At 62.0% G+C, this 54,632-nt stretch carries 66 protein-coding genes (1 of these 66 running past the window's edge); 21 read left to right on the forward strand and 45 right to left on the reverse strand.

Annotated features, from left to right (window positions below; translation table 11 throughout):
- Positions 1-39: 39 nt before the first annotated feature.
- A complete protein-coding gene (gene darG / locus H7993_RS19800; protein ID WP_185795417.1) occupies positions 40-1,128 on the forward strand; it encodes a type II toxin-antitoxin system antitoxin DNA ADP-ribosyl glycohydrolase DarG in 1,089 nt (362 codons plus the stop codon).
- Between the two features lie 69 nt (positions 1,129-1,197).
- On the opposite strand, the gene H7993_RS19805 is transcribed toward darG, so the two are convergent.
- Positions 1,198-1,725: a glyoxalase superfamily protein gene (locus tag H7993_RS19805; protein WP_185795418.1), complete on the reverse strand. Its 528-nt coding sequence runs from the start codon at positions 1,723-1,725 to the stop codon at positions 1,198-1,200.
- 502 nt (positions 1,726-2,227) lie between these two features.
- Here H7993_RS19805 and H7993_RS19810 point away from each other — a divergent pair.
- From H7993_RS19810 to cysC, 6 genes are read left to right on the forward strand one after another with little or no spacing between them, the layout of a single operon-like run.
- The gene (locus H7993_RS19810) at positions 2,228-2,905 is read left to right on the forward strand and encodes a class I SAM-dependent DNA methyltransferase (RefSeq protein ID WP_185795419.1); all 678 of its coding nucleotides are present in this window, start codon (positions 2,228-2,230) and stop codon (positions 2,903-2,905) included.
- 14 nt (positions 2,906-2,919) lie between these two features.
- Entirely contained in the window at positions 2,920-3,843 is a 924-nt protein-coding gene (locus H7993_RS19815; RefSeq protein ID WP_185795420.1) for an isopenicillin N synthase family dioxygenase, read from the forward strand.
- Positions 3,844-3,862: 19 nt separating this feature from the next.
- The gene (locus H7993_RS19820) at positions 3,863-5,176 is read left to right on the forward strand and encodes an NAD(P)-dependent oxidoreductase (protein ID WP_185795421.1); all 1,314 of its coding nucleotides are present in this window, start codon (positions 3,863-3,865) and stop codon (positions 5,174-5,176) included.
- Positions 5,173-6,276 (forward strand): mandelate racemase/muconate lactonizing enzyme family protein, encoded by a 1,104-nt coding sequence (locus H7993_RS19825; protein ID WP_185795422.1) that lies wholly within the window; start codon positions 5,173-5,175, stop codon positions 6,274-6,276. Before H7993_RS19820 ends, H7993_RS19825 begins: the two co-directional genes overlap by 4 nt.
- Before the next feature lie 22 nt (positions 6,277-6,298).
- Positions 6,299-7,423 (forward strand): aromatic ring-hydroxylating oxygenase subunit alpha, encoded by a 1,125-nt coding sequence (locus H7993_RS19830; RefSeq protein WP_185795423.1) that lies wholly within the window; start codon positions 6,299-6,301, stop codon positions 7,421-7,423.
- Complete coding sequence (gene cysC, locus H7993_RS19835) at positions 7,416-8,000, forward strand: adenylyl-sulfate kinase (protein ID WP_206683086.1); 585 nt, start codon at positions 7,416-7,418, stop codon at positions 7,998-8,000. The genes H7993_RS19830 and cysC overlap by 8 nt, the downstream gene beginning before the upstream one ends.
- Before the next feature lie 3 nt (positions 8,001-8,003).
- On the opposite strand, the gene H7993_RS20835 is transcribed toward cysC, so the two are convergent.
- A complete protein-coding gene (locus H7993_RS20835; RefSeq protein WP_185795425.1) occupies positions 8,004-8,930 on the reverse strand; it encodes a LysR substrate-binding domain-containing protein in 927 nt (308 codons plus the stop codon).
- A gap of 62 nt (positions 8,931-8,992) precedes the next feature.
- On the opposite strand from H7993_RS20835, the gene H7993_RS19845 reads away from it, so the two are divergent.
- The 6 genes from H7993_RS19845 (at position 8,993) to dxs (ending at position 18,257) form a co-directional block, all read left to right on the forward strand.
- Complete coding sequence (locus tag H7993_RS19845; RefSeq protein WP_122800955.1) at positions 8,993-9,937, forward strand: DMT family transporter; 945 nt, start codon at positions 8,993-8,995, stop codon at positions 9,935-9,937.
- 14 nt (positions 9,938-9,951) lie between these two features.
- Positions 9,952-14,037: an SDR family oxidoreductase gene (locus tag H7993_RS19850; protein WP_185795426.1), complete on the forward strand. Its 4,086-nt coding sequence runs from the start codon at positions 9,952-9,954 to the stop codon at positions 14,035-14,037.
- Positions 14,038-14,045: 8 nt separating this feature from the next.
- Complete coding sequence (locus H7993_RS19855; protein WP_185795427.1) at positions 14,046-15,071, forward strand: NAD(P)-dependent alcohol dehydrogenase; 1,026 nt, start codon at positions 14,046-14,048, stop codon at positions 15,069-15,071.
- Between the two features lie 90 nt (positions 15,072-15,161).
- Positions 15,162-15,404 carry an exodeoxyribonuclease VII small subunit gene (locus tag H7993_RS19860; protein WP_090360636.1) on the forward strand — a complete coding sequence of 81 codons (243 nt, stop codon included), beginning with the start codon at positions 15,162-15,164 and terminating at the stop codon, positions 15,402-15,404.
- Positions 15,401-16,288: a (2E,6E)-farnesyl diphosphate synthase gene (ispA, locus tag H7993_RS19865; protein ID WP_185795428.1), complete on the forward strand. Its 888-nt coding sequence runs from the start codon at positions 15,401-15,403 to the stop codon at positions 16,286-16,288. Before H7993_RS19860 ends, ispA begins: the two co-directional genes overlap by 4 nt.
- Before the next feature lie 70 nt (positions 16,289-16,358).
- Complete coding sequence (gene dxs / locus H7993_RS19870) at positions 16,359-18,257, forward strand: 1-deoxy-D-xylulose-5-phosphate synthase (RefSeq protein ID WP_185795429.1); 1,899 nt, start codon at positions 16,359-16,361, stop codon at positions 18,255-18,257.
- Positions 18,258-18,300: 43 nt separating this feature from the next.
- Here the strand turns inward: dxs and ribA are convergent, their stop codons facing one another.
- From ribA to nrdR, 10 genes are all read right to left on the reverse strand, one after another.
- A complete protein-coding gene (gene ribA, locus H7993_RS19875) occupies positions 18,301-18,942 on the reverse strand; it encodes a GTP cyclohydrolase II (RefSeq protein ID WP_122475596.1) in 642 nt (213 codons plus the stop codon).
- Between the two features lie 102 nt (positions 18,943-19,044).
- Positions 19,045-19,791 carry a substrate-binding periplasmic protein gene (locus H7993_RS19880; RefSeq protein ID WP_122475598.1) on the reverse strand — a complete coding sequence of 249 codons (747 nt, stop codon included), beginning with the start codon at positions 19,789-19,791 and terminating at the stop codon, positions 19,045-19,047.
- Between the two features lie 34 nt (positions 19,792-19,825).
- A complete protein-coding gene (locus H7993_RS19885) occupies positions 19,826-20,335 on the reverse strand; it encodes a phosphatidylglycerophosphatase A family protein (protein WP_049860803.1) in 510 nt (169 codons plus the stop codon).
- The gene (gene thiL, locus H7993_RS19890; protein WP_185795430.1) at positions 20,332-21,297 is read right to left on the reverse strand and encodes a thiamine-phosphate kinase; all 966 of its coding nucleotides are present in this window, start codon (positions 21,295-21,297) and stop codon (positions 20,332-20,334) included. Before thiL ends, H7993_RS19885 begins: the two co-directional genes overlap by 4 nt.
- 17 nt (positions 21,298-21,314) lie before the next feature.
- Positions 21,315-21,815 carry a transcription antitermination factor NusB gene (gene nusB, locus H7993_RS19895; protein WP_122475600.1) on the reverse strand — a complete coding sequence of 167 codons (501 nt, stop codon included), beginning with the start codon at positions 21,813-21,815 and terminating at the stop codon, positions 21,315-21,317.
- On the reverse strand, positions 21,812-22,288 hold the full coding sequence (ribH, locus tag H7993_RS19900) for a 6,7-dimethyl-8-ribityllumazine synthase (RefSeq protein WP_122475602.1): 477 nt from the start codon (positions 22,286-22,288) through the stop codon (positions 21,812-21,814). The genes nusB and ribH overlap by 4 nt, the downstream gene beginning before the upstream one ends.
- Positions 22,289-22,420: 132 nt before the next feature.
- Positions 22,421-23,512, reverse strand: coding sequence for a bifunctional 3,4-dihydroxy-2-butanone-4-phosphate synthase/GTP cyclohydrolase II (gene ribBA, locus H7993_RS19905; protein WP_185795431.1), 1,092 nt, complete (start codon positions 23,510-23,512; stop codon positions 22,421-22,423).
- Between the two features lie 34 nt (positions 23,513-23,546).
- Entirely contained in the window at positions 23,547-24,209 is a 663-nt protein-coding gene (locus H7993_RS19910; protein WP_122475606.1) for a riboflavin synthase, read from the reverse strand.
- Between the two features lie 45 nt (positions 24,210-24,254).
- Positions 24,255-25,412 carry a bifunctional diaminohydroxyphosphoribosylaminopyrimidine deaminase/5-amino-6-(5-phosphoribosylamino)uracil reductase RibD gene (gene ribD / locus H7993_RS19915; RefSeq protein WP_185795432.1) on the reverse strand — a complete coding sequence of 386 codons (1,158 nt, stop codon included), beginning with the start codon at positions 25,410-25,412 and terminating at the stop codon, positions 24,255-24,257.
- 5 nt (positions 25,413-25,417) lie between these two features.
- Positions 25,418-25,882, reverse strand: a complete 465-nt coding sequence (gene nrdR / locus H7993_RS19920) for a transcriptional regulator NrdR (RefSeq protein ID WP_161804299.1) — start codon at positions 25,880-25,882, stop codon at positions 25,418-25,420.
- Positions 25,883-25,989: 107 nt separating this feature from the next.
- On the opposite strand from nrdR, the gene H7993_RS19925 reads away from it, so the two are divergent.
- Both H7993_RS19925 and trxA read left to right on the forward strand, forming a co-directional pair.
- Positions 25,990-26,448: a YbaY family lipoprotein gene (locus H7993_RS19925; RefSeq protein WP_185795433.1), complete on the forward strand. Its 459-nt coding sequence runs from the start codon at positions 25,990-25,992 to the stop codon at positions 26,446-26,448.
- A gap of 100 nt (positions 26,449-26,548) precedes the next feature.
- Complete coding sequence (trxA, locus tag H7993_RS19930) at positions 26,549-27,421, forward strand: thioredoxin (RefSeq protein WP_185795434.1); 873 nt, start codon at positions 26,549-26,551, stop codon at positions 27,419-27,421.
- A gap of 28 nt (positions 27,422-27,449) precedes the next feature.
- Here trxA and H7993_RS19935 read toward each other — a convergent pair whose 3' ends face one another.
- Positions 27,450-27,806 carry a hypothetical protein gene (locus H7993_RS19935; RefSeq protein ID WP_185795435.1) on the reverse strand — a complete coding sequence of 119 codons (357 nt, stop codon included), beginning with the start codon at positions 27,804-27,806 and terminating at the stop codon, positions 27,450-27,452.
- 183 nt (positions 27,807-27,989) lie between these two features.
- Between H7993_RS19935 and H7993_RS19940 the strand changes: the two genes are divergently transcribed.
- The 5 genes from H7993_RS19940 to H7993_RS19960 all read left to right on the forward strand — a co-directional run bounded on the left by H7993_RS19940 (position 27,990) and on the right by H7993_RS19960 (position 31,891).
- Positions 27,990-28,583: a DUF2796 domain-containing protein gene (locus H7993_RS19940; RefSeq protein ID WP_185795436.1), complete on the forward strand. Its 594-nt coding sequence runs from the start codon at positions 27,990-27,992 to the stop codon at positions 28,581-28,583.
- 3 nt (positions 28,584-28,586) lie between these two features.
- Positions 28,587-29,306: an ABC transporter ATP-binding protein gene (locus H7993_RS19945; RefSeq protein ID WP_122475615.1), complete on the forward strand. Its 720-nt coding sequence runs from the start codon at positions 28,587-28,589 to the stop codon at positions 29,304-29,306.
- Positions 29,306-30,571: an ABC transporter permease gene (locus H7993_RS19950; RefSeq protein WP_122475617.1), complete on the forward strand. Its 1,266-nt coding sequence runs from the start codon at positions 29,306-29,308 to the stop codon at positions 30,569-30,571. Before H7993_RS19945 ends, H7993_RS19950 begins: the two co-directional genes overlap by 1 nt.
- 11 nt (positions 30,572-30,582) lie before the next feature.
- On the forward strand, positions 30,583-31,098 hold the full coding sequence (locus H7993_RS19955) for a DUF3299 domain-containing protein (protein WP_122475619.1): 516 nt from the start codon (positions 30,583-30,585) through the stop codon (positions 31,096-31,098).
- 94 nt (positions 31,099-31,192) lie between these two features.
- Positions 31,193-31,891: an OmpW/AlkL family protein gene (locus H7993_RS19960; protein ID WP_185795437.1), complete on the forward strand. Its 699-nt coding sequence runs from the start codon at positions 31,193-31,195 to the stop codon at positions 31,889-31,891.
- 62 nt (positions 31,892-31,953) lie between these two features.
- Here the strand turns inward: H7993_RS19960 and H7993_RS19965 are convergent, their stop codons facing one another.
- From H7993_RS19965 to H7993_RS19985, 5 genes are all read right to left on the reverse strand, one after another.
- The gene (locus tag H7993_RS19965) at positions 31,954-32,883 is read right to left on the reverse strand and encodes an NAD-dependent epimerase/dehydratase family protein (RefSeq protein ID WP_185795438.1); all 930 of its coding nucleotides are present in this window, start codon (positions 32,881-32,883) and stop codon (positions 31,954-31,956) included.
- Positions 32,876-33,760, reverse strand: coding sequence for a sugar nucleotide-binding protein (locus H7993_RS19970; protein ID WP_122475625.1), 885 nt, complete (start codon positions 33,758-33,760; stop codon positions 32,876-32,878). Before H7993_RS19970 ends, H7993_RS19965 begins: the two co-directional genes overlap by 8 nt.
- A 161-nt stretch (positions 33,761-33,921) precedes the next feature.
- Positions 33,922-35,055: an acyltransferase family protein gene (locus H7993_RS19975; RefSeq protein ID WP_185795439.1), complete on the reverse strand. Its 1,134-nt coding sequence runs from the start codon at positions 35,053-35,055 to the stop codon at positions 33,922-33,924.
- A 302-nt stretch (positions 35,056-35,357) separates the two neighbouring features.
- Entirely contained in the window at positions 35,358-35,888 is a 531-nt protein-coding gene (locus H7993_RS19980; RefSeq protein ID WP_122475629.1) for a single-stranded DNA-binding protein, read from the reverse strand.
- A 9-nt stretch (positions 35,889-35,897) separates the two neighbouring features.
- Entirely contained in the window at positions 35,898-37,292 is a 1,395-nt protein-coding gene (locus tag H7993_RS19985) for an MFS transporter (RefSeq protein WP_185795440.1), read from the reverse strand.
- Positions 37,293-37,457: 165 nt separating this feature from the next.
- Between H7993_RS19985 and uvrA the strand changes: the two genes are divergently transcribed.
- Positions 37,458-40,292, forward strand: a complete 2,835-nt coding sequence (uvrA, locus tag H7993_RS19990) for an excinuclease ABC subunit UvrA (RefSeq protein ID WP_122475633.1) — start codon at positions 37,458-37,460, stop codon at positions 40,290-40,292.
- A 212-nt stretch (positions 40,293-40,504) separates the two neighbouring features.
- Here the strand turns inward: uvrA and bfr are convergent, their stop codons facing one another.
- The 27 genes from bfr to rplW all read right to left on the reverse strand — a co-directional run.
- A complete protein-coding gene (bfr, locus tag H7993_RS19995) occupies positions 40,505-40,969 on the reverse strand; it encodes a bacterioferritin (protein ID WP_122475635.1) in 465 nt (154 codons plus the stop codon).
- A gap of 154 nt (positions 40,970-41,123) precedes the next feature.
- On the reverse strand, positions 41,124-42,572 hold the full coding sequence (locus H7993_RS20000) for a catalase (protein ID WP_185795441.1): 1,449 nt from the start codon (positions 42,570-42,572) through the stop codon (positions 41,124-41,126).
- Positions 42,573-42,754: 182 nt separating this feature from the next.
- Complete coding sequence (gene rplQ, locus H7993_RS20005) at positions 42,755-43,141, reverse strand: 50S ribosomal protein L17 (RefSeq protein ID WP_122475639.1); 387 nt, start codon at positions 43,139-43,141, stop codon at positions 42,755-42,757.
- Positions 43,142-43,183: 42 nt separating this feature from the next.
- Positions 43,184-44,185 (reverse strand): DNA-directed RNA polymerase subunit alpha, encoded by a 1,002-nt coding sequence (locus tag H7993_RS20010; RefSeq protein WP_007924176.1) that lies wholly within the window; start codon positions 44,183-44,185, stop codon positions 43,184-43,186.
- Positions 44,186-44,207: 22 nt separating this feature from the next.
- Positions 44,208-44,828 (reverse strand): 30S ribosomal protein S4, encoded by a 621-nt coding sequence (gene rpsD, locus H7993_RS20015; RefSeq protein ID WP_043192542.1) that lies wholly within the window; start codon positions 44,826-44,828, stop codon positions 44,208-44,210.
- Positions 44,829-44,846: 18 nt separating this feature from the next.
- Complete coding sequence (gene rpsK, locus H7993_RS20020; RefSeq protein ID WP_002555466.1) at positions 44,847-45,236, reverse strand: 30S ribosomal protein S11; 390 nt, start codon at positions 45,234-45,236, stop codon at positions 44,847-44,849.
- Positions 45,237-45,266: 30 nt separating this feature from the next.
- Positions 45,267-45,623: a 30S ribosomal protein S13 gene (gene rpsM, locus H7993_RS20025; protein ID WP_043192541.1), complete on the reverse strand. Its 357-nt coding sequence runs from the start codon at positions 45,621-45,623 to the stop codon at positions 45,267-45,269.
- Between the two features lie 129 nt (positions 45,624-45,752).
- Positions 45,753-45,869, reverse strand: a complete 117-nt coding sequence (gene rpmJ / locus H7993_RS20030) for a 50S ribosomal protein L36 (protein WP_002555468.1) — start codon at positions 45,867-45,869, stop codon at positions 45,753-45,755.
- Positions 45,870-45,897: 28 nt separating this feature from the next.
- On the reverse strand, positions 45,898-47,229 hold the full coding sequence (gene secY, locus H7993_RS20035) for a preprotein translocase subunit SecY (protein ID WP_043192540.1): 1,332 nt from the start codon (positions 47,227-47,229) through the stop codon (positions 45,898-45,900).
- The gene (rplO, locus tag H7993_RS20040) at positions 47,230-47,664 is read right to left on the reverse strand and encodes a 50S ribosomal protein L15 (protein WP_122475641.1); all 435 of its coding nucleotides are present in this window, start codon (positions 47,662-47,664) and stop codon (positions 47,230-47,232) included. It abuts the gene before it with no gap.
- A gap of 3 nt (positions 47,665-47,667) precedes the next feature.
- Positions 47,668-47,844 (reverse strand): 50S ribosomal protein L30, encoded by a 177-nt coding sequence (rpmD, locus tag H7993_RS20045; protein ID WP_003176408.1) that lies wholly within the window; start codon positions 47,842-47,844, stop codon positions 47,668-47,670.
- 2 nt (positions 47,845-47,846) lie between these two features.
- Positions 47,847-48,347, reverse strand: a complete 501-nt coding sequence (gene rpsE, locus H7993_RS20050) for a 30S ribosomal protein S5 (protein WP_043192537.1) — start codon at positions 48,345-48,347, stop codon at positions 47,847-47,849.
- Between the two features lie 3 nt (positions 48,348-48,350).
- Positions 48,351-48,701: a 50S ribosomal protein L18 gene (gene rplR, locus H7993_RS20055; RefSeq protein ID WP_043192536.1), complete on the reverse strand. Its 351-nt coding sequence runs from the start codon at positions 48,699-48,701 to the stop codon at positions 48,351-48,353.
- A gap of 10 nt (positions 48,702-48,711) precedes the next feature.
- Positions 48,712-49,245, reverse strand: coding sequence for a 50S ribosomal protein L6 (gene rplF, locus H7993_RS20060; RefSeq protein WP_122475643.1), 534 nt, complete (start codon positions 49,243-49,245; stop codon positions 48,712-48,714).
- Between the two features lie 12 nt (positions 49,246-49,257).
- A complete protein-coding gene (gene rpsH / locus H7993_RS20065) occupies positions 49,258-49,650 on the reverse strand; it encodes a 30S ribosomal protein S8 (protein ID WP_122475645.1) in 393 nt (130 codons plus the stop codon).
- 212 nt (positions 49,651-49,862) lie between these two features.
- On the reverse strand, positions 49,863-50,168 hold the full coding sequence (gene rpsN, locus H7993_RS20070; protein WP_122475647.1) for a 30S ribosomal protein S14: 306 nt from the start codon (positions 50,166-50,168) through the stop codon (positions 49,863-49,865).
- A 13-nt stretch (positions 50,169-50,181) separates the two neighbouring features.
- Positions 50,182-50,721 (reverse strand): 50S ribosomal protein L5, encoded by a 540-nt coding sequence (rplE, locus tag H7993_RS20075; RefSeq protein ID WP_122475649.1) that lies wholly within the window; start codon positions 50,719-50,721, stop codon positions 50,182-50,184.
- A 20-nt stretch (positions 50,722-50,741) separates the two neighbouring features.
- Entirely contained in the window at positions 50,742-51,056 is a 315-nt protein-coding gene (rplX, locus tag H7993_RS20080) for a 50S ribosomal protein L24 (protein ID WP_049860773.1), read from the reverse strand.
- Between the two features lie 11 nt (positions 51,057-51,067).
- On the reverse strand, positions 51,068-51,436 hold the full coding sequence (rplN, locus tag H7993_RS20085; RefSeq protein ID WP_003243907.1) for a 50S ribosomal protein L14: 369 nt from the start codon (positions 51,434-51,436) through the stop codon (positions 51,068-51,070).
- Between the two features lie 23 nt (positions 51,437-51,459).
- The gene (gene rpsQ / locus H7993_RS20090) at positions 51,460-51,726 is read right to left on the reverse strand and encodes a 30S ribosomal protein S17 (protein ID WP_043192528.1); all 267 of its coding nucleotides are present in this window, start codon (positions 51,724-51,726) and stop codon (positions 51,460-51,462) included.
- A 2-nt stretch (positions 51,727-51,728) separates the two neighbouring features.
- Positions 51,729-51,920: a 50S ribosomal protein L29 gene (rpmC, locus tag H7993_RS20095; RefSeq protein WP_002555481.1), complete on the reverse strand. Its 192-nt coding sequence runs from the start codon at positions 51,918-51,920 to the stop codon at positions 51,729-51,731.
- Positions 51,920-52,333 carry a 50S ribosomal protein L16 gene (gene rplP / locus H7993_RS20100; RefSeq protein WP_122475651.1) on the reverse strand — a complete coding sequence of 138 codons (414 nt, stop codon included), beginning with the start codon at positions 52,331-52,333 and terminating at the stop codon, positions 51,920-51,922. The genes rpmC and rplP overlap by 1 nt, the downstream gene beginning before the upstream one ends.
- 12 nt (positions 52,334-52,345) lie before the next feature.
- Positions 52,346-53,032 carry a 30S ribosomal protein S3 gene (gene rpsC / locus H7993_RS20105; protein ID WP_003176422.1) on the reverse strand — a complete coding sequence of 229 codons (687 nt, stop codon included), beginning with the start codon at positions 53,030-53,032 and terminating at the stop codon, positions 52,346-52,348.
- 13 nt (positions 53,033-53,045) lie between these two features.
- Positions 53,046-53,378, reverse strand: coding sequence for a 50S ribosomal protein L22 (gene rplV / locus H7993_RS20110; RefSeq protein ID WP_003103908.1), 333 nt, complete (start codon positions 53,376-53,378; stop codon positions 53,046-53,048).
- Between the two features lie 11 nt (positions 53,379-53,389).
- Positions 53,390-53,665, reverse strand: a complete 276-nt coding sequence (gene rpsS / locus H7993_RS20115) for a 30S ribosomal protein S19 (RefSeq protein WP_002555486.1) — start codon at positions 53,663-53,665, stop codon at positions 53,390-53,392.
- Between the two features lie 16 nt (positions 53,666-53,681).
- Positions 53,682-54,506, reverse strand: coding sequence for a 50S ribosomal protein L2 (gene rplB / locus H7993_RS20120; protein WP_122475653.1), 825 nt, complete (start codon positions 54,504-54,506; stop codon positions 53,682-53,684).
- 14 nt (positions 54,507-54,520) lie between these two features.
- Positions 54,521-54,632: the final stretch of a 50S ribosomal protein L23 gene (rplW, locus tag H7993_RS20125; protein ID WP_002555488.1), read on the reverse strand. It continues 188 nt past the right edge of the window; 112 of the gene's 300 nt are visible here — the last part of the coding sequence; its start codon lies beyond the right edge, outside the window; the stop codon is at positions 54,521-54,523.

Below are 54,632 nucleotides of genomic sequence, written 5' to 3' on the forward strand. Positions count from 1 at the left end.
GACACTGACTGTCCATGCGCGTCCGGGATGGTATTTCCAATGATCCGATTTACCCAAGGCAACCTCCTAGAAGCCAAGGCCGAAGCCCTCGTCAACACGGTGAATACCGTTGGCGTCATGGGCAAAGGCATTGCGCTGATGTTCAGGGAGCGCTTCGTGGAAAATTATCGGTTGTACTCGGCCGCCTGCAAGGCAGGCGAAGTGGAGACAGGCAAGGTTCATGTAACTGCAGTTAACGAACTGGAAGGACCTCGCTGGATTGTAAATTTCCCTACCAAACGGCACTGGCGATCACCTTCGCAGATGGCCTGGGTGACGGAGGGCCTTCATGATCTGCGCCGTTTCCTGATTGAAAACCAGGTGACTTCCGTGGCTCTCCCGCCGCTCGGCGCCGGTAACGGCGGCCTGAAGTGGCCCGAAGTCCGCGAGCAGATCATTGCTGTGTTGAGTGATCTGGATGTGGATGTCGTGGTGTTTGAGCCTTCCAACCAGTATATGAATGTCGCCAAACGTAGCGGGGTGGAAAAACTCACGCCTGCTCGCGCGCTCATCGCCGAACTGGTTCGGCGCTATTGGGTTTTAGGTATGGAATGCAGCTTGCTCGAGATACAGAAGCTGGCATGGTTTCTGGAGCGCGCCATAGAAAAGCTACCAGACACCAAGAACCCTTTGAACCTGAAGTTTGTAGCTCATAAATACGGACCGTATGCGAATCGGCTGGAGCATCTGCTCGATAATCTCGATGGCAGCTATCTGCATTGCGACAGACGCATCAGTGATGCGGGTATCAACGATGTGATCTGGTTTGAGGAAGAGCGTAGAGCTTTCTTGCAAACCTATCTTAGAACTGAAGCCAAGGAGTATGCCCAAGCACTGGAGCGTACCGCAGAGCTGATCGACGGTTTCGAGTCGCCCTTTGGCATGGAGCTATTGGCAACGGTCGATTGGTTGCTGAGCCGGGGGGGGGTTTCTCCAACAGTTCCTGCAGTGCGTGAAGCGCTGAGGCATTGGGATGGCGGTGCCGCTGCTGCCGCTCGCAAGAGCAGGCTGTTCGATGATCAGGCCCTGGATATAGCGCTCAAACGCCTGACCACCAGTATGTTCAAACCTGACATGGCTGCCTGCTGAAGGTAGACCCCAGTAGGAGCGGTCATCGGCCACAAAGACTCCACCGCGGCCGCCCCGACCCTGCCCTCATCACCCCTCGCAGAATCGAATCCGGTTACCGAAGGGGTCATACACCTCCAACAGCCGCCCCCAGCCCTGCTCGACGATCTGCGGACGGCCGTAGCCATAACGCTTGGCCAGCAGCTCATCACGCAACGCTTCGACACCGTGCATCGGCACGAACACGGTCGAGCCCGGTGAGCAATCGCCGTGGTGTTCGGAAAGATGCAACTGCAGATTCCCCCGCTCGACACCCAGGTACAGCGGCAAGTCGGCCTCGAAGCGATGCTCGAACTCGACCGTGAAACCCAGGAAGTCCAGATAGAACTCGCGGGCCTTGGCTTCGTCGAAAATCCGCAGGATGGGGATGGCCTTGTCGAAACCGATCACCGCTGAGGCAGTCGGCGCCAGGGTGGCCGAAGCGGTGTTCCAGTCCTTGTGCCCCAACTGCCGTGCAACCATTTCCAGGGCGGTGGAATGCGATACGTCGTGACCCTGCGCCTGCAGTGCGACGCGCAGCGTCTTGGCCATCTGCTTGGCGTGCTCGATTGAAAACATGACAACTCCCGAGTCGATGCATGCTGGTGCTCGCGTTGCCAGGCCTCGACCATCAAGAGAGGTGTGAAGGCGTGAGGGTGCAACAATGCTTTCACCTTTCCTTGCGGAGCGAGCGGCGGGCAGCATGGGCCGCCGCCGATGTTAGCGCAAAGCGTCGAAGGGGTCACCACGAGACACTCTCGCCGCTGGAAAATCCCGTTTTTCAGACACGATTAAAAGGCCGGCATGGCCATCGAAAATATCGTGACTGGGGCGTGGGCAACCGGCGCGAAAAAACCCGTGTGCAGGAATTTTCAGACCCGCCGACTCGCATTCATGGGGATATCGTTGTGGGTGATTGGCGAGGGCTGCGATGACAGGCTCATGCGTGCGAACGGTGCGTGCCCGAGTGTAAAAATCTTTTCAAACCAAGCCTGTTCCGCCTCGATTGACCATGCCCTGGCGCGCTGCTAACTCTTAGGACAGCGACACCGACCGTCAGTTTTCCTTCGAGGCGCTATCCATGAATACAGCCACGACCGCCCTACCCCCGGCCTTGCCGCCAGAGGCTTCGAGCACCCGCTCGATCGCCGCTGCGCTGTCGCACCAGAGCATTCACAACCTGGAGCGCTATTACGATCATTGGGCTCGCCACTATGACGCCGACGTCGAGGCCGAGGCCTATTGCGGGCCGACGATGGTCGTCGACCTGCTCGATGCCGTGGCTCAGCGAGGCAACATCGGTCACGACAGTCGCGTGCTCGATGCCTGCTGCGGCACCGGCCTGGTCGGACGCACCTTGCAGGAGCGCGGCTATCGGCAGATCAGCGGCTGCGACCTGTCCCGGCCCATGCTCGACCAGGCTCAGGCTTCCCGGGCCTACCAGCATCTGCACAACCAGATAGACCTGACCCAGCCGTTGCCACCGGCCCTGCTTCGGCACTTCGACGCGGTGGTCTGCTGCGGCGCCTTCATTCCCGGGCACCTGCCTGCCTCCGCGCTGCGTGGCCTGGTCGCCATGACCCGGCCTGGCGGCGTGGTGGTGCTGAGTGTTCGCGAGACTTACTTCGACACCGCCGGCTTCGAGCCTTTGTTGCAAAGCCTGGGGCGCGAGCAGGGACTTGTCGTGCTCGAAGCCCGGATGTCGGCCCGCTACCTGCAAAATGCGCGCGCCCACTACCTGGCCTTGTACGTCGCATGAACGGGGCCCACGACATGCCGGTTCTTCCTGTCATCTCCCTGGCACAACTGGCGGCAGGTGAGCCTGGAGCGCTTGCGCAACTGAGCGCAGCGTGCAAGGACGACGGCTTCTTCTATCTGGTGGATCACGGGCTTGCGGCTGCCCTGATCCAGCGCTACCTGAATGCCGCCCAGGCGTTCTTCGCGCTGCCGGAACCGCTCAAGCAGCGCTTCGGTCATGATTACCAGCCCGGCTACCCGCACACCGCGCGGGGTTACGTCGGGGCCTATGGCGAAACGCTGCATCCCGATGCAGGCCCGGACAACAAGCAGCACCTGGACTGGGGCATCGACCGGCCCGGTGGCGCGCCGTTCAGCGGCCCGAGCCTGCTCCCCGGTGAAGACCTCGCACCTGGCCTCAACGCCTGCGCCTACGCCCTGCAGGGCAACGTCATGGAACAGGTGTTCCCCCAGCTGCGCCAGGCCATCGCCAGTGCCTTGCAGCTGCCACCGCAGGCGTTCGATGCGCACTTCCGTCAGCCAACCCTGATCCAGCGCGCTTCATATTATCCAGCCGGGGCGGGAACGGCCGGCAAACATACCGACAACGGCTTTCTCACCCTGCTGATCCAGCAACCCCTGCCGCAGCCTTCACTGCGCATCTACAGCCGTGGCCAGTGGCTCGACGTACCGTGCCTGGAGGGCGCGGTCCTGGTCAATCTGGGCGACATGCTGCAGCGCTGGACCAACGAGCGCCTGGTCAGCACTGCGCATCAGGTCCTGCATCGTCAGCCGAGCGCACGGGTGTCACTGGCGTTTTTCATCTACCCGGATATCGACGCGATCATCGCACCCATCGGCGGCGGGCCAAGCTTTTCCACGGCCGAGGTGATGCTGGAGAATTTCGATTCGATCTGGGTACGCAAGCAGGGCGCTGGAAGGGCCCGCCAACTGGTTTGAACACACAAGGATTGGTTCGATGACCCCCTCTATCGGTTTTATCGGCGCAGGCAACATGGGCCGCCCATTCGTTCGCGCATTGCTCGACAACGGCTTCACAGTGACCGTCCACGACCATGACCCCGGTTGCGAGCGCTGGGTACGCAGCCAAGGTGCGCACTGGGCAGCGACCCCCGCCGCTGCGGCCGAAGGCGCCGCTCTGCTGATCACCTGCCTGCCGCTGCCCAGGCACGTACGCGAAACGATGCTCGGTCACGGCGGCGCCCTGGCAGCCCTGGGCAGTGGCGCGGTATGGATCGACACCTCCACCACCGACTACCACAACACGCTGGATATCGCCCGACTGGCCGGGCAGCGCGGGGTCATGAGCCTGGAAGCACCGGTCAGCAACCTCTCGCACATGGGCGTGGACTTCAACAACGTCTGCTTCTATGTCGGCGGCGAGCAAGCGGCGTGCGACATCGCGCGCCCGGTGCTGGACGCGATGGGCCAAAATACGCTTCATGTCGGCGCCATTGGTCACGGCCAGTCGGTCAAGCTACTGACCAACCTGTTGTTCTACGGCGCCACGCTGGCGTGGGGCGAGCTGTTGCTGGTGGCACAGAACCAGGGCCTGGACCTGCGCTGGCTGTGGAACGTGGCGAAGGAGTCGCGAGCCGATTGCTTCGTCGTCGACCAGGTCACACCGATGCTCCTCGACGGCAGCTATGACCACTCCTGCACCCTGGAGATCACCGTCAAGGACATGGCCCTGACCGTGGCCCTGGCCGACGAACTCGATGTCGAGCTGCGGCTGGGTCGCTGGATCGAGACGCGCTATCGCCAGGCCGGCAAACGTTATCCGGCCCATGCCAACCACCTCAAGGTGGTGGCGCTGATGGAAACGGAAAACCAGCGCCGCCTGCTGATCGACGGTTTCACCGCGCCCTCCCCCTATGGCGCCGACCGCACCTATCGCCATCCCGGCACCTTTGTCATCGACGCGCGCGGGCGGCGCAAGCCCAGCTTGCCGGAACGCTTTCGCTACCCGCTCAGCCATCCCGCCTGCGGTCGCTACGCCCAGTGCCTGCTGGAGGTCATGGCCTGGATCAACCACAACCTCCGGCAGGAGGCATTGCAACTGGGGCGCGCCATGGGCCTGGAGCCGTCGCTGCTCGAGCAGGTGGTCAGCCGCAGTTGCGGCGCCAGCTGGGTGGATGATCACCGCGACCACTACAGGCCGAACCTTGCGCTGCTGCGTGACCTCCCCGAACTGATGGGCTCGCTTCACCTGCCCATGCTGCATCAGCTGAACCTCGCCACCGTCGTCGACCCCGTGAGGCATGCATCATGAAGATCACCCGCCTGCGTATCTACCAGGTCGACCTGCCGCTGGACAAACCCTACGCGCTGTCCGGCGGGCGCCTGCACTACAGCGCGCTGGACAGCACCATCGTGGTGATCGAGACCGACCAGGGGCTGTTCGGAATCGGCGAAAGCTGCCCGTGGGGCGCCTCGTACCTGCCGGCGTTCGCTCTCGGCGTGCGTGCCGGGCTGGCCGAACTGGCACCTCACCTGCTGGGCTGCAACCCGCTCAACCTGAATGCGATCAACCAGGTCATGGACCAGGCACTGCCTGGCCACCCCTACGTCAAGACAGCGATCGACATGGCCTGCTGGGACATTCTCGGGCGCCACAGCAACCTGCCGGTACACGCCCTGCTGGGGGGGCGCCTGAACGCCGAGCTGACCCTGCAGAGCAGCATCCCCACCGCCACGCCCCGGCAAATGGTCGCCGACATGCACCTGGCGCATGCCGAAGGCTATCGGACCCATTCATGCAAGGTCGGATCGGGCGTGGTGGCGGATCTGGCGCGAATCCAGAGCCTGCTCGCCGAGCGCATGAACGGCGATCAACTGACCTTCGACGCCAATCGCGCCTGGCTGCCGGCACAGGCGGTGGCCGTGATGAACGCCGTCAGGGACTGCGATGTGCATTTCGAGCAGCCCTGCGAAACCCTGGAACAGTGCCAGCATGTCCGCAGCCTGACGCGGCAGCCGCTGATCCTGGACGAGTGCATTCACGGCGCTGGCGACCTGTACCGCGCCAGCGCCTCGAATACGGCCCAGGCCATCGGCCTGAAGATCGCCCGTGTCGGCGGGCTGACCAAGGCTCGGCAGCTACGCGACTACTGCATCCAGCAGGGTATCCAGATGAACATCGAAGACGTCGGCGGCAGCCAGATCGCCGACACCGCGGCCATGCACCTGGCCCTGGCCACCCCCAATCAATACCTGCGCGCCAGCTGGAATGCCTGCCGCCATCACAGCGTCGTCACGGCCCTGGGCGGCGTGCACGTAAGCCGCGGCATCGCCCGCCTGGACGACACGCCGGGGCTTGGGCTGACCCTGTGCCCGAACGCACTGGGCGAGGCGGTGGCCATTCATGAATGACTCATTGCCAAGGACCGCAACCATGCCCCTGGACAGCGGTGACTTCCACCCCGATGCAGGACGCTCGCACAACCTGCCGGGGGGTTTCTACTTCGACCCGAATCACTACGGGCAGGAACTGCAGCAGATTTTCTACCGCACCTGGCAGTACGCCTGTCATGTCTCCAGGCTGGCCGTGGAAGGTGCCTATCTGGTGTGCGAGATCGGCGAGCAAAGCGTGCTGGTGCTGCACGGCCAGGACGGCCAGCTCAGGGCGTTCCACAACGTTTGCCAGCACCGTGCGCATCGCCTGCTCGAAGGCTGCGGACAGCTGCGTGGCGCGATCACCTGCCCCTACCATGCATGGCGCTACGATCACGCCGGCAGATTGCAGAGCGCGAGGCACAGTTGTGACGTGGCAGGCTTCGAACCCGCCCGCGCGCACCTCGCCGGCGTGCGCCTGGAAGTGATGTGTGGCCTGGTCTTCGTCAATCTGGACGCGGACGCCCCACCCCTGGCCAGCCAGCTCGCCGGGCTCGAAGCGCAACTGCGCAGTTTCGCGCCCGCGCCCGAGTCGCTGCACCACAGCTACAGCCATACCTATGCGCTGCGGGCGAACTGGAAGGTCTCGGTGGAAAACTATTCGGAGTGCTATCACTGTCCCGGCTGCCACCCCAGTCTGTCGCACCAGACCCTGGATCTGAGCAGCTACCAAATCGACATCCACCCAGGCTTTCATGCCCACCTGAGCAACGATCAGGGTGCACGGCAAGGCTACGCAACCAATCCTGACGCACCCCGCAGCGGTGAATTCGGTGCCTGGTACGTCTGGCCGAACCTGTGCATCGAGGTCTATCCGGGCGGCTACATGAACCTGTTGCACCACGTACCCACGGGCGCGCAGCGCTGTGAGCAGCGTGTGCAGTGGTTCACCCAAGGCCTGCACCCCGATGCCCGGGAGCAGGCTGTGATCGATTTCGTGGCGGTGGTGCGTGAAGAAGACTTGCCCTTGTGCGAAAGTGTCCAGAAAGGCCTGCATAGCCACGGCTACAGCGGTGGCCGGTTGGTGGTGGACACGGCTCGCAGCGGCTTTAGCGAACATGCCGTGCATGATATTCAGAAGCGGGTGCTGGAAGCATTCGCCGGTCATGGAGCACGCGATGGATAGCCCTTCTTCCGATATTTCCCGACCGCCAACCTGGCGGCGCCTGGGCACCCGGCCCACGGTCTTGCGGCTGACGGGCCTGCCCGCTGCCGGCAAGACCACCATCGCCAAGGCTACCGAGGCGGCACTTGCCGCCCTCGGCTATCACTGCGTGGTGCTCGATGGCGACGAACTGCGCCGCGGACTCTGCCGGGACCTGAGCCTGAGCGACGACGACCGGCTGGAACACGTGCGTCGCACCGCCGAGGTTGCGCGCCTGCTGTGTACCGGCGGCGGCCTGGTGCTGGTTGCGCTGATTTCACCGCGTATCGCGCACCGGGCCCTGGCGCGGCAGATCGTCGGCGATGCAGCCTTCGTCGAGGTGTTCGTCGATACACCGCTGGCGCTCGCCGAAGCACGCGATCCCAAGGGGCTGTATCGGCAGGCGCGCGCCGGCGCGCTGAACGGTTTCACCGGGATCGATGCCACCTACGAAGCGCCGTCGGCGCCCCACGTCAGGCTGGCCACCGCCAGCATGAGTTGCGCATGCTCGGTGCAGGCCCTGCTCGACTGCCTGCAGCAACGCGCCGCCATAGACTGAAGATCAGGCCAATACGGGCCGAGGATCGAGCAACAGCTCCTGCAGCCATTGCACCAGCAGTCGGGCTGCCGGCGACAGCGGGTTGGCATGCCACTTGTAGACTCCCAACGCATCGCCCATGGACCACTGCTTGTCGAACAGGCGCACCAGCCTGCCGTCCGCCAGCATCTGGCGCGTGGTCATTCCCCAGCCCAAGGCCACACCGTGACCTTCCAAGGCTGCCTGCATCATGACCGGGAAACTGTTGAAGCCCATGCCTTGGCTGCCAACGCGAAACGATGCACCGACGCTTTCCAGCCATTGATCCCAGATCACGAAGTCCTGCGCACGGGGTTCGTAATGCAACAGTCGGCACTTGGGCAGAGTGTCCAGGCTCAGCCACGGGGCGATGCTCTTGAAGTAGTCGGGGCTGCAGACCGGGAACACTTCATCGGGCGCGCTGAACAGCAGCACGTGATCGGCACTGGCCCGGCCCATGGTCTGCACCGCCACGTCGAAACGCTCACGCTCCTCGCCTATGGCCGCCAGCGTGGAATGCAGCTTGAGCTCGATATGCGGATGTTTCTGGTGAAAGCCGGCCAGCGCCGGCATGAACAGGTAGAACGCTTCCACCAACTGCGACGACAGCACCACGGTACCGGCCGACGACTGCTGCTGACGCAGCTTTTCGGTCTGCCGAGCGATATCGAACAGGGCGGCCGCGACCGTTTGGCGATAGCTTTCGCCTGCATCGGTGAGGAAAACCCCGCGGCTTTTGCGATCGAACAGTTGCACGCCCAGGCTTTCTTCAAGCGAGCGAACCTGGCGACTGATCGCGGTCTGGGTCAGGTGGAGCTCTTCTGCCGCTCGAGAAAAACTCTGCAGCCGGGCGGCGGCTTCGAAGGGAATCAACGTTGATAGAGGCGGCAGCTTGCGCCGAAGGTTTTCCATAACCTGAAGTTGCTCTGGGCGACGAAATGGTCGTTTCAAACGATGTCATCTTTTGACGCATCATGCAAAGACTGACCGCCTGGGTTCTGCGCATGGAACAGCGACCGCTTCTCCGCGACACACGCTCAAGCGTATCGCTGATCACCGCTTCGGTATTTCTGGTGTCCGCCTCCGATGCGCTGATCAAACTGGGCAGTGCCGATTTCACGGTATGGCAGCTGTACGTCGTTCGCTCCTCGATCGCCATTGCCCTGCTCCTGCTGTGGCTAGGTTTTTCGCGAAGTGCCGGCCTGTGGCGCAACCTGATCTGCGACCGCTGGATACTCCTGCGCAGCGCCGCCTTGACCCTGATGTGGATCGCCTTCTATGCGGCCCTGCCGCACATGAGCCTGAGCCTGGCCGCACTGGCGCTCTACACCGCGCCGCTGTTCATTGCCCTGCTGTCGGCGCTGGTGCTGCGCGAAACGGTGAGCCCAAACCGCTGGCTGGCCATCGCCTTGGGCTTCGTCGGTGTGCTGATCATTCTGCGCCCAACGGCTGCCGATTTTTCCGGCATGACCCTGCTGCCGGTGCTGGCAGCCCTGCTCTATGCCGTGGCCGCCGTACTGACCCGTGCCCGCTGCAGCGATCGCTCGGCGCTGGTGCTGGCGCTGAACCTGAACCTGTGTCTGTGCCTGGTCGGCGCGACGATGCTGCTGGGCCACCAACTGCTCGGTACGCCCCAACCATCACTGCCGAGCGACTTCCTGGCGCCGCACTGGGTAGTGCTGGGGCCTGTGCAGTGGTTACTGATGGGCGTGCTCGCGGTCCTCATGGTGCTGATGAGCGCCGGCGTGGCAAAGGCCTACCAGATCGGTCCGAGCGCAGTCGTGGGCGCCTTCGATTACAGCTATCTGCTGTTCGCGATGTTCTGGGGCTTTGTTCTTTTCAAGGAAATACCCGATACAGGCATGGTTTTGGGCATGGGCCTGATTGCTGCATCCGGAGTCTGGGTGCTGCGTAGCTGACCAAGGAGCTGGACATGTTGATGCGACCGCTGCGAGTGATCATCTGGGCCGTATCCAGAAGCCGCTCTACTGCACTCGAACGCTGCGTGATGGAACACCCTGCCGTGCACGTGCTTCACGAACGGCTGAGCGAACCGTTCCTGATGCAGCACTGGCCCGACAAGTACCGCAGCGTGCTCGACACCCGCCGCAGGACCGGCAACCGGGAGCCTGTCCCGACCTACGGCCAGGCCTTGGAGGCACTCGCCCGCGGCCCGCTGCCTGCGGGCAAGTCCGTGTTGCTGAGCAAGGAAATCGCCTGGTTCTGCGACTTCGCCCAGATCGACGATGGCTGGCTGCAGCAGTTCAAGCACGTGTTTCTGGTGCGCGAGCCACTGGCGGTCATGCGCTCGCTGTACCGCGTCGGCACTCAGGGCGAAAGTACCTGGTTCGATCCCGACGAGTCAGGGTTCGAGGAGCTGCTGGCACTGTACTGGCGCGTGCAGCGGGCGTGTCCGGCCCAGAGTCTGCTGGCCCTGGAAAGCGATCACGACCTGATGCAGGACAGCACAGGCGGCTTGAGCTCGCTGTGCGATTTCATGAGCGTGCCGTTCAATGCAGCCATGCTGCAATGGCAAGCGCAAGAGGTGCCCGCCTGGCAGTTTTTCAAGGGCTGGCACGAAGAAGCACAGCGTTCGACCGGTTTCGCAGCGGTGCACCATCCCGAACAGGCCTATCCTGCGGTGGTCGGCGAACGCGCAACCACTGCCCAACCCACCTGGCGATTCTTCGCCCTGCTGGCTGGCCGGCATCGGCCGGGAAGTCCAACCGGCATGCTGCGCAGTCTGCATCGCACGCCGTCGGCGCAGCTGGATATCGTCCTGTTGCACCGTGGCGAGGAAGACCTCAGCCATCTGCTCTGGAGCATTGCCCAATTTCCCGAAGCTAACTGCCATGCCCTCGACACATCGTCACTGATGTCCACGGACGCGGGGAAACTGCCCGAGCTGCATGACCTGGTCGGCCAGCCATTGCTGCTGGCCTGCAGCGAAGCGGGCGCCGCCGGGCAGCAACAGCTGCTCGACCGGCTGGCGGCACAGACGTGCGTGATCGGCCTGCTGACCGAAACCGGCTTCCATCTGCTCGATGCCCAAGGCCGGACCGGCCCCTCGCCATTGCCCGCGCCCCAAGCCTGTGCCTTGCACCTGCAGCGCTTGCGCGAACGCAGCCTCGATGACTGGGCGACGTTCAACCATTACAACCAAAGCACGGCAGCCGTTCCCGATTGGCTGGACACGTTCACCGCCGCCGTGGCTGCCGACCCGGATCACATTGCCGTCAGCGATGGACGCGACAGCCTGACCCTACGGCAGTTGCACGACCGCGCACAGCAACTGGCCAGGGTTCTGCAAGCCCGCCTGGTGCCTGATGCATGGGCGGTGCTGTTCAAGCGCAAGAATATTCACACCGCCGTTGCCATGACTGCCTGTGCCCTGGCAGGCCGGCCGTATCTCGAGGTACCTGCCTGGTACAGCGCTGACCATTGCCAGCAGTTGCTGGAGCGCCTGGGCGAGTGCCTGGTGCTGTGCGACGCCGATAGCGCACGGCAACTGCCGGCGGCACAACCTCATATGCTGGAAGGCCAGTTTGCCCGCCAGGCACCTGCGGACTGCCCGCCGTGGGCTCGCACGCGTTCGTCGATCGCCTACGGTCTGTTGACCTCGGGCACCAGCGGCCCGGCCAAGGTGGCACTGATGCCAGCGCCGGCCATGCTCGACTCCCTGAACCTGTGGCAGAGCTACCTGCAGCCGGGGCAACGCGTAGGCCTGAATGCCTGGCTCACCGGCTACCTGTATTACCCGCTGCTCAGCCGATGCACCACGGTGGTCATTGCCGATGAGGTGGTGCTGGATCCGCTGCGCCTGATGCACTTCATCGCCGACAACCACTTGCAGCAGATCATGATCACCCCCTCGCTGTTGCAGGGGCTGGCCCGTGAAGAGATTCGCTTCGTGTCCTGCTGTACCGGCCTGCGGGTACTCTGGAGCAGCGGCGAGAGCCTGTCGGCGGCCCTGCGTTCACAGGTACAGGCCTTGCTGCCCGACTGCTGCCTGATCGACCTGTACGGCTCCAACGAAGCCGGCGACGTTGCGCTCAGGCACGAAGACGGCACCTTGCAGTTGATCAAGGGCGTGGAGGCACGCGTGCTCGACCGGCAAGGCCAGGCCGTGCCCCGCGGCGCTGCGGGCCACCTGCACCTGCGCACCCCGGGGCTGTTGCGCGGCTACCTCGGCCAGCCCAGCGGCGTGCCGCTACCCAACGGCGGGCTGTTCGACACAGGGGACCGTGTGGTCTGGCTGGGCAATGGCCGCCTGCGGTTGCTCGGGCGCGACAGTGCCCACCTCAAGATACGTGGCTACAAGGTGCATCCGGAACACGTCGAACAAGTCTTGAACAGCCACCCACTGGTAGTCCAGAGCCACATCGGCAGCCGGCACGAAGGCGCCGCTCGCCAGTTGCTGGCCTACGTCGTCCCCGCAAGCCCCGAGCATCTGCCCACGGCCACGGCCCTGCGCGCGTGGGCCAGCCTGCACCTGCCGTTCTTTGCCGTGCCCAGCGCCTACTACGCCGTGGCCAGTCTGGGGGCGGGTCACAATCAGAAGCGCGGGGCGCTGAGCGACGCGCACTCGAGCCAGGCCGTGCCACTGCCCGAGGATGAGGTGTCGCTGACCGCCACCCAGGCCCAGGTTTCCACGGTGTGGCAGGCAGTGTTGGGCAACGATATTCCCGCATTGCACCCGGACGATGATTTCTTCGACCGCGGCGGTAGCCTGCAACTGAGCGAACTGCTGCTCGAACTCAACCACAGCTTCGACGTGCAGCTTTCCCTGGCCGCGCTGCTCGAAGACACCCGCCTGCAAGGCATGGCACTGGCCATCGACCGCACTCGGGCCGGGCTGCCCGCCGCAGCGATCCTGCGCGAAGTCGCCGTGGAGGCGGCGCGCTACGCATTCATTCCCGGACCGCAGCGCGGGGAAGACATTCTTCACACCTATCGGACCAAACCAGGCAAGCGCGTCCTGCTGACCGGCGCCACGGGCTTTTTCGGCGCCTTCCTGCTCGCCGCCCTGGCCCGCCAGCCCGAGGTCGAGCAGGTCATTTGCCTGGTGCGCGCCCAGAACCTGAGTGACGCGCGTCGGCGCTGCCTGGGCAACCTGCAGCGTCATGGCCTGGTACCGCCCGGCGTGCCCCTGGACTGGCTCGGCAAGCTGCAGATGGAATGCGCCGACCTGGCGGCCGAGCATTTGGGCCTATCGCCCGTCGCCTACCAGAGCCTCACGCAGACCGCGGATTGCGTGGTGCATGCCGGGGCCGAGGTCAATTGGGTCAAGCCTTACGCCAACCTGGTGCGGTGCAATGTCGAAGGCACCGCCCAAGTCGTCCAATTGGCCCTCAACGGTTCGATGCCGCTGCTCATGGTCTCGACCCTGGCCGCAGGCGGCAGCGCGCGGACCGGGTACGAGGAAAGCAAGCATGTGGCCGAAGCCTTTGCACTGAACGCTGCACGCGAACATGGCCTGCCGGTCATCATCGCCCGCTGTGGCGACCTGGCCGCGCCGCTCGAGGTCGAGCACAGTACGATCAATGACAACGACTACGTGTGCCTGCTGCTGGGCGCCTGCCTGTTGCTGGGGTGCTGGCCGGCCGACCTGGAAGGGGGCGTCAATCTGACGCCGGTAGACGTTGCCGCACAGATCATGGCAAGCCTGGCAGTCCAGGCGCCCGCCGGCAAACTGGGTCGGGCCTCGAACCTGTGCCACCCACACGGCGCGCTGTCCTGGCGAACCCTTTGCGGCTGGGTGGCCGACAACCTCGCACCGGGCAGTTTCGCACCGCTGCCTCTGGCACGCTGGCGGCTGCGCCTGGACAACGACCCGCGTCAACACCCGATCATTGCCAAGACCCGCCTGATTCTGCCGATGATTCTCGACGACCTGGCCGCCGCACCGCCGCACAACGATTTCGAGTTTCCCGCCACTTCTCCGATTCGCCTCAGCGCGCAATGGGCCGCCCGGCTGACTCGGCAATTGCTGCAGACCCTCGGGCAGGCCAGTCGATGAATGGGCGAATGGTCACCGCCTGGGCGGCCGCGCAACGCCAGCGTGAACTGATGACGCTCAGCTACCGCAGCCCGCCGCTGCGTCCAATGGACGTGGAGATTCAGGTCACCCATTGCGGTCTGTGCAGCAGCGATCTGCACCTGATAGATGGCCACTGGGGCGATGCCAGTGTCTACCCCCAGGTGTGCGGGCATGAAGTGATCGGCCGCGTCAGCGCCGTGGGTGAAAACGTAGCCGGGGTGCGCGTGGGCCAACGCGTCGGCGTCGGCTGGTACCGCAGCGCCTGCCTAGCCTGTGAATTCTGCCTGCGTGGCGAGGAGCAGCACTGCCCCTGCCTGATCGCTACCTGCACTCACGGAGAGCACGGCGGGCTGGCCGACTACCTGTACTGCGACAGCCGTTTCGTGTTCCCCATCCCCGACGAGCTGAGCAGCGAACACGCCGCGCCCCTGCTGTGCGCCGGCGTCACAGTGCACACGGCGCTCAAGCGCGCCACCTGGCCCGGCATGGCCGTCGGCATCGTCGGCATCGGTGGCTTGGGCCATCTTGCCATCCAGTTCGCGGCCAAGCGCGGCTGCCGCGTCACAGCGCTCTCGAGCAGTCCGCACAAGCAGCGCGATGCCCTGACCCTGGGCGCCAACCGTTTCGTCGACCTGAGTAAATCGGTGGACTGCAAGCAAGTGCGCAATGCTTTCGACTACATTCTGGTGACCAGCGCGGTCGCCTGCGACTGGTCGGCCATCGTCGACATGCTCCGGCCCTTTGGCGTGCTGTGTTTCGCCGGCATGCCACCGCCGGTGACATTTGATGTCGCGGCCATGATGTACAAGACGTTGAGCATCACCACCGCCAACGTCGGCGGGCGTCAGGATATCCAAGACACCCTGGCTTTCGCGGCGGCGCGCCAAGTGCGGCCCTGGGTGCAGTCGTGGCCGCTGGAAGATGTCAACCACGCCATACGGCAATTGCGCAAAGGACGAGTCCACTATCGAGCGGTGATGCAGGTCGGCGAGGAGCCGGTCCAGGGGCTTTAGGCGCGGCTTGGGGGCGGCACTCCATTTGCCCCGCAGCCGCCCGTCTGCTAACGTCGCCCGGTTTCAATCCTTCTCGCCGAGACCGCTGCCATGGCCCGCAAAAAAGCATCCCTGGATTTCGAACAATCCCTGGCCGACCTGCAGACGCTGGTCGAACGCCTGGAGAACGGCGAGCTGTCGCTGGAAGACTCGCTGAGCGCTTTCGAGAACGGCATCCGCCTTACCCGTGACTGCCAGAGCGCGCTGGCCCAGGCCGAGCAGAAAGTGCAGGTCCTGCTGGAAAAGGACGGCGAGCTCACCGAAGAACCCTTCGATACGGAACAGCCTGAATGATCGCCGCCTACCAGGCTCTCTGCCAACAGCGCGTGGACGGTGCCCTGCAAGACCTGTTCGTGCCGCCCTCGGCCGAGCTGACCCGGTTGTACCAGGCCATGCGCTACAGCGTCATGAACGGCGGCAAGCGGGTTCGTCCGCTGCTCGCCTACGCCGCCTGCGAGGCATTGGGCGCCGATGCCACCCAAGCCAATGGCGCCGCCTGTGCGGTGGAGCTGATCCACGCCTACTCGCTGGTGCACGACGACCTTCCGGCCATGGACGACGACGACCTGCGCCGTGGCCAGCCCACCACGCACAAGGCGTTCGACGAAGCCTGCGCGATCCTGGCCGGTGATGGCCTGCAAAGCCTGGCCTTCACCGCGCTGCTCGACCCAGCCCTGAGCCCGCAAAGCGATGCCATACGACTGAGCATGGTCCAGGTGCTGGCCCAGGCTGCTGGCCCGGCGGGAATGGTCGGTGGCCAGGCCATCGACCTGGGCTCGGTGGGCCTGCAGTTGAACCAGCAGGCGCTCGAGTTCATGCACCGGCACAAGACCGGCGCCCTGATCGAGGCGAGCGTACGCCTCGGCGCGCTGGCCAGCGCGCGGGCGCAGCCGTCGCAGCTCGAGTGCCTGCAGACTTATGCGCAGGCGGTTGGGTTGGCTTTCCAGGTGCAGGACGACATCCTCGACGTCGAAAGCGATACCGCCACCCTGGGCAAGCGCCAGGGTGCCGATATCGCCTTGAACAAACCGACCTACCCGGCGCTGCTCGGGCTCGATGCGGCCAAGGCCTATGCGCTGGATCTGCGCGATCAGGCGTTGCATGCATTGCGTCCGTTCGACGCCGCTGCCGAGCCGTTGCGCGAACTGGCGCGCTACATTGTGGCGCGACGCAACTGACGAGCGCGTGCGCACCCGACGCCGCATCAGGTAAACTGATCCATTCCTAGAACTCATAACGATTCGCCTGATGCCCACGACGTTTCAAGAGATCCCCCGCGAACGCCCGGCGACGCCTCTGCTCGACCGTGCTGACACTCCTGCCGGCCTGCGCCGTCTGGGCGAAGCCGAGCTCGAAACACTGGCAGACGAACTGCGCCAGGAGCTGCTCTATACGGTCGGCCAGACCGGCGGGCATTTCGGTGCCGGCCTGGGCGTCATAGAGCTGACCATCGCCCTGCACTACGTTTTCGACACGCCCGACGATCGTCTGGTGTGGGACGTCGGCCACCAGGCCTACCCTCACAAGATCCTCACCGGCCGCCGCGAGCGCATGGCCAGCCTGCGCCAGAAGGACGGCATCGCCGCCTTTCCGCGGCGCAGCGAAAGCGAATACGACACCTTCGGCGTCGGCCACTCCAGCACGTCCATCAGTGCCGCATTGGGCATGGCCATCGGCGCGCGCCTGCAGAACAGCGGGCGCAAGGCCATTGCCGTGATCGGCGATGGTGCGCTGACCGCAGGCATGGCCTTCGAAGCGCTGAACCACGCGCCTGAAGTCAATGCCGACATGCTGGTGATCCTCAACGACAACGACATGTCGATTTCGCGCAACGTCGGTGGGTTGTCCAATTACCTGGCCAAGATTCTCTCCAGCCGTACCTACACCAGCATGCGCGAGGGCAGCAAGAAGGTGCTATCGCGCCTGCCCGGTGCCTGGGAAATCGCTCGCCGCACCGAGGAATACGCCAAGGGCATGCTGGTTCCCGGCACCCTGTTCGAAGAGCTGGGCTGGAACTACATCGGGCCGATCGACGGCCATGACCTGCCAACCCTGGTGGCCACCCTGCGCAACATGCGCGACCTCAAGGGGCCGCAGTTCCTGCACGTCGTCACCAAGAAGGGCAAGGGCTTCGCCCCGGCCGAGGTCGACCCGATCGGCTACCACGCCATCACCAAGCTCGACCCGCTCGACGCTCCGGTCGTGGCTCCAGCCAAGGCCAGCGGGCCGAAGTACTCGGGCGTGTTCGGGCAGTGGCTGTGCGACATGGCGGAAGCCGACCAACGCCTGGTCGGTATCACCCCGGCCATGAAGGAAGGCTCGGACCTGGTCGCCTTCAGCGAACGCTTCCCCGAGCGTTACTTCGACGTCGCCATTGCCGAACAGCATGCGGTGACCCTGGCGGCCGGCATGGCCTGCGAAGGCGCCAAGCCGGTGGTGGCGATTTATTCGACATTCCTGCAGCGCGGTTACGATCAGCTGATCCACGACGTGGCGGTGCAGAACCTCGACGTTCTGTTCGCCATCGACCGCGCCGGCCTGGTCGGCGAAGACGGTCCGACCCATGCCGGCAGCTACGACCTGTCGTACCTGCGCTGTATCCCCGGCATGCTGGTGATGACGCCCAGCGACGAAAACGAGCTGCGCCTGATGCTCAGCACCGGCCACCACTACTCAGGGCCGGCGGCCGTACGCTATCCACGCGGCAATGGCCCGGGCGCAGTGATCGGCGCCAGTCTGGACAGCATCGAGATCGGCAAGGGCGTGGTGCGTCGCAAGGGTCGTGGCATCGCCATTCTGGTGTTCGGTGTGCAGCTGACCGAGGCGCTGACAGTCGCGCAAAAGCTCGACGCCACCGTTGCCGACATGCGCTTCGTCAAGCCGCTCGACGAGCAACTGGTCCGTGAGCTGGCCGACAGCCACGATCTGCTGGTCACGCTCGAAGAGAATGCCATCATGGGTGGCGCAGGTTCAGCGGTCAGTGAATTCCTGGCCCGCGAAGGCGTGCTCAAGCCTGTGTTGCACCTCGGCTTGCCGGATGCCTATGTTGAACACGCGAAGCCTGCGCAGATGCTGGCCGAATGTGGCCTGGATGCGGTGGGTATCGAAGCGGCCATTACCCTGCGCCAGCGCCTGCTGCAACGCTGACGTCACTTCGCTGCAGGGCTCACACCGTCAGCCCTGCAGCGCGCTACACCCCTTCACTACCCTTGCGGATCGTGCCGACCACTTCCCCCTGATGCTCGCTGCCCATCATATGGCCAAGCTTGCCGGCCTTGGTGGCCAGGTAGTATTTGTTGTGTGGGTTGTGCCCGGTGTGCAGCGGTACCCGCTCGGCCACGCTGATGCCCATGTCGGTCAACGCCTTGACCTTGCGCGGATTGTTGGTCATCAAGCGCAAGGCCTTGACCCCCAAGTGCTCGAGCATCGGTTCGCACATGCCGTAGTCGCGCTGGTCGGCAGCGAAGCCCAGGCGCTCGTTGGCCTCGACCGTATCGGCACCGCCGTCCTGCAATTCATAGGCACGGATCTTGTTCAGCAAGCCAATACCCCGGCCTTCCTGGCGCAGGTACAGCAAGACACCGCGCCCTTCCCGGGCAATGGCCTGCAATGCGGCCTCGAGTTGCGAGCCGCAGTCGCAGCGCTGGCTGAACAGCGCGTCCCCGGTCAGACATTCCGAATGCAGGCGCCCCAGTACGGGCGCGCCGTCAGCCACATCGCCCAGGCTGAGCACGACATGCTCGCGGCCCGTGGCCTCATCGAGAAAACCATGCATGGTGAACAAAGCGAAAGGCGTGGGAAGCTGAGAAGCAGCGACAAAAACGACGGGCACCGGGTGCTCCTGATTCTTGATGAACTTGACAAGGGCAGTATTGTAACAGCAGCTCTGCGCACCTGCTCAGTGGATGATCGTCGCGCCTGTGCCGCGGCTCGATCAAGGGGCTGGCAACGCGGGGTCGAACGGATAGGGTTGGCCCCAGCGCTGGTAGATCCCGCGCAGCTGCCCGGTCTTGACCAACTGTTCCATGCGCTGATCGTAGACGGCAAGCAATGCTCGGCCACGCGCACTGTCGCTGAAGCCCAGGTACAGCGGCAACTCGGCCACGTGCACGCGCTTGAAACGCTCGGGCTCGGCGGCCTGGCGCAGGATCACTTCGATTTCGGTCAGGGCATCGACGTAATAGTCGGCACGATCGTGTTCGAGCATGGACAGGATGCCGGTGCGGCGCTGGACCTCATTGTAGGTTCGCACGTTAGGCAGGTATTTCTGGAATTGGTAGCCGCGTACCCAGGCCAGTCGATAGCCGCCCAGGCTGGCGAAATCGACCTGAGGCTTGTCGGCCAGGCTCAAGGCGAAGATATGATCAGTGTCGTAATGCCAGCGCGGGTACAGAGCATGTGCCTCGTTCTGGTAAGAACCGACCCAGGCATCGGCCTGACCCTGCTGTACCAGCCCGACCGACCGGATGTAGGGCTCGCTGCGTGTGACCACGGCGATGCCTGCCGGCTGGAAGACCTCGCGCAGCACGTCCCAGGCCAGGCCACTGCCGTCAGCGTTGGTGTAGTCTTCCCAGGCTTCGCTGACCAGATCGATGCGCGCAGGCGGCAGCGATACCTCTGCACTGGCTGCCCAGCACACCAACAGCATCGCCGCTCCCAGCAACCCTCGCCACCCAGCCATCCGTTGCGCCCTCAAAGCCGGCCTGCACGCCGATTCACACGAAGCTCCAGCCCCACACCAGCAGCTGCATGGCCAACCAGGCAAAGACCCCAGCCAGCACATCATCGAACATGATACCCACACCGCCATGCACGTGGCGATCTATCCAGCGAATCGGCCATGGCTTGAGAATGTCGAAGAAGCGGAACACCAGAAACCCCACCAGCAGCCAGACCCAACCTTCGGGCACCAGCCACAGGGTGATCCACATGCCGACCATCTCGTCCCAGACGATGCCTTCGTGATCGTGCACGCGCAGGTCGTCGGCGACCTTGCCGCACAGCCAGATGCCGAACAGCATGCTTACGCCCAGCATCAGCCAGTAGCCCCAGTCGGGCAACATCTGCCACAACGGAATGAACGGCACGGCGACCATCGATCCCCAGGTGCCCGGCGCCTTGGGCAAGGTTCCGGAGCCAAAACCGAAGGCCAGGAAATGCCATGGATTACGCCACACCGAAGGGGGCACGAACTCCGCTGGAACCTGGTTGGGATGGTCTGTCACGGTGTCTCCGCAAAATGTTGGTAGCCCCGAATGGTCGGGGTGATGTCCTGGCCGTGACGGTCGACCAGCGTGACGCCTTCGCCAACACTCGCTTGGCCGATGACGAAAAACACCGCGCCCTGAGCGCGCAGGGTGGTTTCTTCTTCAGGAGGCAGGGTGAAAGCCAGTACATAGTCGTCCCCCCCGCTCAGCGCCGCTGACCAGGCCTGTTCCAGGCCGAGCAGCGACTGCAGGGCATTGGACACCGGCAGTCGCTCGCGTTCCACCCGCAAGGCGACTTTCGACGCCCTGGCAATGTGGCCGCAGTCGGCCAACAAGCCGTCGGAGATATCCAGCGCCGCGCTGGCCCTGCCCCGCAAGGCCTGGCCCAGCGCGAATTGCGGCAGCGGTGACCAGTAGTGAGCCAGCAAGGGCCCGGCCACCGCAGGCTCGGCATGTCGCTGGCCAAGCACCAGCGGCAGCGCGCCCGCAGCGTCGCCCAGCCTGCCGCCGACACACAGCAGATCACCCGGCCGGGCACCGCTACGCGTCAGCGCCAAGCCATGGGGCAGATGGCCGAACACAGTCAGGGTCAGGCTCAACGGGCCACGCGTGGTGTCACCCCCGACCAGGCGCAGGCCGCAGCGCTCGGCCATGGCATCCAGGCCGGTGGCGAACCCTTGCAGCCACTGCGCCGAAAAGCTGGGCAGGGTCAGGGCCAGGGTAAATCCCAGAGGGCTGGCCCCCATGGCAGCCAGGTCGCTGGCCGCGACGGCCAGGGCGCGCTGGCCCAGCAGGAGTGGGTCGGCACCCTGGGGAAAATGCACGCCGGCAACCAGGGTGTCGGTGGAAACCGCCATCTGCTCGCCCGGCGCCAGCGCCAGCAGGGCACAATCGTCGCCGATGCCCAAGGCCACACCATCGCCGGCCCGCGCACAGGACGCGGCGGCGAAATAGTGTCGGATCAGCTCGAATTCGCCCATGGGCTGCATGTCCGCGATCAGCGCTTGTGCGCTGCCACTTCCGGGCCACGCAAGCTCGGCGCCAGCTTGTCGAGCACGCCGTTGACGAACTTGTGGCCGTCGGTGGAACCGAACACCTTGGCCAGCTCGATACCTTCGTTGATCACCACACGGTAAGGCACGTCGACCCGCTTGAGCAGTTCCCAGGTGGACAAGCGCAGCACGGCCAACTCGACCGGATCGAGCTCGTCGATGGTGATGTCCAGGCACGGCGCCAGGGCGCTGTCGATTTCATCGCGGCTGGCCGGCACACCGTGCAGGATTTCGCGGAAATAGGCGCCGTCGACGTCACCAAAATCGTTGTCGACGCGGAACTGCGCTTCGATCTCGTTCAGCGAATGCTTGGCCATGTGCCATTGGTACAGGGCCTGGGTTGCCAATTGACGCGCCTCGCGGCGCTTGGCGCTGCGTGAAGGCTTGCCGGCGTCCGCAGGCTTAGGATCGCGTGGATTGAAGCGATCGCTTTCGTCGTTGATCACTTGGCCTCCAACTGCGCCAGCAGGCTGACCATTTCCAGGGCAGAAAGCGCAGCTTCCGCACCCTTGTTGCCAGCCTTGGTGCCGGAGCGCTCGATGGCCTGCTCGATGGTGTCCACGGTCAGTACGCCGAAGGCGACCGGTACACCGAACTCCATCGACACCTGGGACAGACCTTTGGTGCATTCGCCGGCAACGTATTCGAAGTGCGGCGTGCCGCCCCGAATCACCGCGCCCAGCGCGATGATCGCGGCGTATTCGCTTTGCTGTGCAACCTTCTGCGCGACCAGCGGGATCTCGAACGCGCCCGGGGCGCGAATCAGGGTGATGTCGCTTTCGCTGACGCCGTGGCGAACCAGGGCATCGACGGCGCCGCTCACCAGGCTTTCGACGACGAAGCTGTTGAAGCGGCCAACCACCAGGGCGTAGCGGCCTTTGGGGGCGATGAAGTTACCTTCGATGGTCTTCAGGGTCATTCGGGTCTGTCTCATCTTAAAGAGCCAGGCCGCCTGCAGGCGGCCTCTGCGGATAATGGATCACGAACATCGAGACTGCAGGTCACGGGCAGGCCGATGCATCGGCACCGCCGCCACCCTTGCAGCCTGTCTTTATTCGGAGGGCACGTATTCTACAACTTCCAGATCGAATCCGGATATCGCATTGAACTTCATTGGCGAGCTGAGCAGGCGCATCTTGCGCACGCCCAGGTCGCGCAGGATCTGCGAACCGGCGCCGACGATACTGTAGGTGGTCGGGGTTTTTGCCACGGCCTGCCCGGCACTTTCACGCAGGTGCGCCAGCAGCACGTCGCCGTCCTGCTGGTGGCCGAGCAACAGCACCACGCCACTGCCGGCCTCGGCAACCGCGCTCATCGCCGCGCGCAGGCTCCAGCGGCCCGGTTGCTTGACCATCAGCAGGTCGCGCAGCGGGTCCATGTTATGCACCCGCACCAGGGTCGGCTGGTCCGCCACCACTGTGCCCAGGGTCAGCGCCATGTGCACGTCGCCTTCCACCGAATCACGATAGGTCACCAGGTTGAACTGGCCCAGCTCACTGTCCAGCGGCTGCTCGGCAATCCGCTGAACGGTACGTTCATGGATCATCCGATAGTGGATCAGATCGGCAATGGTGCCGATCTTGATGTCATGCTGGGCCGCGAACACTTCCAGTTCGGCACGGCGCGACATGGTGCCGTCGTCGTTCATTACCTCGCAGATCACCCCGCTGGGCTCGAAGCCGGCCATCCGCGCCAGGTCGCACGCAGCCTCGGTGTGGCCCGCGCGGGCCAGCGTGCCGCCCGCCTGGGCCATCAACGGGAAGATGTGCCCAGGGCTGACGATGTCCTCGGCGCGCGCATCGGCCGCAGCCGCGGCCTGCACCGTGCGGGCGCGGTCGGCGGCGGAGATGCCGGTGGTCACGCCGGTGGCCGCTTCGATGGACACGGTGAACTTGGTACCGAAGCCCGACCCGTTGCGCGGCGCCATCAGCGGCAGCTTGAGCGTCTCGCAGCGCTCGCGGGTCATCGGCATGCAGATCAGGCCACGCGCGTGGCGGGCCATGAAGTTGATGTGCTCGGCCTTGCAGCATTCGGCGGCCATGATCAGGTCGCCTTCGTTTTCGCGGTCTTCGTCATCCATCAGGATGACCATCTTGCCCTGGCGGATATCTTCCACCAGCTCTTCGATCGTGTTGAGCGCCACGCGGCACCCCCTTGTGTTCAGAACAGCGCGCTGTTCAGGATTTCAGGTAGCCGTTGGCCGCCAGGAAGCTTTCGCTGATGGCGCCCTGGCTCGGCTCGCTGGCCTTGTCGCCCAGCAGCAGACGCTCAAGGTAGCGCGCCAGCAGATCGACCTCGAGGTTGACCAGGCGACCTGGACGGTAGTCGTCCATGATGGTTTCGCTCAGCGTGTGCGGAATGATCGTCAATGCGAACTCGGCGCCATCCACGGCGTTCACCGTCAGGCTGGTGCCGTCGACGGTGATCGAACCCTTGTGGGCGATGTACTTGGCCAACTCTTTCGGCGCGCGGATACGGAATTCCACGGCGCGGGCGTTTTCCTGGCGTGAAACCACCTCGCCGACGCCATCGACATGGCCGCTGACCAGGTGCCCACCCAAACGCGTGGTGGGGGTCAGGGCCTTTTCCAGGTTGACCCGGCTGCCGTTCTTGAGCTGGTGGAAAGCGGTGCAGTCCAGGGTTTCGCGGCTGACGTCGGCGACGAAGCCGTTGCCCGGCAGTTCGACGGCCGTGAGGCAGACGCCATTGATGGCAATGCTGTCGCCGAGTTTGACATCGCCCAGGTCGAGCTTGCCGGTGTCGACGTGTACGCGCACGTCACCGCCCTTGGGGGTCAACGCACGGATGCTGCCGATGGATTCGATGATGCCGGTGAACATGAGTCCTCCTCGAGAACAAGGCTGGCGCGAGGCGCAAGCCGGAAATTATACGCGCTTTGCCGGTGCCGTAGCGGGCTGTGGCGCAAGGGTCGGGACGGCGATCACGCGCCAGTCGTCGCCCACCGCCGTCATGTCGATGATCTGCAACTGCGGCGATTCGCTCAAGTGCGCCAGTGGCCAGTCGAGCAACGGCCGCGCCGTGGAGCCCATGAACTTGGCGGCAATGAATATCTGATACTCGTCCACCAGGCCTTGGCGGGCGAAGGCCCCTGCCAGGCTCGCTCCGGCTTCCACCAGGACTTCGTTGAGGCCTCGGCGCGCCAACTCGCCGCACAGAGCCGGCAGATCGACTCGCCCCTCCCTGCCCGGCAGGCTCAGCAGTTCGTGACCGGCCTGAAGGTATTCGGGGTGATCCGTTGCGTCTGCGCAGGTCACGACCAGCGCCGGCCCGGCCTGGAAGAACGGCGCATCCAGCGGCACCCGCAGGCGGCCGTCGATCAGAATGCGCAATGGCACGCGGCGCGTTGCCAGCTCGGTAGCCTCGGCATCCAGCCCCAACTCGGAGGCGCGCACGGTCATCCGCGCACCGTCGGCAATCACGCTGTCGGCGCCGGTCAGTACGGCGCTGGATTGCGCCCGCAAGCGCTGCACTGCCGAACGCGCGGCAGGCCCGGTGATCCACTGGCTCTCGCCGCTGGCCATGGCCGTGCGCCCGTCCAAACTCATGGCCAGTTTTACCCGAACGTAGGGCTGGCCGTGTTCCATGCGTTTGAGAAATCCGGGGTTCAGTGCCCGGGCCTCGGCGGCGAGCAGCGGGCACGTGACGGCGATGCCCGCTTGTCGCAGGCGCTCCAGGCCCTGCCCGGCCACCTGCGGATTGGGGTCCTGCATGGCCACCACCACCCGCGCCACGCCGGCTTCGACCAACGCCTCGGCGCATGGCGGCGTACGCCCGTAGTGGCTGCACGGCTCGAGCGTTACATAGGCCGTGGCGCCCCGCGCGCGGGTGCCGGCCTGGCGCAGTGCATGCACCTCGGCATGGGGGCCGCCGGCCTGCATGTGCCAGCCTTCGCCGACCGTTTCACCGTCACGCACGATCACGCAACCCACGCGTGGATTGGGATGAGTGGAATACACGCCTTTGCGCGCCAACTCCAACGCGCGGGCCATGTGCCGGGTATCACTGGCCGTCGGGTCGGGCATGCTCATCATTCCTTCGCCGGCTCGCGCGCCAGGCGGTCGATTTCCTCGCGAAACTCGTCCAGGTCCTGGAAGCGCCGATACACCGAAGCAAAACGGATGTAGGCCACTTCATCGAGCTTTTGCAGCTCGGTCATGACCCACTCGCCGACGACCAGCGACTTGACCTCGCGTTCGCCCGTGGCGCGCAACTGATGCTTGATATGCACCAGCGCCGCCTCGAGGCGCTCGACACTGACAGGGCGTTTTTCCAGCGCTCGCTGCATGCCCGCGCGCAGTTTTTCTTCGTCGAAAGGCTGGCGGCTGCCGTCTTGCTTGATCAGTCGCGGGAGCACCAGTTCGGCGGTTTCGAAGGTGGTGAAACGCTCACCGCAAGCCAGGCACTCACGGCGCCGGCGTACTTGCTCGCCCTCGGCGACCAGTCGTGAGTCGATGACCTTGGTGTCGTTGGCACCGCAGAAGGGACAGTGCATGGTGGCAGGCAACAAAAAAAGGGAGGGCCATGGTAGCGCATCCCACTGGCAAGACAAGCCCGGGGCTTTGCGGTATACAGACGGCTCTACTTTCGTTGGGTTTCGAAATGCCGTCCAAGTCGCTCGTTCTGCTCGCTCTCTTCAGCCTGCTCGCCGCCTGCAGCAGTGATGCGCCCAAGCCCGTGGCCAGCGCTACCCCGCCGCCGACGGCAGCGCCCGTCATCAAGGCGCCCGTGGAACTGGGGCCTTTGCCGGCCTACCAGCGCCAGCTCAGCGGCAACCTGCTCGGCGTACCCGCCGGCGCCGAAGTCGAGATGGCCCTGCTGGTGATCGATTCCCGGGCGCGCCCGCAGAAACTGCTGGCCAGCGCCAAGCAGCGGGGCACCGGCCAACCCCTGCCCTTCCAGCTGCGCTTTGCCGCCGAAGCCTTCCCGGCCGGTTCGCGGGTCGAGCTGCGCGCCCGCGCCAGTCAGTCGGGGCAGTTGATCCTGCACCTGCCTGCCGTGCAGATCAACCAGCCCACCACCCAGCTGCTGGGCAACCTGGAAATGATCAAGGCCCCCTGAAACGCTCGGGCAACGCCCACCATCCGGCCAAACGAGCGGCGGTGGTGGGCCCGATTCGAATCCCTTATAGTCCACCGAACCGCAGATCCGCGAGATTCACATGAGTCAAGAAACCCCGTACATCTTCGACGTGACCACAGCCGATTTCGATCAGGCCGTCATCCAGAACTCCTACATCAAACCCGTGCTGGTGGATTTCTGGGCCGAGTGGTGCGCCCCCTGCAAAGTGCTGATGCCTTTGCTGCAACAGATTGCCGAGGGCTACGCAGGCGAGCTGATTCTGGCCAAGGTCGACTGCGACGCCGAACCCGACATCGTCGGCCGCTTCGGCATTCGCAGCCTGCCCACCGTGGTGTTGTTCAAGGATGGTCAGCCTGTCGACGGCTTCGCCGGTGCGCAGCCGGAATCGGCCATCCGCGCCCTGCTCGAGCCCCATGTGCAGATGCCACCGCCGGCGGCCGCCGACCCACTGGAACTGGCGCAGGCCCTGTTCAGCGAGAGCCGCTTCGGCGAAGCCGAGCAGACCTTGAAGGGGCTGCTGGCCGAAGACAATGCCAACCCTGGCGCGCTGATCCTGTTCGCTCGCTGCCTGGCCGAACGCGGCGAGCTGGACGAAGCGCAACAGGTACTCGATGCCGTCAGTGGTGACGAGCACAAAGCTGCGTTGGCCGGGGCCAAAGCGCAACTGACCTTCCTGCGTCAGGCGGCGGCCCTGCCCGATGCAGCCGACCTCAAGGCACGTCTGGCCCGCGACGCTGGCGACGACGAAGCAGCGTACCAACTGTGCATCCAGCAGCTGTCACGGCAGCATTACGAAGCAGCACTGGACGGACTGCTACAGCTGTTCATGCGCAATCGCAGTTACAGCGAAGGGCTGCCGCACAAGACATTGCTGCAGGTGTTCGAGCTGCTCGGCAACGACCACCCGCTGGTGACCAGCTACCGCCGCAAGCTGTTCGCCGCGCTGTACTGACGGACTGCCGGGCACGCCGTGCTTTTGGCTAGCCTACCCAGCAATAGACCGGCGCATCCGCGCCGGCTTCTACCTTCACCTGCGGGCAATGGCGCAAGCGCACCAGCATTCGCTTGCCAGCCGCCACGTCCCCCACCAGTCCCTGAACCTGATCCAGCAACGCCGGGCCCTCTATCCTTCCTGCCTGTTCCAGCAGCAACAGCACGCTGCGCCACACGCCGTTGTCCTCGGCCCTGGCCTTGCTCTGCGCAGGCGGCGTTGCCGCCGTTGTCGCGTTTTCGGATGCTGTCGCGAAGGGACCGGTCAGGTGCGCCCAGTCCTCAGCGTCCATGTCTATGGCCAGGTCCACCGGCAGGTTGCCTACGGTGCCTTTGATTCTGATCATGCGGATGCCCTTCCATAACGAGGCCTCGTTGTAGCAGCGCCTCGCGGGTGAAGCAATCCCGGCTTCGACTTCAAGCCCTCTGTACGCATTGCCTGAACCGAACATGAATCTTTACAGACACATGGCAACCCAATGTAAATTTGTTATAACATTGCGTTTCCATATCGCTCACGAGATTCCCCAATGCGCCGTCTCATGCTTGCCCTGCCCTTCGCTCTGCTGCCCTTCGTCGCCCATGCCCACGAGGAGGGCCACGAGCATGAGCATGAGCATGAGCACGGCAGCCTCGGCGCCCACGAACACGGCGTGGCACGATTGGACGCCGCCCTGGATGGCCAATCCCTCGAACTGGAACTGCAAAGCCCGGCCATGAACCTGGTGGGCTTCGAGCATGCCGCCAGCAGCGATGCCGACAAGGCCAAGGTCGCCGCGGCACGCAAGACCCTCGAGCAACCCCTGGCCCTGTTCGGCCTGCCCGCCGCAGCCAACTGCAAAGTCGCCGAGCAGAAGCTGGAAAGCCCGTTGTTCGGCGACAAGCCTGCCCACGAGCACGACGCCGCAGAAACCAAGCAAGGTGAAGAGCATCACCACGAGCACAGCGAGATTCATGCGCACTACCACTTCACCTGCGCGTCGCCACAGGCCCTGGAACACCTGGACCTGGCGCGCTTGTTCAGCACCTTCCCCGCCACCCAGAAAATTCAGGTACAACTGATCGGCCCGTCCGGCCAGCAGGGTACGGACCTCACCCCCAAGCAAAGCAGCCTGACATTCTGACCCATGAGCGATGCATTGATCGAGCTGGCCGAACTGGGCTTTGCCTGGCCTGGCCAAGCGATGTTGCTGGACATTCCCGCGTTCCGTCTGGAGCGTGGGGAAACCCTGTTCCTGAAGGGCCCCAGCGGCAGTGGCAAGACCACCCTGCTGGGCCTGCTCGGCGGCGTGCACACGCCGCAGCATGGCAGCGTTCACTTGCTCGGGCAGAACCTGAGCGAGTTGAGCTTTGCCGCCCGTGACCGGTTTCGCGTCGAACACACGGGCTACATCTTCCAGCAATTCAACCTGCTGCCGTTCCTGTCGGTGCGTGAGAACGTGGAGCTGCCCTGCCGCTTCTCCCGCCGCCGCACCGCTCGCGCCGTGCAGCGCCATGGCAGTGTTGCCCAGGCGGCCACGCAACTGCTGGCACACCTTGGCCTGACCGATCCGGCCCTGCTCCAACGCCGTGCCGACACCCTCTCCATCGGTCAGCAGCAACGCGTGGCGGCTGCGCGCGCGCTGATCGGCCAGCCCGAACTGGTGATCGCCGACGAGCCGACCTCGGCGTTGGACAGCGACGCCCGTGAAGCCTTTATCCAACTGCTGTTCGCCGAATGTCGCGCCGCCGGCTCGAGCCTGCTGTTCGTCAGCCACGATCAAAGCCTGGCGCCTCTGTTCGACCGCCACCTGTCCCTGGCCGAACTCAACCACGCAGCACGCCCTGCCTCACCCGAGGTGTCTTGATGTACCTGCTTCGTCTTGCCCTGGCCAGCCTGGCCAACCGCCGCTTCACCGCGTTCCTGACCGCCTTCGCCATTGCCCTGTCGGTGTGCCTGCTGCTGGCCGTGGAACGTGTGCGCCACGAAGCCCGTGCCAGCTTCGCCAGCACGGTCAGCGGTACCGACCTGATCGTCGGCGCCCGCTCCGGCTCGGTCAACCTGCTGCTTTACTCGGTGTTCCGCATCGGCAACGCGACCAACAACATCCGCTGGGACAGTTTCGAGCATTACGCCAACAACCCGCAGGTCAAGTGGGCCATCCCCATCTCGCTGGGTGACTCGCACCGCGGCTACCGGGTCATGGGCACCAACCAGAGCTATTTCGAACACTATCAGTACGGCCGCCGGCAGTCGCTGCAGGTGGTCCAGGGCCGTGCCTTCCAGACCGACCCGTTCGAGGTGGTGCTTGGCGCGCAGGTCGCCGATGCCCTGCATTACAAGCTGGGCGACAAACTGGTGCTGGCCCACGGCGTGGCGGCGATCAGCCTGGTCAAGCACGACGACAAGCCGTTCACCGTCGTCGGCATCCTCGCCCGCACCGGTACGCCGGTCGATCGCACGCTGCACATCAGCCTGGGCGGCATGGAAGCGATCCATGTCGACTGGAAGAATGGCGTACCGGCGCGCGGCGCCGGACGCATCAGCGCCGACCAGGCGCGCAACATGGACCTCACACCCAGCGCCATCACCGCGTTCATGGTCGGCCTGAACAGCAAGATCGCCACCTTCGCCCTGCAACGCGACATCAACGACTTTCGCGGCGAACCGTTGATGGCGATCCTGCCCGGCGTGGCCCTGCAGGAGCTGTGGAGCCTGATGGGCACCGCAGAACAAGCGTTGTTCGTGATCTCCGTATTCGTCGTGCTGACCGGCCTGATCGGCATGCTCACGGCCATCGTCACCAGCCTCAACGAACGCCGCCGCGAGATGGCCATCCTGCGCTCGGTCGGCGCTCGTCCCTGGCACATCGCCGGCCTGCTGATTCTCGAAGCCTTCGCCCTGGCACTGGTCGGAATCCTCGCGGGCATGGCATTGTTGTACCTGGGCATTGCCTGCGCGCAGGGCTACGTGCAGTCCAACTACGGCCTGTATCTGCCGCTGAGCCTGCCCAGCGCCTATGAGTGGTCGCTGCTGGGGATCATCCTCGCAGCCGCAGTGGTCATGGGCGCGATCCCGGCCTGGCGCGCCTACCGGCAATCTCTGGCCGACGGCCTGTCGATCCACCTGTGAGGATTTCACCTATGTTGCGCGCGGTAATGGCCCTGTTGCTGCTGACCAGCATGTCGCTGTCCGCAGCCGAGCTCAAGGAAGTCAGCTGGGAGGCGCTTATCCCGCCGGATGCGCCCAAGCTGACCCCGCAGATGACGCCAATGCACGATCTGGCGAACATCGGCACGACCTTGGTCGAAGCAGCGCCTGCCGTCCACCAGCAGGCGCCCGATGCACCCGTGGTCCAGGCACTGGACGGTCAGCAGCTGCGCATCCCCGGCTACATCGTGCCGCTGGAGGTCAACGAGGCCGGTCGGACCACCGAGTTTCTCCTTGTGCCCTATTTCGGCGCCTGCATCCATGTACCGCCGCCGCCGTCCAACCAGATCGTGCACGTCACCAGCGCCGTCGGGGTCAAGGTCGAAGAGCTCTACCAGCCCTACTGGATCGAGGGACCCATGCAGGTCAAGGCCAGCACCAGCGACCTGGCCCAGGCCGGCTACCAGATGGCTGCGGCGAAGATCTATGCCTACGAACTTCCCGACTGAGCCAATGACTTTTCATTGAGCCAGATCAAAAAACCGCAGCGACGCACTGACTACCATTGGGCGAATGTCCTTCGCATTCCCCAATGGAGCCCCCATGAACAAGTCCTTGCTCGGCGCCTCACTGATTGCCCTGGCGCTGGCAACCTCACAGGCACAGGCCCACCAGGCCGGCGACATGATCATTCGCGCCGGCGCCGCCACCACCGCGCCCAATGAAGACAGCGGCCAGCTCAAGCTGGACGGTGCCAAGGTCGCAGGCACCAAGGCTACCCTCGACAGCGACACGCAGCTGGGCCTGGCCTTCGCCTACATGCTCACCGACCACGTCGGCATCGAGCTGCTGGCGGCCACTCCATTCCAGCACACCGTAGGCGTGCGCGGAATCAGCGCCGCCACCGGTATCGGCGGGCTCGACGGCAAGCTGGCAGACGTCAAGCAACTGCCTCCCACCCTGTCATTGCAGTACTACCCATTGGCGCCAACGTCGCGCTTCCAGCCGTACGCCGGCGTCGGCATCAACTACACCCTGTTCTACGACGAAGATTTGAGTGGTGCGCGCAAGCAGCAGGGCTTCAACAACCTGAAGATCCAGGATTCGGTCGGCATCGCCGGGCAATTGGGGTTTGACTACATGTTGGGCGAGCACATGATGCTCAACGCATCGGTTTGGTACGTCGACATCGACACCAAGGCCAGCGTCGAAGGCCCCACGGCGCTGGGCGTCGGCCGCACCAAAGTCGACCTGGAAGTCGATCCGTGGGTGTACATGGTGGGTGTGGGCTACAAGTTCTAGGCAACGATCCTGCCGCCAGCCCTGCCCCATCGGTGCGGCAACGGGCTGGCGGCAGTGGGCGGTTACAGTGCCAGGAGGCGCCGCAACCCTTCTTCCAGCGGCGTCACAGGGCCCAGTTCGAAGCGTTCCAGCAGCAAGGCGTTGTCGGCGCGCGAGTGACGGATATCGCCCGCACGCGCCGGGCCGTGGCTCACCGCCGGCAAACCGCCCAGCACTGCGCCCAGCCCCGCCAGCAGCTGATTGAGCGACGTCGCCTGGTTCAGCCCTACGTTCACCGCCCCCGGTTGCACGGCGGGCTGCTGCAATCCCTGCATCAGCAAGGTCACCAGGTCACCGACATAGAAGAAGTCGCGGGTCTGTTCGCCATCGCCGAACAGGCTGATCGGCTGCCCACGCTGGGCACGCTCGCTGAAAATACTGATGACGCCCGAATACGGCGAGGAAGGATCCTGCCTCGGCCCGTAGATATTGAAGAAGCGAAACACCACCGGCTCCAGCCCATGCTCGCGGCGGTAGAAGTCCAGATAGTACTCACTGGCCAGCTTGTCCGATGCATAGGGCGTCAAAGGTGCCTTGGGTGTGTTCTCGCCAACCGCCTCACCTTCGCCATTGTTGCCATACACCGCGGCACTGGAAGCGAACAGCACACGCTTGACCCCCGCCAGACGCATCGCTTCGCACAGGTTCAAGGTGCCGATGAAGTTGCTCTGGTGAGTCTTCACTGGATCGTCCACGGAAGCCTGCACCGAAGCGACCGCGGCCAGGTGCACCACCGCTTTGCAGCCGCCTACCACCTTTGCCAACAGGCGTGCGTCGGCGACATCGCCTTCGATCAGCTCCAGCCTGGGGTTTTCCATCGGCAGGTTGCTGCGCTTGCCTGTGGACAAGTCGTCGAGCACCCGCACCGAGTGACCTTCGGCCAGCAACGCATCGACCAGATGGGAGCCAATGAAACCGGCACCGCCGGTGATCAGAATGGGTGTATCAGCCATGTCGGTAGTATCTGTCCAGAAGGCTCGGCAGCCCCGAACGCCAGGCGCGCGGCTTGATACCGAAGGTGTGCAGGATTTTCTTGCAGGCCAGCACGGCGTGCTGCGGTTCTTCCCCGGCATCGGGCCGCGCGGCGTGGGCCTGCGCGGTGGGCGCATCGATCGCCAGTGCGTGCATCGTCCTGGCTTCGCTGATGATCGCCTGGCCAAGGGCCAAGGCAGTGGTCGCCTCGTTGCCGGCATAGTGGTAGGTGCCCCACAGCGGCGCTTCGCAGTCCAGCTGCTTGAGCACCGAGAGGATCACCCGCGCGGCATCATCCACCGGGGTCGGATTGCCGCGCCGGTCATCGGCCAGCGGCAGCGGTTGCGGCAGCTCGGCGCGCTGCAGGTAGCGCCCCAGCACGCCGTCGGCGCTGTCGTCCAGCAGCCAGCCGAACCGCAACAGCACGTGCCGCGGGCAGGCCGCGCGCACGCTCTGCTCGATGCGCCACAACGCCTGACCGCGCAGGCCAAGGGGCACCGGCTCGTCCTTTTCGCTGTAGGCAGTGGCCCGCGAGCCATCGAACACACGATAGCTGGAAGGCTGCAACAGCACGATCTGGTGCTGCTGGCAGCGTTCGGCCAGGCGCTCTACCGCGATTTCTTGTTGGTCCAGGCGCGCCTGGCTCACTGCATCGGCCTGAAACCAGTCGAAGTAGTACGCCAGATTGATCAGCGCATCGGGGCGGGTTTCATCGAGCAGGTCGGTGAGGCTCGCCCCGTCCCAACCGTTTTCCGGCGGCCGCGGGGCCAGGAAGCCGATGCCCTCTTCCGCTCCGAGGCGAATCAGCGCTTGTCCTAGGGCATTCCCACCGCCCAACAGCATAAGGCGCATTCGCATAGAGTCAGCAGGTCCGTTCAAATTGGCAGTTCAGATTAACCGCAGGCACGTGGTCGACGACAAAACCTTCGCCCGCACTCGAATCGAACAGCCATTTTGCGTTTTTCTGACGCTGACGTCACGCGCTATCAAAAACAGGGTTTCGTGACAGCGCCGCAGGCTCAGCCCGGCACGGCCTGCGCAGGCAATCGATGCCCCAGTAAACGACGCCCCAGCTTCTGCCCGTTGACCTCGATCAGGTGGTAGGTGATGAAGGAAACCCCGATCACGGCCAGCAATACCAGGCCCACGAGCAGATTGTTGAGCCACGGATAACCGCTGTCCAGATAACGGAAATCTCCGAACACCGGCGCCAGCGGCAAGCCGGTCTTCTTCTCCAACACCATGAACAGCAGGATCAACACACTCAAAATGATCACATGGGTCAGGTAGATCGAGTAAGAAAGTCGCCCCAGCAGCTCGAACACACGCGTCTTCAGCACGTTGGAAACGATCCCGGCATCGAACGCATACAAGGTCACCGTCAGGCAGAACAGAGCGCTCGCCAGCATGGCCTTGTTCGGCTCGTCACTGCTGAGCACCCAGACAATAGATCCGCCCGCCACGACTTCGAGCAGCGAAGCCATTGCGAACCCCGGCTGCACCCGCTGGCGCAACGCCTCGAACACCTTGTAGCACAACGCCCCGGCGAAGAAGCACGCCAGCCCCTTGTAGGCCAGCGCGGTGAACGGCCCTGCCCCGCTGTACAGCATTGCCATGGAGACGATGACGATCCCGGCCCAGACCAGCACCCGACGCGCCGACGTGCACAGCACCACCGCGGCGAAAATCAAATACATGTAGTACTCGATGCTGATGCTCCAGGAGGGATAGTTGAACGACATGTTTTCCGTCCACGGCGTCCACGCCTGGATCAACAGCAAGTTGGGCACGATCTGCGAAGGCGCATACATACCGGTGAACGGCTCCTTGTTGAAGTTGACCCCCTGCTGCGCGGCGCCCCACTTCACGAACTCGAAGACGATGAACACGCCCAGCAAACAGACATGCAAGGGCGCCAGACGAAAGGTGCGCAGAATGAAGAATCGACGCAAGTCCAGATCGTGCCGCGCGCCGTAGGCATGGGTGATCACGAAGCCGCTGAGCACGAAGAAGAAATCCACGAACAAATCGGCACTGCGAAAGAACGCCAGCTCCGTCACACTGCCGACCACGTGCAGGTGATACAGCACAACGGCCAACGCGCAGATACCGCGAAGACTGTCGAGCGCGTGAAAGCGTTGACCTGAAGCCATGACGTGATTCCGTTCGAAGGGTGTATCGGCTGCAGGCAGTGCGCTCCAGGTAACGAAGCGTGGGCAACAGGGCCGCGAAGTTGGAAAAATCTTAGTGAAGCGGCGGGGCCAGGGCAAGGTAATACGCGATGCATATATTTATATTTTGCCGCTGCGAAAACAGCTGAAAAACTGGCGTCAAAGCCGCTTTATGAGGCCTGCTCGAAGCAGCACCCTCGCCTGCTTTTTGGCGAGCGGCAAAAAGCCCCGGTGCCGGTTGGCAGCGGGGCTTTTTCAGTTCATACAGGCGGTGCAGATATACCCTAGAACGGAATATCATCATCAAAGCTGTCAAAGTCCGGAGCCGGCTGCTGTGCTGGCTGCTGCTGCGCAGGCGGAGCCGAACGCTGCTGCGGCGCGGACTGCTGCGGACGCGGCGCCTGCTGACGCGGAGCCGGTGCCGACTGCTGGTAGTTGTTGCCACCGCCGCCCTGCTGGTCGTTGTTCTGCGGACGGCCGCCCAATAGCTGCATGGTGCCCTGCATGTCGACGATGATCTCGGTGGTGTAGCGTTTGATACCGTCCTTTTCCCACTCGCGGGTCTGCAGCTTGCCTTCGATGTACACCTGCGAGCCCTTGCGCAGGTACTCACCGGCGATCTCCGCAACCTTGCCGAACATCGACACACGGTGCCACTCGGTACGCTCGACCTTCTGGCCGCTCTGCTTGTCGGTCCACTGCTCGCTGGTGGCCAGGCTCAGGTTGGTGACCGCATTGCCGTTGGGCAGGAAACGGACTTCAGGATCCTGACCGCAAGTACCCACCAGAATGACTTTGTTAACCCCACGGGCCATAACGTTCTCCTAGGCTTCGCACGCTGTCGGCGCTGGGTTGACCAGGCGCTCGAGGGCGGTGCGATCCAAAATTTCTTTGTCCAATTTGATATAGATGGCGGCCTCTTCTGCCACCACCACCGCATCTGTTACACCGGGCACGGCTTTCAACCGCTCGGCCAATCCCGTCTCGCGCATCGCTTGGGGCGAAAGCGGCAAGCGCAGACTGGTCACGTAGGGTGGTTCGCGCATAGTAACAGCTATGGCCAGCCACAGGGCGCACAGCGCCGCGCATCCGATAAAGACCACACCCAGGCCACCCTGCTGAAACAACCAACCGCCAAGGATGCCACCCATGGCCGACCCCAGGAACTGGCTGGTGGAATACACCCCCATGGCCGTGCCCTTGCCGCCGGCCGGCGAAACCTTGCTGATCAACGAAGGCAGCGACGCCTCCAGCAAGTTGAACGCCGTGAAGAACACCACCGTGCCAATGACCAGCGCCCTCAGGCTGTCGCCGAACGCCCAGAAGAACACCTCCACCAGCATCAGGGTCGCCACCGCGCCCAGCAGAACACGCTTCATCTTGCGCTTCTTTTCGCCGTAGATGATGAACGGAATCATTGCGAAAAAAGATACGACCAGGGCGGTCAGGTACACCCACCAATGCTGTTCCTTGGGCAACCCGGCGCGATCCACCAATGCCAGTGGCAAGGCGACGAAGCTTGCCATCAGGATCGAGTGAAGCACGAAAATGCCGAGGTCCAGGCGCAGCAGATCGGGGTGCTTGAGGGTGGCCAGCATCTCGCTGCGGGTCACGCCCGACTCACGATGAAGGGTATGTGCCGTGGCCTTGGGCACCACGAAGGCCACCAGCGCGATGCCAACCAACGCCAGCCCGCCGGTCGCCAGGAACAGGCCATGCAGGCCGAAGGCGCGGGTCAGCAGTGGCCCGACCACCATCGCCACCGCGAACGACACGCCAATGCTCATGCCGATCATGGCCATCGCCTTGGTGCGGTTCTGTTCGCGGGTCAGGTCCGATAGCAGGGCCATGACCGCTGCCGATATCGCCCCGGCGCCCTGCAGAACGCGTCCAGCGATCACACCCCAGATGGAGTCGGACTGGGCCGCCACCACGCTGCCGATGGCGAAGATCACCAGGCCGCCGTAGATCACCGGACGACGACCGATCCGGTCGGAGATGACCCCGAAAGGGATCTGCAGGAATGCCTGGGTCAGGCCATAGGCGCCGATCGCCAGACCGATCAGGGCCGGGGTGGCGCCCGCCAGGTCCATGCCATAGGTCGCCAGCACTGGCAGGACCATGAACATGCCCAGCATGCGGAAAGCGAACACCAGGGCCAACCCGCTGGCTGCGCGGGTTTCACCGCTGCTCATACGTTCGCTGTGGGGATCGTGCATGGATAAACCTCGTGTGAACCGGTGACGATTCTACCAGTCCCACCCAGTAACGGCACAGACGGCGACGCTATGACGCGCCTTCTTCATCTTTGCGCGCACTCACCGTGCCGTGCCATTGACAAGCCCCGTATACTCACCTGTTTACGCCCGCCGCGCGAGGCCGCCTTGGACAAGATTCTGGTACGTGGGGCTCGAACCCACAATTTGAAAAACATCGACCTGACCCTGCCCCGTGACAAACTGATCGTGATCACCGGGCTGTCGGGTTCAGGCAAATCCTCCCTGGCTTTCGACACCCTCTACGCCGAAGGCCAACGCCGCTACGTCGAATCGCTGTCGGCCTATGCCCGGCAATTCCTGTCGATGATGGAAAAGCCCGACGTCGACACCATCGAAGGTCTGTCGCCGGCCATTTCCATCGAGCAGAAGTCGACATCGCACAACCCGCGCTCCACCGTCGGCACCATTACCGAGATCTACGACTACCTGCGCCTGCTGTACGCCCGCGTGGGCACGCCGCGCTGCCCGGATCACGACATCCCGCTGGAGGCCCAGACCGTCAGCCAGATGGTCGACCTCGTCCTGGCGCAGCCCGAAGGCGCCCGCCTCATGCTGCTGGCCCCGGTCATCCGCGAACGCAAAGGCGAGCACCTGGCCATTTTCGAAGAGCTGCGCGCCCAGGGTTTCGTCCGTGCGCGCATCAACGGCAAGCTCTACGAAATGGACGAGCTGCCCAAGCTCGACAAGCAGAAGAAGCACACCATCGAAGTGGTGGTGGACCGCTTCAAGGTCCGTGCCGACCTGCAACAGCGTCTGGCCGAATCGTTCGAGACGGCGTTGAAGCTGGCCGATGGCATCGCCCTGGTGGCGTCGATGGACGACGAACCGTTCGAAGAGATCATCTTCTCCGCACGCTTTGCCTGCCCGATCTGCGGCCACGCAATCAGCGAACTGGAACCCAAGCTGTTCTCCTTCAACAACCCGGCCGGCGCCTGCCCGACCTGCGATGGCCTGGGCGTGAAGCAGTTTTTCGACAACAAGCGCTTGGTGAATGGCGAACTGACCCTGGCCGAGGGCGCGATCCGCGGCTGGGACCGGCGCAACGTCTACTATTTCCAGATGCTCGGTTCGCTCGCCAGCCATTATCAGTTCAGCCTGGACGTGCCGTTCAACGAGCTGCCGGCCGACCAGCAGAAAGTCATCCTGACCGGCAGCGGCACGCACAACGTCGACTTCCGCTACCTGAATGACCGGGGCGATATCGTCAAACGTTCGCACCCGTTCGAAGGCATCGTGCCCAACCTCGAACGCCGCTACCGCGAAACCGAGTCGGCCAGCGTCCGTGAAGAACTCGCCAAGTTCCTCAGCACCCAGCCCTGCCCGGACTGCCGCGGCACGCGTCTGCGCCGCGAGGCTCGGCATGTATGGGTAGGCGAGAAAACCCTGCCCGCCGTCACCGGCCTGCCGATCGGCGACGCCACCGAGTACTTCGGCACGCTCGCCCTGACCGGACGCAAGGGCGAAATTGCCGACAAGATCCTCAAGGAAATCCGCGAGCGCCTGCAGTTTCTGGTCAACGTCGGCCTGGACTACCTGACCCTGGACCGCAGTGCCGACACGCTGTCCGGCGGCGAAGCCCAGCGCATCCGTCTGGCCAGCCAGATCGGTGCGGGCTTGGTCGGCGTGATGTACATTCTCGACGAGCCCTCCATCGGCCTGCATCAGCGGGACAATGATCGGTTGCTGGGGACCCTCAAGCACCTGCGCGACATCGGCAATACCGTCATCGTCGTCGAGCATGACGAAGATGCCATTCGCCTCGCCGACTACGTTGTGGACATCGGCCCCGGCGCCGGCGTGCATGGCGGCCATATCGTCGCCCAGGGCACCGCGCAGGAGGTCATGGACCATCCCGACTCGCTGACCGGCAAGTACCTGTCCGGCCGCGTGAAGATCGCCGTGCCAGCCAAGCGTACGCCGCGCAACAAAAAGCTGGCCCTGACGCTCAAGGGCGCCCGCGGCAACAATCTGCGCAATGTCGATCTGGAGATCCCGATCGGCTTGCTGACCTGCGTCACCGGCGTTTCCGGCTCGGGCAAGTCGACCCTGATCAACAACACCCTGTTCCCCCTCAGCGCCACCGCTCTCAACGGGGCAACCACGCTGGAAGCCTCGGCGCATGACAGCATCAATGGCTTGCAGCACCTGGACAAAGTGGTCGACATCGACCAGAGCCCGATCGGACGCACGCCGCGCTCGAACCCTGCCACCTACACCGGATTGTTCACCCCAATCCGCGAACTGTTCGCTGGGGTGCCGGAATCGCGCTCACGCGGTTATGGCCCGGGCCGGTTCTCGTTTAACGTCAAGGGCGGTCGCTGCGAGGCCTGCCAGGGTGATGGCTTGATCAAGGTTGAGATGCACTTCCTGCCCGACATCTATGTGCCCTGCGATGTCTGCAAGAGCAAGCGCTACAACCGCGAAACCCTGGAGATCAAGTACAAGGGCAAGAACATCCACGAGACCCTCGAGATGACCATCGAGGAGGCGCGCGAGTTCTTCGATGCGGTACCGGCACTGGCGCGCAAGCTGCAGACGCTCATGGATGTCGGCCTGTCCTACATCAAGCTGGGGCAGTCGGCGACCACCTTGTCCGGCGGTGAAGCACAGCGGGTCAAACTGTCCCGCGAGCTGTCCAAGCGCGACACCGGCAAGACGCTCTACATCCTCGACGAACCCACCACTGGCCTGCACTTCGCCGATATCCAGCAGCTGCTCGACGTGCTGCATCGCCTGCGCGACCACGGCAACACCGTGGTGGTGATCGAGCACAACCTCGATGTCATCAAGACTGCAGACTGGCTGGTCGACCTGGGCCCGGAGGGCGGCTCCAAAGGCGGCCAGATCATCGCCGTCGGCACACCGGAGCAGGTTGCGGACATGAAGCAGTCCTACACCGGTCACTACCTCAAACCGTTGCTCGAACGCGACAAAGCCTGAAACCAAAAAGCCCCGCACAAGCGGGGCTTTTTTCAGTCCAAACACAACACCAACCCTGTAGCAGCGGCGCAAGCCGCGTCAACAGTCACCGCAGCAAACGTGAATCACCCGCGCCCTTGTAGCAGCGGCGCAAGCCGCGTCGGCGGCCAGCACCATAACCCTGCAGAATCACCGTGCATCCTGCCTGGCCTTGAACAACTGCTACGGTGAGATCAGAACTGCGACTGCAGGTAATTCTCCAAGCCAATGGACTTGATCAAACCCTGCTGCTTCTCCAGCCAGTACGTATGATCTTCCTCGGTATCCGCCAACTGCACCCGCAGTATGTCGCGAGTCACGAAGTCGCTGTGTCGTTCGCACAACTCGATACCCTTGCACAAGGCCGCACGCACCTTGTATTCCAGACGCAGATCGGCAGCGATCATGCTCGGTACATCCGTACCGACTTCAAGGTCGTCCGGACGCATGCGCGGCGTGCCTTCGAGCATCAGGATGCGACGCATCAAGGCGTCGGCATGACCTGCTTCTTCTTCCATCTCATGATTGATGCGCTCGAAGAGCTTGGCGAAGCCCCAGTCCTCGTACATCCGCGAGTGGATGAAATACTGATCACGGGCAGCCAGCTCGCCTGTGAGCAAAGTATTGAGGTAATCGATTACGTCCGGGTGGCCTTGCATCGCCGTATATCTCCTAGCAGAAAGGCATAGTTTGAACCAAGGTCGCGGATACGTCACGGCCCGCGGTGCAGAAATACGCTAAAAAGCAGAGAAAATGTGACGAAATAAAGCGAAAAACCGCCCAGATGAGGGCGGTTCTTCTTATCACTTAGGTTCAGCCCAGCTGGATGCCCAATGCCTTGGCGATCCCATTACCGTAGGCTTCGTCCGCACGGTAGAAGTGCTGCAACTGACGCTCCACCACATCTGCGCTGACACCCATCATCGCACCAGCGATGTTGTCGATGAGCAGAGTCTGCTGCTCGGCATTCATCAAACGAAAAAGAGCGCCGGCCTGGCTGTAGTAATCGGCGTCCACGCGATGATCGAAGCGATCAGCATCACCGTGCAAGGCCAAGGCCGGCTCGCGATACTGAGGCGCCTGCTTGGGTGCATCGGTGTAGCTGTTGGGCTCGTAGTTAGGAGCAGCACCGCCATTGCTGCCAAAGGCCATCGAACCGTCGCGCTGGTACGAGTGAACCGGGCTGCGGGGTGCGTTCACCAGCAACTGCTGATGATTGGTCCCGACGCGATAGCGGTGGGCATCGGCATAGGCGAACACACGGCCTTGCAGCATGCGGTCGGGCGACAGCCCTACGCCGGGCACCATGTTGCTCGGGCCAAACGTCGCTTGCTCTACTTCGGCAAAATAGTTCAGCGGATTACGATTCAGCTCCAACATACCTACTTCGATCAACGGAAACTCCTTCTGCGACCAGGTCTTGGTCACGTCGAACGGGTTTTCGTGGTGAAGGTTCGCCTGATCCTCACTCATGATCTGCATGCATACACGCCACTTGGGAAAATCCCCACGCTCGATTGCATCGAACAGGTCGCGCTGTGCGTAATCCGGGTCGGTGCCGGCGATACGCGCCGCGGCGGCTGGAGCAAGGTTCTTGATGCCCTGAGCCGTCTTGTAGTGCCACTTGACCCAGTGACGCTCACCCTTGGCATTGATCAAGCTATAGGTGTGGCTACCGAAGCCGTGCATGTGACGATAGCCGTCCGGAATGCCGCGGTCCGAGAACAGAATGGTCACCTGGTGCAACGCTTCGGGCGAATGGGACCAGAAGTCCCACATCATCTGCGCGCTCTTGAGGTTGCTTTGAGGCAAACGCTTCTGGGTGTGGATGAAATCGGGAAACTTCATCGGGTCGCGAATGAAGAACACAGGTGTGTTGTTGCCAACGATGTCCCAGTTGCCTTCCTCGGTGTAGAACTTGAGGGCGAAACCCCGCGGATCGCGCTCGGTATCGGCTGAGCCGCGCTCGCCACCCACTGTGGAGAATCGCAGGAAGGTTTCGGTCTGCTTGCCTACGGTACTGAACAGCTTAGCACTGGAGTATTCCGAGATGTCACGGGTTACCGTAAAGGTGCCGTATGCGCCTGAGCCCTTTGCATGAACACGACGCTCGGGAATATTCTCGCGGTTGAAATGCGCAAGCTTCTCGATCAGATGGAAATCGTCCAGCAGCAAGGGACCACGCGGCCCCGCAGAACGGGAATTCTGATTGTCGGCGACCGGCGCGCCGCTGGCGGTGGTGAGGATCTTGCTCTGGCTCATGGACGATGTTCCTTGGTAAGGCTTGCTGTGTAGGCGCCGACTTCAGCGGCTTGGAGCAAGTATCCAAAAAACACCCTCATTCGACTAATGGGCAAATCTTCTTTGCCTGATAGATTTTGACTAATTAGCAGGCAAAAAAAAACCGGACCTAAGCCCGGTTTTTCATGAACAGACTGTTCGTCTTATTCAGCAGCTTCAACCGAGCCACCAACAGGACGATCAACCAGCTCGACGTACGCCATAGGTGCGTTATCGCCAGTACGGAAGCCGCACTTGAGGATACGCAGGTAACCGCCCTGACGGGTGGCATAGCGCTTGCCCAGATCGTTGAACAGCTTACCAACCATTTCTTTCGAACGAGTACGGTCGAAAGCAAGACGGCGGTTTGCAACGCTGTCTACCTTGGCCAGGGTGATCAGCGGCTCGGCAACGCGGCGCAGTTCCTTGGCTTTTGGCAGGGTAGTCTTGATCAGCTCGTGCTCGAACAGCGACACCGCCATGTTCTGAAACATGGCCTTGCGGTGCGAGCTGGTACGGCTCAGGTGACGTCCACTTTTACGATGACGCATGGTTCATTCCTTACCAAACACAACGTTCGGTGATTACGACGATCAGGCAGTCGCCTTGTCGTCCTTCTTAAGACTTGCAGGCGGCCAGTTGTCGAGGCGCATGCCGAGGGACAGACCGCGGGAGGCCAGAACGTCCTTGATTTCGGTCAAGGATTTCTTGCCCAGGTTCGGAGTCTTCAACAGTTCTACTTCGGTACGCTGAATCAGGTCGCCGATGTAGTAAATGTTTTCCGCCTTAAGGCAGTTAGCCGAACGTACAGTCAGTTCCAGATCGTCAACCGGGCGAAGCAGGATCGGATCGATCTCGTCTTCCTGCTCGATTACCACAGGCTCACTGTCACCTTTGAGATCGACGAACGCAGCCAACTGCTGTTGCAGAATGGTTGCAGCGCGACGGATGGCCTCTTCAGGATCCAGGGTACCGTTGGTTTCCAGATCAATAACCAGCTTGTCCAGGTTAGTGCGCTGCTCGACACGGGCGTTTTCCACCACGTATGCGATACGACGTACCGGGCTGAACGAAGAGTCGAGCTGCAAGCGACCAATGCTGCGGCTTTCGTCTTCATCGCTTTGACGCGAGTCGGCCGGTTCATAACCACGACCACGAGCTACGACGAGCTTCATGTTCAGGGCGCCGTTAGACGCCAGGTTAGCGATTACGTGATCGGGATTAACGATCTCGACATCATGATCCAGCTGAATATCGGCAGCGGTAACCACCCCCGAACCCTTTTTCGACAAGGTCAGCGTAACTTCGTCACGACCGTGCAGCTTGATAGCCAGGCCTTTCAGGTTCAACAGGATTTCAATGACGTCTTCCTGTACACCTTCGATGGCGCTGTACTCATGGAGTACACCGTCAATCTCGGCCTCGACTACTGCGCAGCCGGGCATTGAGGACAACAGGATGCGTCGCAGCGCGTTGCCCAGGGTATGGCCGAAACCACGCTCGAGAGGCTCGAGGGTGATCTTGGCGCGGGTTGGACTGACGACCTGCACATCAATATGGCGGGGCGTCAGGAACTCATTTACCGAAATCTGCATGGATGCACCTATTTTCTAGCCCTTACTTGGAGTAGAGCTCGACAATCAGGCTTTCGTTGATGTCGGCGGACAGATCACTGCGAGCAGGAACGTTCTTGAAAACGCCCGACTTCTTCTCAGTGTCTACTTCTACCCATTCTACGCGGCCACGTTGGGCACACAGATCGAGAGCTTGGACAATGCGAAGCTGGTTTTTAGCTTTCTCGCGAATCGCGACCACGTCACCAGCACGAACCTGGTAGGACGGAACGTTAACGGTCTTGCCGTTTACGCTGACCGACTTGTGCGATACCAACTGACGGGATTCGGCACGAGTCGAGCCGAAGCCCATACGGTATACGACGTTGTCCAGACGGCATTCGAGCAGTTGCAGCAGGTTCTCGCCGGTTGCGCCTTTCTTGCCGGCAGCTTCCTTGTAGTAACCGCTGAACTGACGCTCGAGAACGCCATAGATACGACGGACTTTCTGCTTTTCACGCAGCTGGGTGCCGTAGTCGGACTGGCGGCCACGGCGCTGACCGTGGATACCTGGGGCTGCTTCGATATTGCACTTCGATTCCAGGGCGCGAACGCCGCTTTTCAGGAACAGGTCAGTGCCTTCACGACGAGCCAGTTTGCATTTTGGACCAATGTAACGAGCCATTATCTATCGTCTCCTGAATTACACGCGGCGCTTCTTCGGCGGACGGCACCCGTTATGCGGGATTGGCGTCACGTCGGTGATGCTGGCGATCTTATAGCCACAGCCGTTCAATGCACGGACAGCGGACTCACGACCTGGACCTGGACCCTTGACGTTGACGTCGAGGTTCTTCAGGCCATATTCCAGCGCAGCTTGACCAGCACGCTCTGCAGCCACCTGGGCAGCGAACGGGGTGGACTTGCGTGAACCGCGGAAACCCGAACCGCCGGAGGTGGCCCAGGACAGGGCGTTACCTTGACGATCGGTAATGGTCACGATGGTGTTGTTGAAAGACGCGTGGATGTGGGCGATGCCATCAACCACTGTCTTTTTGACTTTCTTACGAGGACGAGCAGCAGGTTTTGCCATGACTAGATTCCTGTCGATTCGCTGGTGCGATTACTTGCGGATCGGCTTACGCGGACCTTTACGGGTACGCGCGTTGGTCTTGGTACGCTGACCGCGTACTGGCAGACCACGACGATGACGAAGACCGCGATAGCAGCCCAGATCCATCAAGCGCTTGATTTTCATGTTGATTTCGCGGCGCAGATCACCTTCGGTGGTGAACTTCGCCACTTCGCCACGCAGCTGTTCAATCTGCTCGTCGCTCAGATCCTTGATCCGTGCGGCTGGGTTGACCCCAGTGTCTGCACAGATTTTCTGTGCAGTAGTGCGACCAACACCATAGATGTAGGTCAGCGAGATAACAGTGTGCTTGTTATCTGGAATGTTAACGCCTGCAATACGGGCCATTCAGTGGGACTCCAATTGACAGCTACCTACGCCCCGGAAGCCAAGAAATAGGGCGCGAGATAATATCGCTGTAATAACAAATAATCAACCCGGCAGCGCACTAGCTGCCGGGCTTGTAGCACATCACAGTCAGCCTTGGCGCTGTTTGTGACGCGGCTCTGCGCTGCAAATGACTCGAACGACGCCTTCGCGACGAATGATTTTGCAGTTACGGCACAGCTTTTTCACCGATGCACGAACTTTCATTGCCAACTCCTCGAACCTTAAGGGACTGTCAGCGCAGCAGACCGCTGCCACCGTAGCCTTTCAGGTTGGCTTTCTTCATCAGGGATTCGTACTGGTGCGAAACGAGGTGCGATTGTACTTGGGACATAAAGTCCATCACAACCACTACCACAATCAGCAACGAGGTCCCGCCAAGGTAGAACGGAACGTTTGCAGCCACCACCAGGAACTGTGGAAGCAAGCAGACGCACATCATGTACAGGGCACCGAACATGGTCAAACGGGTCAGAACGCCATCAATGTAGCGCGCCGACTGCTCGCCTGGACGAATACCCGGAATAAAGGCACCGGACTTCTTCAGGTTTTCCGCCACGTCTTTCGGATTGAACATCAACGCCGTATAGAAGAAGCAGAAGAAAATGATCCCTGCACTAAACAGCAGAATGTTCAACGGCTGACCAGGAGCGATCGACTGCGAGACGTCCTGCAACCAGCCCATACCTTCGGACTGACCGAACCAGGAGCCCAGCGAAGCCGGGAACAGCAAGATGCTGCTCGCGAAAATGGCAGGAATCACACCGGCCATGTTCACTTTCAGCGGCAAGTGGCTCGTCTGCGCAGCGAAAACCTTGCGGCCTTGCTGACGCTTGGCATAGTGAACGGCTATTCGCCGCTGACCACGCTCGATGAACACCACGAAACCGATAATCGCTACCGCCAGCAGACCGATCGCAACCAGCGCGAAGATGTTGATATCGCCCTGACGCGCAGACTCGAAAGACTGCCCGATCGCTCTCGGAAGACCAGCAACGATACCCGCGAAGATCAACATCGAGATACCGTTACCCACACCACGCTCAGTGATCTGCTCACCCAGCCACATCATGAACATCGCGCCCGCCACGAAAGTGGAGACCGCCACGAAGTAGAAGCTGAAGCTTGCAGTGAACGCCACACCCTGATTGGCCAAGCCGATCGACATGCCGATCGCCTGCACCAAGGCCAGGATGACGGTGCCATAGCGGGTGTACTGGCTGATCTTGCGACGGCCAGCTTCCCCTTCCTTCTTCAACTGCTCCAGTTGCGGGCTCACGGCGGTCATCAGCTGCATGATGATCGATGCCGAAATGTACGGCATGATCCCCAGTGCAAAGATGCTCATCCGTTCCAGCGCGCCACCGGAAAACATGTTGAACAAGCTAAGAATGGTCCCCTCATTCTGTCGAAACAGGTCTGCGAGTCGGTCCGGGTTGATACCTGGAACCGGGATGTGTGCGCCAATTCTGTAGACGATGATCGCCAGGAACAGAAAACGCAGACGAGCCCAGAGTTCAGACATACCGCCCTTGCCTAGCGCTGAGAGAGCACCTTGCTTAGCCATTTATTCCTCGAACTTGCCGCCAGCTGCTTCGATAGCCGCACGCGCACCTTTGGTGGCGGCGATTCCCTTGATGGTCACAGCGCGAGTCACTTCGCCCGACAGCATGATTTTCACACGCTGTACGTTCTGGTTGATCACGTTGGCATCCTTCAGGGACTGCACGGAGACGATGTCGCCTTCCACTCGGGCCAGCTCGGACAGACGCACTTCTGCGCGGTCCATGGCTTTCAGGGAAACGAAACCGAACTTCGGCAAGCGACGGTGCAGCGGCTGTTGACCGCCTTCGAAGCCTGGAGCGATGGTGCCACCGGAGCGGGAGGTCTGACCTTTGTGGCCACGGCCACCGGTCTTGCCCAAACCACTACCGATACCACGACCCGGGCGATGCTTTTCGCGACGCGAACCGGGAGCTGGACTCAGATCATTGAGTTTCATCGATTAACCCTCTACGCGAAGCATGTAGTAGGCCTTGTTGATCATCCCGCGATTCTCGGGAGTATCCTGGACTTCTACAGTGTGACCGATGCGACGCAGACCCAGACCCTTAACGCACAATTTGTGGTTAGGGATACGGCCGGTCATGCTTTTGATCAGCGTAACTTTTACAGTAGCCATGATCAGATGATCTCCTCAACGTTCAGACCGCGCTTGGCGGCGATGGACGACGGGGACTGCATGGCTTTCAGACCCTTGAACGTAGCGTGAACCACGTTGACGGGGTTGGTCGAGCCGTAGCACTTGGCCAGAACGTTCTGGACACCAGCCACTTCGAGAACGGCACGCATTGCGCCGCCAGCGATGATACCGGTACCTTCCGAAGCAGGCTGCATGTACACCTTCGAAGCGCCGTGAGCGGACTTCATGGCGTACTGCAAGGTGGTCCCGTTCAGGTCCACTTGAATCATGTTGCGACGAGCTGCTTCCATAGCTTTCTGGATTGCAGCAGGCACTTCACGAGACTTGCCACGGCCGAAGCCAACACGGCCCTTGCCATCACCTACCACGGTCAACGCGGTGAAGGTGAAGATACGGCCGCCTTTGACGGTCTTGGCAACGCGGTTAACTTGAACCAGCTTCTCGATGTAGCCTTCGTCGCGCTTTTGGTCGTTATTTGACATAACTTAGAACTCCAGCCCAGCTTCACGAGCGCCATCGGCCAGCGCTTTGACGCGACCGTGGTACTTGAAGCCAGAGCGGTCGAAAGCCACCTGCGAGACGCCAGCGGCCTTAGCACGCGAAGCGACCAGCTGGCCAACCTTAGTGGCCGCGTCAATGTTGCCGGTGGCACCATCACGCAATTCTTTGTCCAAAGTCGAGGCACTTGCCAAGACCTTGCTGCCGTCGGCCGAGATGACCTGGGCATAGATGTGCTGCGAAGAGCGGAACACGCAGAGACGCACGACTTCGAGTTCGTGCATTTTCAGGCGTGCCTTGCGAGCGCGACGCAGTCGAGTAACTTTTTTGTCGGTCATTTGCTATGCCCTACTTCTTCTTGGCTTCTTTACGGCGGACGACTTCGTCTGCGTAACGTACACCTTTGCCTTTGTAAGGCTCTGGCGGACGGAAATCGCGGATTTCAGCGGCCACTTGACCCACCAGCTGCTTGTCGATGCCCTTGATCAGGATATCGGTCTGGCTAGGAGTCTCAGCGGTGATGCCTTGCGGCAACTCGTAATCCACCGGATGAGAGAAGCCCAGCGACAGGTTCAGCACTGTGCCTTTTGCTTGTGCTTTATAGCCAACACCGACCAGCTGGAGCTTGCGCTCGAAGCCTTGGCTTACGCCCTGGACCATGTTGTTGACCAAAGCGCGAGTGGTACCGGCCATTGCACGGGTCTGCTGATCGCCGTTCTTGGCAGCGAAACGCAGTTCGCCAGCCTCTTCAACGACTTCAACCGACGAGTGAACGTTCAGTTCCAGAGTGCCCTTGGCACCCTTCACCGAAAGCTGTTGGCCGGCGAATTTTACTTCGACACCAGCTGGCAGCTTAACGGGGTTCTTAGCGACGCGAGACATGCTTATCCCCCCTTAGAACACTGTGCAGAGTACTTCGCCGCCGACACCGGCAGCGCGCGCAGCACGATCCGTCATCACACCTTTATTGGTGGAGACGATGGATACGCCGAGACCGCCACGAACTTTCGGCAGGTCATCAACGGATTTGTACTGACGCAGGCCTGGACGACTTACGCGCTTGACTTCCTCGATGACCGGACGGCCTTCGAAGTATTTCAGCTCGATGGAAAGCGACGGTTTTGCTTCGCTGCTTACCTGAAAACCCGCGATGTAACCTTCGTCCTTCAGAACTTTGGCCACAGCTACCTTCAACGTGGAAGATGGCATGCTTACGACGGGCTTTTCAGCCATCTGGGCATTACGGATTCGAGTTAGCATGTCCGCTAACGGGTCCTGCATACTCATGGGCTAGACGCTCCTGATACAAAAATAATTAGCCTTGCGGCTACAACGTCGCCGAGCGTTTGATCCGGTCCAAAAACCCGGGCTCAGGCGAGCCGGCAATTCTAGACGTACGGCAGAAATGAATCAAGCCCCATGAGGGGCTTGATTCAGTCGCCGTGACACCGGCGGTCGGTTGATTGCTCAATCGAGCGCAGGCATCTCGTCGGTCCGACTTACCAGCTGGCTTTGACCAGACCTGGTACGTCACCGCGCATGGCGGCCTGGCGCAGCATGTTACGGCCGAGGCCGAACTTGCGGTACACGCCATGTGGACGACCAGTCAGGCGGCAGCGGTTACGCATGCGAGCAGCGCTCGCATCACGTGGCTGCTTCTGCAGGGCTACGGAAGCATTCCAGCGCTCTTCTTCACTTGCGTTCAGATTGACGATGATTGCTTTGAGCTCAGCACGCTTCTTGGCGTATTTAGCTACCGTCAGCTGACGCTTCAGCTCACGGTTCTTCATGCTCTTCTTGGCCATTTTCCTACTCCAATCAGTTGCGGAACGGGAAGTTGAAGGCACGCAGCAAGGCGCGACCTTCTTCATCCGAACGAGCAGTGGTGGTCAGGGTAATGTCCAGACCGCGCAGAGCATCGATCTTGTCGTAATCGATTTCCGGGAAAATGATCTGCTCTTTCACGCCCATGCTGTAGTTGCCACGACCGTCGAAGGACTTGGCATTCAGGCCGCGGAAGTCGCGTACCCGAGGCAGGGAGATCGCCAGCAGGCGGTCCAGGAATTCGTACATCTTGTCGCGACGCAAAGTCACCTTGACACCGATCGGCCAACCCTCACGGACCTTGAAGCCCGCGATGGATTTGCGTGCGAAGGTCACAACGGCTTTCTGGCCGCAGATCTTCTCGATGTCGGCTACAGCGTGCTCGATGACTTTCTTGTCGCCGATCGCTTCGCCCAGACCCATGTTCAGGGTGATCTTGGTAACGCGCGGAACTTCCATCACGTTCGCAAGCTTGAGTTCTTCCTTAAGCTTGGGAGCGATTTCCTTCCGGTAAATCTCTTTCAGTCGTGCCATGGTCTTCTACCTAGCAGTGTTCAAGCATCAACCGCTTTTTGGGTCGACTTGAAGACACGAATTTTTTTGCCTTCTTCTACTTTGAAACCAACGCGGTCAGCCTTGTTGGTTTCGCCATTGAAGATGGCGACGTTGGAAGCGTGCAGAGGCGCTTCTTTCTCGACGATACCGCCTTGTACGCCCGACATCGGGTTAGGCTTGGTATGACGCTTCACCAGGTTGACCCCACCAACGACCAGACGGTCGTCAGCGAGAACCTTGAGCACCTTACCGCGCTTGCCTTTGTCTTTGCCGGCGATCACGATGATCTCGTCGTCACGACGAATCTTTTGCATGTCGGATCTCCTTACAGCACTTCTGGGGCGAGCGAGACGATCTTCATGAACTTCTCGGAACGAAGCTCACGGGTCACTGGCCCAAAGATACGGGTGCCGATTGGCTCTTGCTTGTTGTTCAACAGAACAGCAGCGTTGCCATCGAAGCGGATGATGGAGCCGTCAGCACGACGAACGCCGTGACGAGTGCGGACTACAACAGCAGTCATCACTTGACCTTTCTTCACCTTGCCACGAGGAATTGCTTCCTTCACGGTCACCTTGATGATGTCGCCGATGCCAGCGTACCGGCGGTGCGAGCCGCCCAGTACCTTGATGCACATGACGCGACGAGCGCCGCTGTTATCGGCCACATCGAGCATGGATTGAGTCTGAATCATAGAATTTCTCCGACCCCTAGCCCTTAGACTTCAACAGCGCGTTCGAGAACGTCAACCAGTGCCCAGGACTTGGTCTTGGCCAGCGGACGGGTTTCACGAATAGTGACCTTGTCGCCGATCTTGCACTGATTGGTTTCGTCGTGAGCGTGCAGCTTAGTCGAACGCTTAACGTATTTACCGTAGATCGGGTGCTTTACGCGACGCTCGATCAATACGGTGATGGTTTTGTCCATCTTGTCGCTGACCACACGGCCAGTCAGCGTACGGACGGTTTTTTCGGCTTCAGCCATGATCACTTACCTGCCTGCTGGTTGAGCACAGTTTTCACGCGAGCGATGTCGCGCTTCACTTGCGAGAGCAGGTGAGACTGCCCCAACTGGCCAGTTGCTTTCTGCATGCGCAGATTGAACTGGTCGCGCAGCAAGCCGAGCAGTTGCTCGTTCAGTTGCTGTGCTGATTTTTCACGAAGTTCATTCGCTTTCATCACATCACCGTCCGCTTAACAAAGGAGGTGGCGAGAGGCAGCTTTGCAGCCGCCAAGGCGAAAGCCTCACGCGCCAGCTCTTCGGAAACACCCTCGATTTCATACAGGACTTTGCCTGGCTGAATCTGGGCAACCCAATATTCCACGTTACCCTTACCCTTACCCATACGAACTTCGAGGGGCTTTTTGGAGATAGGCTTGTCCGGGAATACACGGATCCAGATCTTGCCGCCACGTTTAACGTGACGGGTCAGGGCACGACGCGCTGACTCGATCTGACGAGCGGTGAGACGACCACGAGCTACAGACTTCAGCGCATACTCGCCGAAGCTGACTTTGCTACCGCGCTGAGCCAGACCACGGTTGTGGCCAGTCATCTGCTTGCGGAACTTCGTACGCTTAGGTTGCAACATTTGGCGTACCCCTTACTTAGCAGCTTTTTTACGAGGCGCAGGTGCTTGTGGTTTCAGTTCTTCTTGGCGACCACCAATTACTTCGCCTTTGAAAATCCAAACCTTCACACCGATCACACCGTAAGTGGTGTGAGCTTCGTAGTTGGCATAGTCGATGTCGGCACGCAGGGTGTGCAAGGGCACACGACCTTCGCGATACCATTCAGTACGTGCGATTTCAGCACCGCCGAGACGACCGCTCACTTGGATCTTGATGCCTTTGGCACCAATGCGCATGGCGTTCTGTACGGCGCGCTTCATGGCGCGACGGAACATCACACGACGCTCCAGCTGCTGAGCTACGCTCTGCGCAACCAGCATACCGTCGAGCTCCGGCTTGCGGATCTCTTCGATATTGATGTGCACAGGCACACCCATTTGCTTGGTCAGGTCCTGGCGCAGTTTCTCAACATCTTCACCTTTCTTCCCGATAACGATACCAGGACGAGCGGTGTGGATGGTGATACGTGCAGTTTGGGCCGGACGATGGATATCGATACGGCTTACGGACGCGCTTTTTAGTTTGTCTTGGAGATACTCACGCACCTTCAGATCTGCGAACAAGTAGTCCGCATAAGTCCGACCGTCTGCGTACCAGACGGAGGTGTGCTCCTTGACGATTCCCAGGCGAATGCCAATGGGATGTACTTTCTGACCCATCTGATCGACTCCGTTACTTGTCAGCAACCTTGACAGTGATATGGCAAGACCGCTTGACGATGCGATCAGCCCGGCCTTTGGCACGAGGCATGATGCGCTTCAGCGAACGCCCTTCGTTGACGAAAACGGTGCTGACCTTCAGGTCATCAACGTCTGCGCCTTCGTTGTGCTCGGCGTTGGCTACGGCCGACTCCAGCACTTTCTTCATGATTTCCGCGGCTTTTTTACTGCTAAAAGCCAGCAGGTTGAGCGCTTCGCCCACCTTCTTCCCGCGGATCTGGTCGGCGACCAAGCGGGCTTTCTGGGCGGAGATTCGAGCGCCCGACAACTTAGCGGCTACTTCCATTTCCTTACCCCTTAACGCTTGGCTTTCTTGTCAGCCACGTGCCCACGATATGTGCGGGTACCGGCGAACTCGCCCAGTTTGTGGCCGACCATGTCTTCGTTCACGAGAACGGGGACGTGTTGGCGACCGTTGTGTACTGCGATGGTCAGACCGACCATTTGTGGCAGGATCATCGAACGACGCGACCAGGTCTTAACTGGTTTGCGATCGTTCTTCTCCGCCGCCACTTCGATCTTCTTCAGTAGGTGAAGATCAATAAAAGGACCTTTTTTCAGAGAACGTGGCACTGTCGTATCCCTCTATTTACTTGCGACGACGGACGATCATTTTGTCGGTACGCTTATTACCACGAGTCTTCGCGCCCTTAGTCGGGAAGCCCCATGGCGATACCGGATGACGACCACCGGAGGTACGACCTTCACCACCACCATGTGGGTGGTCAACCGGGTTCATGGCAACACCACGAACGGTTGGGCGAACGCCACGCCAGCGTTTGGCACCGGCTTTACCCAGCGAACGCAGGCTGTGCTCGGAGTTCGAGACTTCGCCCAGCGTTGCGCGGCACTCGGACAGCACTTTGCGCATTTCGCCCGAACGCAGGCGCAGGGTCACGTAGACACCTTCACGAGCGATCAGCTGAGCCGAAGCACCAGCGGAGCGAGCGATCTGAGCACCTTTGCCAGGCTTCAATTCGATGCCGTGGATGGTGCTACCGACCGGGATGTTGCGCAGCTGCAGCGAGTTGCCTGGCTTGATCGGTGCCAGAGCACCTGCAATCAGCTGGTCGCCAGCGCTCACGCCTTTCGGTGCGAGGATGTAGCGACGCTCGCCGTCTGCGTACAGAACCAGAGCAATGTGAGCAGTACGGTTAGGATCGTATTCAATGCGCTCGACGGTGGCAGTGATGCCATCCTTGTCGTTGCGACGGAAGTCGATCATGCGGTAATGCTGCTTGTGACCACCACCGATGTGACGGGTGGTAATGCGGCCATTGTTGTTACGACCACCAGTCTTCGATTTTTTCTCGAGCAGCGGTGCGTGAGGAGCGCCTTTATGCAGCTCCTGGTTGACCACCTTGACCACGAAACGGCGGCCAGGGGAAGTCGGTTTGCATTTAACGATTGCCATGATGCACCCCTTCCTTACTCAGCACTGCTGCTGAAATCGAGATCTTGGCCTGGCTGAAGGGAGATAACTGCCTTCTTCCAGTCATTACGCTTGCCCAGACCGCGAGCAGTGCGCTTGCTTTTACCC

The sequence above is a fragment of the Pseudomonas baltica genome, assembly GCF_014235765.1.
GTDB classification, from domain to species: Bacteria; Pseudomonadota; Gammaproteobacteria; order Pseudomonadales; family Pseudomonadaceae; genus Aquipseudomonas; species Aquipseudomonas baltica.

Bases quoted from the DNA above. Each gene is read 5' to 3' on its own strand.
- darG (WP_185795417.1), top strand. From the start codon at position 40: ATGATCCGATTTACCCAAGGCAACCTCCTAGAAGCCAAGGCCGAAGCC.
- H7993_RS19805 (WP_185795418.1), bottom strand. From the start codon at position 1,725: ATGTTTTCAATCGAGCACGCCAAGCAGATGGCCAAGACGCTGCGCGTC.
- H7993_RS19810 (WP_185795419.1), top strand. From the start codon at position 2,228: ATGAATACAGCCACGACCGCCCTACCCCCGGCCTTGCCGCCAGAGGCT.
- H7993_RS19815 (WP_185795420.1), top strand. From the start codon at position 2,920: ATGCCGGTTCTTCCTGTCATCTCCCTGGCACAACTGGCGGCAGGTGAG.
- H7993_RS19820 (WP_185795421.1), top strand. From the start codon at position 3,863: ATGACCCCCTCTATCGGTTTTATCGGCGCAGGCAACATGGGCCGCCCA.
- H7993_RS19825 (WP_185795422.1), top strand. From the start codon at position 5,173: ATGAAGATCACCCGCCTGCGTATCTACCAGGTCGACCTGCCGCTGGAC.
- H7993_RS19830 (WP_185795423.1), top strand. From the start codon at position 6,299: ATGCCCCTGGACAGCGGTGACTTCCACCCCGATGCAGGACGCTCGCAC.
- cysC (WP_206683086.1), top strand. From the start codon at position 7,416: ATGGATAGCCCTTCTTCCGATATTTCCCGACCGCCAACCTGGCGGCGC.
- H7993_RS20835 (WP_185795425.1), bottom strand. From the start codon at position 8,930: ATGGAAAACCTTCGGCGCAAGCTGCCGCCTCTATCAACGTTGATTCCC.
- H7993_RS19845 (WP_122800955.1), top strand. From the start codon at position 8,993: ATGCAAAGACTGACCGCCTGGGTTCTGCGCATGGAACAGCGACCGCTT.
- H7993_RS19850 (WP_185795426.1), top strand. From the start codon at position 9,952: ATGTTGATGCGACCGCTGCGAGTGATCATCTGGGCCGTATCCAGAAGC.
- H7993_RS19855 (WP_185795427.1), top strand. From the start codon at position 14,046: ATGGTCACCGCCTGGGCGGCCGCGCAACGCCAGCGTGAACTGATGACG.
- H7993_RS19860 (WP_090360636.1), top strand. From the start codon at position 15,162: ATGGCCCGCAAAAAAGCATCCCTGGATTTCGAACAATCCCTGGCCGAC.
- ispA (WP_185795428.1), top strand. From the start codon at position 15,401: ATGATCGCCGCCTACCAGGCTCTCTGCCAACAGCGCGTGGACGGTGCC.
- dxs (WP_185795429.1), top strand. From the start codon at position 16,359: ATGCCCACGACGTTTCAAGAGATCCCCCGCGAACGCCCGGCGACGCCT.
- H7993_RS19880 (WP_122475598.1), bottom strand. From the start codon at position 19,791: ATGGCTGGGTGGCGAGGGTTGCTGGGAGCGGCGATGCTGTTGGTGTGC.
- thiL (WP_185795430.1), bottom strand. From the start codon at position 21,297: ATGGGCGAATTCGAGCTGATCCGACACTATTTCGCCGCCGCGTCCTGT.
- ribH (WP_122475602.1), bottom strand. From the start codon at position 22,288: ATGACCCTGAAGACCATCGAAGGTAACTTCATCGCCCCCAAAGGCCGC.
- H7993_RS19910 (WP_122475606.1), bottom strand. From the start codon at position 24,209: ATGTTCACCGGCATCATCGAATCCATCGGCAGCATCCGTGCGTTGACC.
- ribD (WP_185795432.1), bottom strand. From the start codon at position 25,412: ATGCCCGACCCGACGGCCAGTGATACCCGGCACATGGCCCGCGCGTTG.
- nrdR (WP_161804299.1), bottom strand. From the start codon at position 25,882: ATGCACTGTCCCTTCTGCGGTGCCAACGACACCAAGGTCATCGACTCA.
- H7993_RS19925 (WP_185795433.1), top strand. From the start codon at position 25,990: ATGCCGTCCAAGTCGCTCGTTCTGCTCGCTCTCTTCAGCCTGCTCGCC.
- trxA (WP_185795434.1), top strand. From the start codon at position 26,549: ATGAGTCAAGAAACCCCGTACATCTTCGACGTGACCACAGCCGATTTC.
- H7993_RS19935 (WP_185795435.1), bottom strand. From the start codon at position 27,806: ATGATCAGAATCAAAGGCACCGTAGGCAACCTGCCGGTGGACCTGGCC.
- H7993_RS19940 (WP_185795436.1), top strand. From the start codon at position 27,990: ATGCGCCGTCTCATGCTTGCCCTGCCCTTCGCTCTGCTGCCCTTCGTC.
- H7993_RS19945 (WP_122475615.1), top strand. From the start codon at position 28,587: ATGAGCGATGCATTGATCGAGCTGGCCGAACTGGGCTTTGCCTGGCCT.
- H7993_RS19950 (WP_122475617.1), top strand. From the start codon at position 29,306: ATGTACCTGCTTCGTCTTGCCCTGGCCAGCCTGGCCAACCGCCGCTTC.
- H7993_RS19955 (WP_122475619.1), top strand. From the start codon at position 30,583: ATGTTGCGCGCGGTAATGGCCCTGTTGCTGCTGACCAGCATGTCGCTG.
- H7993_RS19960 (WP_185795437.1), top strand. From the start codon at position 31,193: ATGAACAAGTCCTTGCTCGGCGCCTCACTGATTGCCCTGGCGCTGGCA.
- H7993_RS19965 (WP_185795438.1), bottom strand. From the start codon at position 32,883: ATGGCTGATACACCCATTCTGATCACCGGCGGTGCCGGTTTCATTGGC.
- H7993_RS19970 (WP_122475625.1), bottom strand. From the start codon at position 33,760: ATGCGAATGCGCCTTATGCTGTTGGGCGGTGGGAATGCCCTAGGACAA.
- H7993_RS19975 (WP_185795439.1), bottom strand. From the start codon at position 35,055: ATGGCTTCAGGTCAACGCTTTCACGCGCTCGACAGTCTTCGCGGTATC.
- H7993_RS19980 (WP_122475629.1), bottom strand. From the start codon at position 35,888: ATGGCCCGTGGGGTTAACAAAGTCATTCTGGTGGGTACTTGCGGTCAG.
- H7993_RS19985 (WP_185795440.1), bottom strand. From the start codon at position 37,292: ATGCACGATCCCCACAGCGAACGTATGAGCAGCGGTGAAACCCGCGCA.
- bfr (WP_122475635.1), bottom strand. From the start codon at position 40,969: ATGCAAGGCCACCCGGACGTAATCGATTACCTCAATACTTTGCTCACA.
- H7993_RS20000 (WP_185795441.1), bottom strand. From the start codon at position 42,572: ATGAGCCAGAGCAAGATCCTCACCACCGCCAGCGGCGCGCCGGTCGCC.
- rplQ (WP_122475639.1), bottom strand. From the start codon at position 43,141: ATGCGTCATCGTAAAAGTGGACGTCACCTGAGCCGTACCAGCTCGCAC.
- H7993_RS20010 (WP_007924176.1), bottom strand. From the start codon at position 44,185: ATGCAGATTTCGGTAAATGAGTTCCTGACGCCCCGCCATATTGATGTG.
- rpsD (WP_043192542.1), bottom strand. From the start codon at position 44,828: ATGGCTCGTTACATTGGTCCAAAATGCAAACTGGCTCGTCGTGAAGGC.
- rpsK (WP_002555466.1), bottom strand. From the start codon at position 45,236: ATGGCAAAACCTGCTGCTCGTCCTCGTAAGAAAGTCAAAAAGACAGTG.
- rpsM (WP_043192541.1), bottom strand. From the start codon at position 45,623: ATGGCCCGTATTGCAGGCGTTAACATTCCAGATAACAAGCACACTGTT.
- rpmJ (WP_002555468.1), bottom strand. From the start codon at position 45,869: ATGAAAGTTCGTGCATCGGTGAAAAAGCTGTGCCGTAACTGCAAAATC.
- secY (WP_043192540.1), bottom strand. From the start codon at position 47,229: ATGGCTAAGCAAGGTGCTCTCTCAGCGCTAGGCAAGGGCGGTATGTCT.
- rplO (WP_122475641.1), bottom strand. From the start codon at position 47,664: ATGAAACTCAATGATCTGAGTCCAGCTCCCGGTTCGCGTCGCGAAAAG.
- rpmD (WP_003176408.1), bottom strand. From the start codon at position 47,844: ATGGCTACTGTAAAAGTTACGCTGATCAAAAGCATGACCGGCCGTATC.
- rpsE (WP_043192537.1), bottom strand. From the start codon at position 48,347: ATGTCAAATAACGACCAAAAGCGCGACGAAGGCTACATCGAGAAGCTG.
- rplR (WP_043192536.1), bottom strand. From the start codon at position 48,701: ATGACCGACAAAAAAGTTACTCGACTGCGTCGCGCTCGCAAGGCACGC.
- rplF (WP_122475643.1), bottom strand. From the start codon at position 49,245: ATGTCTCGCGTCGCTAAGAACCCCGTTAAGCTGCCAGCTGGTGTCGAA.
- rpsH (WP_122475645.1), bottom strand. From the start codon at position 49,650: ATGAGTATGCAGGACCCGTTAGCGGACATGCTAACTCGAATCCGTAAT.
- rpsN (WP_122475647.1), bottom strand. From the start codon at position 50,168: ATGGCCAAGAAGAGCATGAAGAACCGTGAGCTGAAGCGTCAGCTGACG.
- rplE (WP_122475649.1), bottom strand. From the start codon at position 50,721: ATGGCACGACTGAAAGAGATTTACCGGAAGGAAATCGCTCCCAAGCTT.
- rplX (WP_049860773.1), bottom strand. From the start codon at position 51,056: ATGCAAAAGATTCGTCGTGACGACGAGATCATCGTGATCGCCGGCAAA.
- rplN (WP_003243907.1), bottom strand. From the start codon at position 51,436: ATGATTCAGACTCAATCCATGCTCGATGTGGCCGATAACAGCGGCGCT.
- rpsQ (WP_043192528.1), bottom strand. From the start codon at position 51,726: ATGGCTGAAGCCGAAAAAACCGTCCGTACGCTGACTGGCCGTGTGGTC.
- rpmC (WP_002555481.1), bottom strand. From the start codon at position 51,920: ATGAAAGCGAATGAACTTCGTGAAAAATCAGCACAGCAACTGAACGAG.
- rplP (WP_122475651.1), bottom strand. From the start codon at position 52,333: ATGTTGCAACCTAAGCGTACGAAGTTCCGCAAGCAGATGACTGGCCAC.
- rpsC (WP_003176422.1), bottom strand. From the start codon at position 53,032: ATGGGTCAGAAAGTACATCCCATTGGCATTCGCCTGGGAATCGTCAAG.
- rplV (WP_003103908.1), bottom strand. From the start codon at position 53,378: ATGGAAGTAGCCGCTAAGTTGTCGGGCGCTCGAATCTCCGCCCAGAAA.
- rplB (WP_122475653.1), bottom strand. From the start codon at position 54,506: ATGGCAATCGTTAAATGCAAACCGACTTCCCCTGGCCGCCGTTTCGTG.